The following is a 57671-nucleotide window of genomic DNA, read 5'->3' as shown; positions in this document are numbered from 1 at the left end:
GTTTAATTGAATTACTACACCTTGGTACACCTGTACACGCTCCTTATTTCCTTCGCGAATTTTATAATGAACGCTGACGGTATCTCCAGCTTTGAAAGCGGGAATTTCATTCTTTACTACCGCTTGTTCTTCTACAAATTTTACTAAATCCATGATTTCGAGTAATTATTAACGATTTATATCCTGTAAAAATCGGAATGCAATATTACGACTTATTTTCTGAATATAAAAATACTTTTTTAAAAAACTATTGACTGATATTCAAATCGGATGCAAAGATATGAAAATGAAATGGATAATCTAAAGATATTTTGAATATTCCTTTGTAGGCTATATGGAGCGGATTTTTGAATACTAAATTCAATAGAATATGTGCTTTTTGTAAAAATATTGTGCAATCAATCAGTTGTTTAGTGATTAATTTTCTATAAGGTGTTGACAAAGTCAAAAAATGATTCGATATTTGTGCCACACAAAACAAAGGTGATACCTTTTCGGGGTGTAGCGTAGCCCGGTATCGCGCCACATTTGGGATGTGGAGGTCGTAGGTTCGAATCCTGCCACCCCGACTAAAAAAGCTCTAACAAAAGTTAGAGCTTTTTTGTTTTCTTCCTGTTTCTATTCATCTCGTAAACTGTCTACAGGGTTAGCTACAGCTGCCCGAATTGCCTGCCAACTTACAGTCACTAATGCAATGCCGATCGTTAAGAGCCCTGCTAGCACAAACATCCACCATTGAATTTCTATACGATAAGCAAAGTCTTCCAGCCATTTGTTCATGGCTATCCACGCGATCGGCGAGGCGATCATCAAAGCAATGAGTACAGGTTTTATAAAATCTCTTGAAAGTAATGTGGTAACTCCTGATACGGAGGCGCCAAGTACTTTGCGGATTCCGATCTCTTTGTTTCTTTTGGCTGCAGTAAATGAGGCGAGACCATAAAGGCCCAGACAGGCGATAAATATGGCTAAGCCGGAGAAAAGGCTCAGTATGCGCTGCTGTCTGATATCGGTTTTGTATAATGTGTCGAATTTCTGATCCAAAAAACTGTATTCAAAAGGGTATAATGGGGCTACTTTGCCAAATGCAGCTTTAATGGTTTTTAATGCTGCAGGGAAATCTTTCGTATTTAATCTAACGACAGCTACCCTAAGGTCGTCAGAAGGAGAAATGACCAGCGCATCCATATTTTCTTTTAGAGATAGGAAATTAAAATCTTCTACAACACCAATAATCTTCCGTTGGAATTGATCGCGGATTGTATTCTTTATCCATTTGCCGATAGCCTGTTCGGGAGTAAATCCAAGCTTTGATGCGGCCGTGCGATTAAGCAGTACAGCGCTAGTGGAATCGGTTGGGTATTGCACTGAAAAGTTTCGGCCTGCAATTATTTTTAGTCCAAGCGTGTTCAGGTAGTCGAAATCGGTAAATTCCGTTCTTGATTTCCATTTCTCGTCATGTTGCCCCTCTACTTCGAATGTATGGCTGTCGAAGAATCCTCCAGGTTCACCAGACATAAATGAAACCGATGCGATATTGCTGCTGGTAGATAGCTCATTCTTGAAAGTTCGCAGATTATTGTAGAATTCTTCATTATCTATAGGGATCACTACGCTTTGTTGATCGTCATAGCCCAGGCCTTTTTCTTTTACGTATTTCATCTGTTTCGTGATAATCAGAGTGCCAATTATAAGTAAAATGGAGATGCTGAATTGAAATACGACCAAGACATGGCGAAACAATGCTCCGCTCTTGCCTAAACGTAATTTTCCTTTTAACGCCTGTATGGGTGGGAAGGTGGAAAGGTATAATGCTGGGTAGCTTCCAGCAAGTATGCCTACACAAAAAACCACCGCTAGTAAAAAAATATAGATGGACCATGAATTCCAAGGGACCGTAAGTTTGTATCCTAGTAATTGGCTGTATAAGGGCATTGATAGTTGTAGTAAACACATCGCGAGCATGCAGGATATCGAGGCTAATAAAATAGATTCTCCGATAAACTGTCCTGTCAATTGAAAGCGTTGTGCGCCAAGTACCTTCCGTAGTCCGACCTCCTTTGAGCGGTCGACGGCACGTATTGTGGAAAGATTCATGAAATTGATGCAAGCGATGACTAATATTAATATGGCGATAGAAAGAAAGATGTAAACAACTTTTTTGTCTCCATGTTTAGCGCTGTCAAATGCACTGTGGGGTTCAAAATAAATATCATGTAAGGGTGTAAGTGCAAGATCAAAATGAAGCCCCATATTGTTAGAGACCGTTTTCATATGACGATCCATGAACTGTGGGAATTGACTTTCGAGCTGTTTGGGGTCTTTATGTTCATTAAGCAGGATATAGGTGAATAAGTTGTTGTTTTCCCAGGCTTTGAACGAATCTTCGTTGATATAATTTGTTAATGGGATGACGAGATCGAAATCCAAGTGTGAGTTAATTGGAGGGTCTTGTGCAATTCCTGTAACGGTCAGCTGTCTATTTTTGTCAAGTTGAAGTACTTTGCCAATGGGATTATCATTTCCGAAATATTTTTTTGCGGTTTTCTTCGATAGTACGACACTTGTCGGATTTTTTAAAACAGTATGTGGATTTCCTTTTAACAGGGGGAAGCTGAATAGTTCAAAGAAATCGGTGTCAGCAATAAAGAGTTTCTTTTCATTGAATGAGATGTTGCCAAATGAGAATAGTCCATTGGTGGGTAATATCCGTACAGCTTTTTTGATATCATCGGGGTAATCCGTTAGTAGCGCGCTAGCATAGGGGGCGGATAAATAGGGGGCGCGTTCTTTGCTGCGATCAAATCCGCGCATCACCCGATAAATGCGGTCGCCATGGCTGTGAAATTTATCAACACTGAATTGATGGGCGATAAATAGAAAAATCATTGCACACACAGTAATCCCTATTGTCAAACCGAGGATATTGATAATCGAAAAGGCCTTATTTTTAATAAGGTTTCTCCATACAATTTTGATGTAGTTTTTTATCATATTTTTCATTATAAGTGTTCATTTCGACCTGGTGGCTATCAATGATGTTGAATGCCGCATTAATTTTTGCTTGTTGAAGAAATATCTACAATGAAAGTCAATTTCAAAAAAACTGCCAGATGATTAACAAGCTTTTAATCAGTTGTTTGATTGTTGTTTTTAGCGATTATAAGTGTTTGAATTCGAACACATCATGTCCGTATTCGAACATGCGACTGTTGAGAAGTCAAAAGATTTTAATTTACATCTGAGTGCTAATCGAAGTAATAAATATTGGTTCATAGCATTGGACTTGATCCCATAAAGGAGAGCTATGTGTCGTCCGGATAAAGAATATGTCGCAATGTAACAACTTGTTAGTTTAATTTTGTGCTTTTCATTTGCAAATAAATTGTAAGAAGCGTATATTTGTGCCACACAAAACAAAGGTGATACCTTTTCGGGGTGTAGCGTAGCCCGGTATCGCGCCACATTTGGGATGTGGAGGTCGTAGGTTCGAATCCTGCCACCCCGACTAGAAAAGCTCTAACGAAAGTTAGGGCTTTTTTCGTTTCTGGGCAGGCGCGAACCTATGACCTTTAGGATATTATTTGGTTCGATCCGTAGGTCGCTCACAGGCTTGTGTTGGGGGGATTTTTCTTTTTTTGCCTTTTAAGGTAATGTTGTTTTAAAGGGTTTTATAAATTATTTTGCAATAAGTCAATCTGTTAGGTACTTTGTGGAGAATATTTTTGAAAAACATGTATTTTTAGTGTACTTTTGTGCCACACAAAACAAAGGTGATACCTTTTTCGGGGTGTAGCGTAGCCCGGTATCGCGCCACATTTGGGATGTGGAGGTCGTAGGTTCGAATCCTGCCACCCCGACTAGAAAAGCTCTAACGAAAGTTAGGGCTTTTTTTGTTTCAGGGCAGGAAGGCGAACTGCGACCAGCTGCACTCTTCGCATTTTTTAACATTATATCCTTGTAAACCCGCTGTTAAACAGTTAAATTGCTTGAAATTTATTGTCAACTAGAATATAAACATAAATAATATGAACAGAAAAGCGGCATTTCTTTTAGGAATTTTGGCCTCTTGTGCATTACCGCAAGTTACCTTTGCAAATCATTCAGTCGCAGAAGCTATCAATTATCAACAAGAGGTAGAAGGCAAAGAGCTGATCGGAAGGTGGGATATCGAAGTGGATATTAATGGTATTCCTGCGCCATCTTGGCTGGAGGTAAAATTGTCGGGCTATAGAACTTTAGTCGGTCATTATGTGAGTACTTCCGGAAGTGCTCGGCCAGTTTCTCAGGTGTTTTATGAGAAAGGGAAGTTCAAATTTGCCATCCCGCCGCAATGGGAGGGTGGAAAGATGAATCTAATTGTAGAAGGCGAGATCGTTAATGGTGTATTGCAAGGTATGGTAACGGAGCCCGATGGCAAAACATATCGCTTTAAAGGTGTTCGTGCTCCAGAACTCAAGCGAACAGCTGCGGTAAAATGGGGTAAGCCTATTCAGCTGTTCAATGGTAAGGATCTGTCTGGATGGAAAGCTACTGGGAAAACGAATCAATGGGTGGTGAAAAATGGTATATTGACTAGTCCGCAATCTGGTTCTAATTTGGTGTCTGAGCAGAAATTTGAAGACTTTAAATTACATGTCGAATTTAAAATTCCAGCAGGAAGTAATAGTGGGGTCTACTTGCGAGGCCGATATGAGGTTCAGATAGAAGATAGTCCCAAGGATGCACATCCTAATGCCGTGCTTTTTGCTGGGGTATACGGTTTCTTAGCTGCAAATGAAATGGTCAATAAGGGAGCCGGAGAATGGCAAACCTATGATATTACATTGGTGGGACGCCTAGTAACAGTTGTGGCGAATGGTAAAACTGTGATCAGCAACCAAGAAATTCCTGGTATAACCGGTGGCGCATTGGATAGCAAAGAGGCAGAGCCGGGGCCAATTTATTTCCAAGGGGATCACGGTCCAGTGGAATTCCGAAAAGTAATTATTACTCCAGCTATTAAATAGCATAACATTATACAAAGGCTATCTGAAAAAGGTAGCCTTTTTTAAATCCCTATGACAACGACTACGATATCTTCATTCTGGTAGGAAGTATAATACCGTTCAATGGAGCCATGAGTTTTGTATTCTTGCAACTCTTCAAAAACCATTTTTTTTAACATTCCTTTTCCTTTACCATGAATAAACTTTATTTCGTTCATTTCCCAATAAATAGCTGCATCTAGATTAGAACGCATAAAATCCATGGATTCTTGTAAGAGCTCCTCTGGCGAATAATCTTCCCAATCTTCAAGAAAGGTGTCGGCGTGTAAGTCAACGATAGCTGGTGGTTTGCGCATTTTTCAATATTTTACAATGCTGCAAAAGTAGAATAAAACAACGACTTAATAGGTTAAGTCGCCAACGAAATAAATCGCTTGAGCAAATTTTTCATACCATTTTTTGATAATAGCCGCAATTTCATATTCTTCCTCATCGGCATGATTGAGCATGAGTAACTCGATCGATTGAAGTAGCTGTTTGATATCTAGAAAGTAACCGTCGAAATCCCGGAACGCAGACACAGTGTCTCGAATAAGAAGCAGGGCATCGTGTCGAAGTGTAATCATATCATGACGTGAGGATATTCTGTCCAGCAACCACTCCTTTTGGAAATTAGAATCAATATGTCTGTTGCAAGCCTGATTAAAAAGCAATTCAAATTCAACAATTTGATGTTTCAGGTCATATATAGCTTTTTGGAGCTCTTCAAAAGTACTGATGATCTTTTCTTGGGTCTCCATGTTTTTTGATATAATTGCCATGATATTTTACTTAAAAATGTATGCGCTTGGTTTTTAGTTATTTAAATAAAAGCATGTAAGGTATATACAAATAGTTCAGCCGAATGTTTTACATGTCTAAAATTCGGTTATGACTTTTGTATATAAAAGAAGAGGCTGAGCTTAAAACGGAACTGAGTTTTTTCGGTTTTTGGTTCCGTTTTCAAATCGTAGTTTTTTTTGAAACCTAATTTAATTAATACTATTTAATTTTGGGTATATTTAATATGCTGTATTGTAGTCAATGCAGTGTAAATGTATTAACTATGGTCGCATCTAGTTTTGTTGAGTTCTTTAACATGAGGAGGTCATATATCCTTTTTTTAGCACTGCTGCTCTCGTACAGCTTACCTATGTGTCATGGCCAATATAAGCTGAAAGATTCTACAAAATTTATAAACGATCAGTTCCCGAGGTATCTCGGAATAATGGGGAAGATTAAATCTAGAAATTATCCCGTTGGTGGCCGTGAAGCAATCTTGCGGATATTACTGAAAGACTATTACGTGTATAGACTGGTGTCAGGAGAAGATAGTTTGGATAGGGAACGTTATCCTGCTTTATGGAATCCTCTTTCGGTACAAACATTTAAAACGCTAAATACGCGTGATATGTTTAGTTACTGTATGCTTGCACCTGAGTTTGAGATGCAAAATTGTGGTTCCTTGGGCCGGTTGAAAGGTCAACATATATTTGGAGTCTTTTATCGAAGGGACATACCGCTGGAATATTGGAGCAATAGACAGTTGGTTGCCTTGCATGGAAATAGAGATTCTGTTGTACGATATGTGGAGCAGATGTGGCCTACACTCGATTTTATTGGTGAGAACACCAAAGATTTAGTGGTTGAATTGATGATGTGGGAGTTGATACCAAAGGTGTTGGATAAGTTGGTTCTGACGCCTGCGGACAATGATCTGTATTCCCTATTGGTGCAAATAATGATGCGTCTGAAATTCAAACCTTTTGAAGATTCGGCTATTTATGAGCAATTGTATGGTGCGGCGTCTTATATAGGGAGTCGAATTGAAAGCAATGTAGAAAATCGGAATGACATCATGAAACTTGCGCGGGAATGTTTTGAAACGCTAAATGCATCACCTGACTTCCAATTGCCAACTTATATTAAACGGGAGCGTTTCTTAGATCCACCTTCTTCAAGGGATCTGTCAGATCGGACGAGCACTTCGAAAGGGCCGGATTGGAAGTGGAAAAAAGTGGATGTACCACGTTATAAGCTAAAGCTGTAGATTTTCGTCTGGAAGCAAAATTTCCAATGCTGGTAAAATATCTTTTATCTGTATTCTTTTCTATCGCTTGTACTATTTTGACCAGAGGGGGGGAGTAGGTTATTTGCTTTTTTTTTACGTTATTCGCGTAAACGAAAAATAGCTTAAAATATACTATAATGAAGGAAAAGGCAATTGGAAATTACCAATTAGAGATCTGTTCAAATTCTGTGGCCTCTGCAATTGAAGCCCAGCGAGGTGGAGCAACTCGAGTAGAGTTTTGTCAAAATTTGGAAAATGGAGGGACTACCCCTTCGTTTGGTCAGTTGCAGCTGGTGCGGGAATTGGTGAATATTGGTATTCACGTGCTTATCAGGCCACGTGGAGGCGATTTTCTTTATGCAGAGACCGAGATCTTGGAAATGATAGCTGATATTCAGATGTGTAAGGAATTGGGTATAGATGGTGTTGTAATAGGTATACTGAAGGCAGATGGTACGGTGGATAGAGAAAATACTTTGCGATTGGTGGAAGCTGCGCGTCCTATGCATGTTACCTTTCATCGCGCTTTTGATCGCGTGGAAGATCCTTTCCAAGCATTGGAGGATGTTATTGAGCTGGGGATAGATCGTATTTTGACATCTGGTCTGCAAAATTCCGCTTTAGCTGGAGCTCCATTACTCAAACAGTTGGTTCAACAAGCAAATGGCCGTGTTGTGATTATGCCTGGCGCAGGTGTAGATGCAGCTAATATAGTTCACATTTTAGAGCAAACTGGTGCGGTTGCCATACATAGTTCTGCTAAAGAATTGTGTGTGTCTAAGATGGAGTTCAATCAGAGTCAGGTCAATGGGATGGATGAAGCACAATGGATGAGCTCAAAAGAAAAAGTCCACCAAATGGTGGACCTATTAAAAAGCCTTTAAAGTAGTACTTTAAAGGCTATTAAATTCTTCTTACTATTTAGCTTCTGCAGCTAATTGATTTAAGATAGCATCGTTTTTAACGATTTGGTTGCTAGCTTTCATTTTTGATCTAGAACCTAACTCTACGTTAGTTCCTAATTTCAAGAACTGAACTTCAACACGTGAAACAGTTTTATTTCTTCTATCTTTTCTTTTTAAACGTGTAACTCCCATTTTGATAATATTTTTATTGTTTAAAATAAAACGAGGTCGGAAGCGGATTCGAACCGCTGTAGGAGGTTTTGCAGACCTCAGCCTAGCCACTCGGCCATCCGACCCTATTTTTTTCCTTTTGAAGGTCTGCAAAAATAAAACTTATAATTGGAATTAAAAAATCTTTATGATAAAACTTTTATGTTTTTAAGCATTCGTCTGAAAACCAGGTTGGTATTTTGTTGAGTGATCCTTTGAGCTTTTTGTTCGCACTGTCAATTGTCAGTAGGTACGTTGAACAAGTAGCAATTTTTTCAACCAACTGTACCTTTTAAAGGACAATCAAAAAAATGACGTAGGAGTTTTTTCTTTTGTTTTGAAGTGGAAATTAATGGCTTATGTATTTTGGAATGGATATTGCAAACTGGACTGTAATAAATCTCATACAGGAAATATATGAGAGTAAATGATAAAAGAACAAAGTAAATTAGGAAACATGAAAAAACTATTATTATCTGCAGCAATTTTATTTGGTTCATTAGGAGCTTTTGCACAAGGTGGATTGGGATACGGAATACGTGCGGGGGTAAATATTCCTAAATATTCAACAAATTTTAGTGATACAAAATCCAATACCGGATTTTTCTTAACGGGTTATTTAGATGCTCCTGTGTCGCCATATTTTTCTATTCAGCCGGGATTGTCTTTGCAGAATAAAGGTACCAAATGGGCTGCCGATCCAGCTAGTAATAATGGCGAAGGAAAAGAAAGCATTATGTCCTTGGATATTCCGGTAAATGCAGTAGCAAAATTTCCTACAGGATCAGGTAATTTCTTTATTGGCGCTGGACCTTATGTTGGATTTGGGCTGAGCGGTAAATACAAAGGGGAGGATTCTAATGGTAAATTCGAAAATGATATAAGATTTGGCAGTGGAGAAGATAAAGATTTAAAACGGACTGATTTTGGTGTGAACTTTTTGGCTGGTTACCAACTTTCTAACGGCTTCCAAATTAATGCGGGTTATGGTTTGGGACTAACGAATTTAGCTCCCGTTTCTAATAATGAATCTATTAAAAACCGTGTGTGGTCGATCGGTATCGGTTTCGGACTATAAGAAATATAAGTACTTAAACTTATTATGAGGAAAGAGTCCCTGCATTTGTGGGGACTTTTTTATTGGATTAAACTTAAGTCGTCCGAAATTGTTATTTTTATTCAAAAGATTGCTGCATGAAAAGATTTCTTCCTTTACCCTTTTATGTCAAGTTGGCCTGTGTACTCATCAGTATCATTTTACTGGGGTATTTGGCAAAAATAGGAGATACGATAGTGATTCCTATGATTTTGGGCTTATTATTCTCCCTACTACTGATTCCGCTGAGCAATTTTTTGGAGCGGAAGCTCCGGTTTCCAAGGACATTGGCTGGTATATTAAGTGTTATTTTGTTTTTTGGCGTTCTCGGGTATGGGCTTTTTCTGTTAGCCTCTCAGCTCACGCTTCTTAAAGAGGATTTTCCAGCCTTTAAACAGCAGATTATGGACGGCGTGAGCAATTTGCAGACTTGGGTGAGCCACCAATTTGGAATCCAACATAAAGATCAAATTGATTTTATTAATAAAACAGCATCGAAGTCTGTGGATTCGGGAACTTTATTCCTGGGAACAGCATTGGTTTCCCTTTCATCCATGTTTATTCTATTTGTTTTTACTTTTCTATATACATTTTTCTTGCTTATATACAGAGGGCATGTGGTTAAATTTCTCTTATTTGTCAACCGTGTTGAAGACAGGCCAATCGTTATCGATGTGGTGAAGCAGATCCAGTATGTGGTCAAAAAGTATCTTATTGGCTTACTGATCCAGATGAGTTTGGTCTCCTTATTAGTCTTTATTGTCTTGTCATTAATAGGGGTAAAATATAGTCTGCTTTTAGCGCTAATTACAGGAGTGTTTAATGTCCTACCTTATGTCGGGATCTTCTCTTCGATGCTCATCATTGCCATCCTGACTTTCGCTACATCCTCTTTTACCCATGTTGTCTTAGTTATCATAGCACTAATTATTATACATATGATCGACAGTAATTTCATCGTACCCAAGATTGTTGGTTCTAAGGTGAAAGTCAATTCCCTGTTTGCTATGCTCTCCATTATCATTGGTGAGATGGTATGGGGGATCTCGGGTATGTTTTTGGCTATACCAATCCTGGCTATCGTTAAGATTGTGATGGACCGGATCAAAGAACTTAAACCTTGGGGATTTCTGTTAGGGGAAGAAGATAGTAAGGATGAAGTATATAAGGATTTATTTGATACGTTAAACCCAGTTGAGAAGAAAATTATAGAAGAAAACGAATCAAAGGAGTAAAATTCTCAAGATTTGGGAATGCAACACTAAATGTGTCATCAAGTTAAAATTTAATCTCCAATTTAAGTCAATTACCGCATTTTATTGGGGGATATTTGGAAATTAGGTTCTAACGATATGAGTCTAATTCTATTATGTGTCTAGGTGTCTAGCAACCACAGCAGGAATGGGCAATTATTCTATGTTGTTTTCCAAGATTTTTTACACTATTTTCGTTGTATATTTAATCTATTGTTTTAATGAAAAGGAAATTACTATCAATTGCTGCAGCATTATGTTTTATTGCTGGAGCCAAAGCACAAACTTCTTATGGTATTAAGGCAGGTCTAAACTTTGCTAAATTCAAAGTAAGTGGAGGGAATTTGAGTTATACTTCAGATGCTACAACCTCCTTTTATGTTACGGGGTATGCAGATATACCAGTTGCTTCGAGTTTTAGTTTGCAACCTGGAGTTTCACTTCAAGGTAAAGGTGGAAAGGCGTCCGCAGGTGAATTTGGTTTGGAGAAAGATACTAAAGATAACTTAATGTATGTAGAAGTTCCTGTAAATCTAGTTTATTATATTCCTACAGGCGAAGCAGGAAAGTTTTTTTTGGGGGCAGGGCCTTATGCAGGATTTGGCGTTCATGTAAAGTCTAGCCAAGGAAATTTTAGTGAAAGCGGAAGTTTTGGCGATGCCGGCTTAAAAACTTTTGACGCTGGTCTAAATTTCTTGGGAGGTTACAAATTCACAAATGGATTTCTGATCAATGCAGGTTACGGATTAGGATTAACGAATATGTATAAAGATATTGAGGGAGCCACTTCTAAAAACCGCGTATTTTCAGTTGGTGTTGGCTTCCAGTTCTAATTGGAAATTTTTTGTAAACAGATCATATTCTCAAATAAAAAAAGGGCTTTTCTTACGAAAGGCCCTTCTTTTTCAGTGACTGAAATCTATCACACTTTGATTTCTACTTCAACACCTGAAGGCAATTCAAGTTTCATCAATGCGTCAACAGTTTTAGCGTTTGATGAATAGATATCCAACAATCTTTTGTAAGCACACAATTGGAATTGCTCACGTGCTTTTTTGTTAACGTGTGGTGAACGTAATACCGTATAGATTTTTTTCTCAGTAGGCAATGGAATAGGACCACTAACAACTGCACCTGTAGGTTTTACTGTTTTTACGATTTTTTCAGCTGATTTGTCAACCAAATTGTAATCGTAAGATTTCAATTTAATTCTGATTCTTTGGCTCATTTTTATTTATTTAAAATGATTGCTAATTAGAGCTATTCACAACTAGCAATCGGTGTTTACTTTTTTGATTAAAGAACAAAGAGAAAAGACGAGAGGTCCTTCTTCTTTGTTCCTTTATCTCTATTCTATATTATTCTACAGAACCTTTGATTTTACCTTTTGATTTTGCAATCACCTCTTCAGCAACGTTACGAGGAGCTTCTTCAAAGTGATCAAATTCCATTGTAGATGTTGCACGACCTGAAGTGATTGTACGTAATTGAGTTACGTAACCGAACATCTCAGAAAGTGGAACCAATGCTTTGATTACTTGTGCACCGTTACGTGAATCCAAACCTTGCATTTGACCACGACGACGGTTTAAGTCACCCATTACATCACCCATGTTTTCTTCTGGTGTTAAAACCTCTATTTTCATAATTGGTTCCATTAACACTGGAGAACATTTAGGTAATCCTTCACGGTATGCTTGACGAGCAGCTAATTCGAAAGACAATGAATCTGAATCGACAGCGTGGAATGAACCATCAATCAAACGAACTTTCATTCCTGATAATGGGAATCCTGCTAACACACCATTTTTCATTGAAGTTTCAAATCCTTTTTGAACTGAAGGGATAAATTCTTTAGGAATTTTACCACCAACGATTTCATTCACGAATTGAAGCGGTGATTTTGTTAAATCGAAATCTTCATCCGCTGGAGAAATAACAACTTTGATATCCGCGAATTTACCACGACCACCTGATTGTTTTTTGAATACCTCACGGTGCTCAGTAGTACCGTTGATAGACTCTTTGTATGATACTTGAGGAGCACCTTGGTTAACCTCAACTTTAAATTCACGTTTCAAACGGTCGATCAAGATCTCTAAGTGAAGCTCACCCATACCAGAGATAACTGTTTGACCAGTTTCTTCGTCAGTTTTTACAACGAATGTAGGATCCTCTTCAGCCAATTTACCAAGACCAATACCTAATCTATCTACGTCAGCTTGAGTTTTAGGCTCAATTGCCAAACCAATTACTGGCTCAGGGAAAGTCATAGACTCAAGAATGATAGGTGCTTTTTCGTCACAAAGTGTATCACCAGTTTTGATGTCTTTGAAACCTACAACAGCACCGATATCACCAGCCTCGATGAAAGGGATAGGGTTTTGTTTGTTCGCGTGCATTTGGAAGATACGAGAGATACGCTCTTTGTTTCCTGAACGAGTGTTCAAAACATAAGAACCAGCATCTAACTTACCAGAGTAAGCACGGATAAAACATAGACGACCTACAAATGGGTCAGTCGCAATTTTAAAACCTAAAGCTGCGAAAGGCTCGTTTACAGATGGTTTACGTGTGATTTCTTCACCAGTATCAGGGTTAGTACCTTTTACAGCCTCAATATCAAGAGGTGAAGGCAATAATTCCATTACTAGATCCAACATAGTTTGAACACCTTTGTTTTTGAAAGATGAACCACATACCATAGGAACGATCGCATTATCTAATACTGCTTTACGTAAAGCATCTAAGATTTCACGCTCGGTCAATGAATTTGGATCTTCGAAGAATTTCTCCATCAAAGTCTCATCATAACCAGCTACTGCTTCCAATAATTTCTCACGGTATTCAGCAACCTCGTCCACCATATCTGCTGGAATTGGAACTTCTGTAAAAGTCATTCCTTTATCATGCTCATTCCATACGATACCACGGTTGTTAATTAAATCAACAACTCCAGTGAACGTATCTTCAGCACCGATAGGTAATTGTAATGCTACAGCATCAGAACCTAACATTGATTTTACTTGACCAACAACTTTTAAGAAGTCAGCACCTGAACGGTCCATTTTATTAACGAAACCGATGCGAGGTACTTTGTAATTATCAGCCAATCTCCAGTTAGTCTCTGATTGAGGCTCAACACCATCAACCGCAGAGAATAAGAATACTAATCCGTCTAATACACGTAATGAACGATTTACCTCAACCGTGAAATCCACGTGTCCAGGAGTATCGATAACGTTAACTTGGTATTTATTACCACGGTATTGCCAAAAAACTGTCGTAGCAGCAGAAGTAATTGTGATACCACGCTCAGCCTCTTGCTCCATCCAGTCCATTGTTGAAGCACCTTCGTGAACCTCACCCAATTTATGGTTTACACCTGAGTAATAAAGAATACGCTCAGTTGTTGTAGTTTTACCAGCATCGATGTGGGCAGCGATACCGATATTTCTAGTGAATTTTAAATCTCTTGCCATAATATTTTTAAGCAGCGGACCTTAATGGTCTTATGTGTTTAAATGTAATGTTAAATAAGTACACCGACCTTGATAAAAGATTGTTTTTATCGGAGGTCGGTGTAATCATATTTTTTTGAATGTCTTCAAAATTAGAATCTGAAGTGTGAGAACGCTTTGTTAGCTTCCGCCATTTTGTGCGTATCTTCTTTCTTCTTAACAGCAGCACCTTCACCTTTAGAAGCTGAAATGATTTCTCCTGCTAATTTTTCGAACATTGTTTTTTCACCACGTTTACGAGCGTATGAAATTAACCATTTCATACCCAAAGCGATTTTACGATCTGGACGAACTTCCATAGGAACTTGGAAGTTAGCACCACCAACACGGCGTGATTTAACCTCAACAGCAGGCATAACGTTGTTCAAAGCTTTTTTCCAAGCTTCTAGTCCGCTTTCTTGTGTTTTTTGTTCTACTAATTCTACTGCATCGTAAAAAATATCATAAGCGATAGATTTTTTACCATCTACCATCATGTTATTTACGAAACGTGTTACCTGAACGTCATTAAACTTTGGATCAGGTAAAATGATTCTCTTTTTCGGTTTTGACTTTCTCATTTTTCTTTCCTCCGTTTAATTATTTCTTTTTACCTTTTGCTGGAGCTGCAGCTGCTTGTCCTGGTTTAGGACGCTTAGTTCCGTATTTAGAACGACGTTGGTTACGACCTGCTACACCTGAAGTATCTAATGCACCGCGGATGATGTGGTAACGTACACCTGGTAAATCCTTAACACGACCACCACGGATCAATACAATCGAGTGCTCTTGTAAGTTGTGACCTTCTCCAGGGATGTAAGCGTTGACCTCTTTACCGTTTGTTAAACGTACACGAGCTACTTTACGCATTGCTGAGTTTGGTTTTTTAGGGGTAGTAGTATATACACGTGTACATACACCTCTTCGCTGTGGACATGAGTCCAACGCTGGTGACTTACTCTTATCAACCAGAGCTACTCTACCTTTTCTAACTAATTGTTGAATAGTAGGCATTTACCTGTTTTTGTTTATAAATTTTATACCTAAATTATTTTAAGTTCGCAAAGATACTGATTCCCTTTTGAATATGAAATAGTTAGTGTATAAAATTTAGATTATTTTTTGATAAGCCCTTGTCTTTTTTTCTTATACTGTCACTCCGTTTGCGTCGTGGTAAAAGAGACGCTCCATATCTTTCTTGATTTACGGCGCCTGGGCGTTAGATCAATTTATTTAAGATGATTTATCCTATTTGCGCAGGAGCCTAATATTTTTCTAGGGAATAATACCTATAGCCCCCCTGGTGGACCGTGAGATGTTGTTGAATTGAATAGTTGAGGTATAGCGGCTGGTTATGTACACAAATAGGGACGGTCGTAGGATGGCCGGACGGCCGCTCGCTGTGTGAGAAGATGTTTTTAACCTTATCTACTGTAAGCTGTTCTTTCTCTGCGTAATATTCTTTAAAAACCGTCTTTTGCCTGAAATTTATCTTCTACTGGTTTCTGAGTATATTGCTTGCTTTGCATGTTTTTGCGTTCTGTTTGGCAAAGCGTTTGTTAAAAACGTATAAATATTTAATAGAAACAAATTAATGTATTCAAGTTATGAAAATCAAAATGAAATTAATGTATGCGGTGGTATTGGCCTTGGTAACCTTCGCTTTTGTTGGATGTTCAAAGGATAAAGATGAACCTATTCAAACCGGCGGAAGCATTGATGCAGCTATAGGTACATATAAAGGTAAAATTAAGATTATTGGTGGTGCCGAAGTCTTCAATCAAATATTGGTAGTTAGCAAGGTTAGCGATAATAAAGTTAAAGTTAGCGCGCAAAATGCCGATCTAAAGCTTCCTGTAAGAGAGATCCAGGTTTCCAATAACTATAATATCTCGATTCAAGCTCTTCCAAATGAGCCTCAAGGTCAATTTATCTTCACCTTTGAAAATAAAGGCCTAACTTTTTTGGCGGAAAGAACGGAAGCAGGACAGTTGGAATATTCTTTTGATGGAACGAAACAATAGCTTCTTCTACATATTCACTAAAAAGCCCGAATCCGTATACGGATTCGGGCTTTTTAGTGAATTGGATTTATATTATGAAAGCAACGTAAAATCAATCTGCCGTTTATCCAGATCCACTTTCTTTACGCGGATCTGAACCTCATCACCCAATTGGAATTTCTTTTTCTTCCGCTGGCCAATGATCACATAGTTCTTCTCATCAAGCACGTAAAAGTCATCCGTGATATCCCGCAGCCTGACCATACCTTCACATTTGTTTTCTTCAATCTCCACATACATACCCCATTTGATTACACTAGAAACAATAGCAGCCTATCCTGTACTGATATGATCCTCTGGAGATGCTTTTTATTTTTATTAAATCCCTACATTGTACTTTTACGAGTGCTAAATTTCTTATAATGAGATGTATTGTGATTGATATACTGGTTTTTGAGTATTTTCTTGTTTTATTTTTCTTATTGAAAGGTGTTTGATATTTTAGGTATAATGTTTTTATTGTAAAGAATTAATTGAAATTTTAGAATTAAATTATGAAAAGAAAATTTATTGAAATCACTATGTTTTCGATGTGTTTATTGTCTTGTGCGAAAGACGACGTAAAATTTCAGAAGGATAATCCGATGAAAAATTTTACTAATGAAAATGTGGCAAAAGAAAAATTTGCTATTATTTTATCAAAGGCGGTTAGTTCAAATCAGTCAATGAGAAACTTTATTCAAGAAGAAGCGCTTAAAATGGTGGATAATGATTACGATGTGTTCTATCCATTTATAAAGGATGAAATTTTGGATAATAATTTGAGTTTTCGGGATAACTTATTAAAAGTTACAGATCAAGAAACATTAAGTAGGATTGAAAGTCAATTACCTTTGCTAACGATTTACGTACCTACTCTCCCTAGTGGTTTTTCTCCTGAAACCTGGAGTTCTAAGGATGAAATTCCTGCTGTGGTAGCAGAAGGGAATTATAAAAATAATGAACTTGAGTTTTTTGAGAATGGTGAGGAGAAAATAAAGATAAAGGCAGATTATATACCGGGATTTCCAACTTTGGTTGTAAAAAATAGTGAGAGGATCAAGATAAAAGACAGGTCGTTGTTAGCTAACGGCTCAATGGGAGATCAAAACCCTAAAAGTAAGTATCAATTTATATCTGGTAGTTTTGATAATAAAGAAGGTGATAGTCGAGTAATGAAAGCTTCAAGTAAGAAAAACGGTGATATTTCAAAAAAAGCGGGTTCTACTTCATTAGCTGGTGTTGCCTGGGGAGAACGTAAGACTGCGTTAGAACTGAATCTACGTCAGGTTTGGGATGGAGGATTGGTGGATGCTACAGCAGCATTTTCTTTTCTGCCAGGCGATCAATGGCAAAGAGATTTTATTTACTATGGTCTTACACCAACAGAGACACAAGGGAAGTTCAGGGGAGGGAGGCATAAAGAATTCATACACTATCTTTCGATTTCTGAATCTGGATTTAATTTGATGACAAATACAAATTCTGATCCAGATGATCCGATTTTGAGTCGTTCAAAAGCTGGTTCTCCTAACTTTTGGTCAGATGGCTACTTTGAATTGAGATTTGATGTTCTGTCGAATGCGAAAGATGGTATAGGTGAGCGTTTTACAGATATCAAATCTATAAAACCACAAGATTTATTTGATATAGAATATGGTGTCGTAGGAGGTTCAGCCTATTATATAAAAAAAATAATTCCAAAGTTTGCCAAAGTAGATATTCCCTTGCAAGAATGGGATTTAGAGAATTTAAGTTATGGCTGGAAAATTTCTGTATCAGAACTTGATCAAGCGAGCACATCTACTGTTAGCACAACAAATACTTCTAAATTTGCAACAAATTTTGGTCTTGATAAAACAAAAAATGGACTAAAATTCGGTGCTTCTGCAGAAATAAGCTCTTCAAAAACACATACATATACTGTACAGAACTCAACGGATGAACTAGGCGATGTTTTAGTGTATTTCGGAGATAAAATTATACTCCAAGATGGAATGAACGCAAGTTTTATATTTAACACTGTATATAACTCGAATATTTCGTTGTTAGTTGCACCTAAAAAAATAAATTAGACTTATTTTAAATTTTGTCCTTACTCAATAAAAAATCCGGAACATTTGTTCCGGATTTTTTGCTTTAACTAAGCAACGTAAAATCAATCTGTCTTTTATCCAAATCTACTTTCTTCACGCGGATTTGAACCTCATCACCCAGCTGGAATTTCTTTTTCTTCCGCTGGCCAATGATCGCATAATTTTTCTCGTCAAGTACGTAAAAGTCATCCGTGATATCGCGCAGCCTGACCATGCCTTCACATTTGTTTTCCTCAATCTCCACATACATACCCCATTCGGTAACACCCGAGACAATACCCGTATATTCGGTACCAATCTGATCCTGCAAGTATTCTGCCTGTTTGTATTTGATTGATGCACGTTCGGCCTCAGCCGCTTTTTTCTCCATTTGGGAAGAATGTTCGGCCATTTTCTCGTAATGCTCCGCATTGATCTTGGTACCGCCCTCCAGATAGAATTGTAAAAGACGGTGTACCATCACATCGGGATAACGACGGATAGGAGAGGTGAAATGGGTGTAATAATCAAATGCAAGTCCATAGTGACTTGTCTTCTTTGTCGTATAGATCGCTTTGGCCATCGAACGTACCGCAAGTGAGGTCAACATATTTTGCTCTTTGCTACCTTCTATCTTTGTCATCAGCGCATTTAAAGATTTAGCAGTTTCTTTATCTGTTTTGATGGTCAATTTATGGCCAAACCGTGCTGCAAATTGGGAGAAGGTTGTTAGCGTCTCCGGATTAGGTACATCGTGAAAACGATACACAAATGTTAGCTTGTTTTTACCACGGCCTTGTTTGCCAATAAACTCGGCAACTTTACGGTTCGCCAATAGCATAAAATCTTCAATCAGTTTATGTGCATCCTTACGGACTTTGGTATATACGCCCGTGGGTTTGCCATTTTCATCCAACGTGAATTTTACCTCTTCACTTTCAAAAGCTATGGCACCATTTTTAAACTTACGCTCCCGCAGAATATAAGCCAGTTCATTTAATTTTAAGATCTCTGCACTGAAATCTCCCGATTTTGTTTCGATTACCTCCTGCGCTTCTTCATAACTGAAACGGCGGTCCGAATGGATAATCGTGCGGCCGAACCATTGATGGTGCACATTGGCTTTTTCGTCCAATTCAAAAACAGCCGAAAAACAAAGTTTATCTTCATGCGGACGCAACGAACAGACACCATTAGAAAGACGCTCCGGAAGCATGGGAATAACACGGTCTACCAAATAGACGGATGTTCCACGGTTGAAAGCTTCTTTGTCTAGCTCTGTATCAGGAACAACAAAATGCGAAACATCCGCAATGTGAACACCAATTTCATAGTTGCCATTTTCCAATTTTTGAAAGGAGATGGCATCATCGAAATCTTTTGCATCCGCCGGGTCAATGGTAAAGGTTGTAACCTCTCTAAAGTCACGTCTTTTGGCGATTTCTTCCTTACTTATCTTTTCGGAAATCTTATTGGCCTCATCTTCTACTTTTTTCGGGAATTCCAATGGAAAACCATAGTCGGCCAAAATGGCGTTCATCTCGGTGTTGTTTTCACCTTTGGTACCCAAAACATGTTTCACTGTTCCGACAGGATTTTTGCTTCCGCTCGGCCAGTCGATAATCGAGACCACGACCTTTTCTTTATCCTTGGCTCCATTCAGATTGTCTAAGGGAATAAAAATGTCGTGTAGCATCTTGCGGTCATCCGCAATAAAAAATGCAAAATTATTGGAGATGCTGATCGTTCCTGTAAAATCGGTCTTGGCCCTTTGCAGGATTTCGACGACTTCACCCTCTTTTTTGCGGCCGCCTTTTCTTTTCTCGAAGGTATGAACCTTGACAATATCACCATGGAGTGCTTGTCTCAGTTTGCGTGGAGCGATATAAATATCGTTTTCAAATTCATCGTCAGGAATCACGTAGGCAGAGCCATCGGCAGTCATATCTACCTTTCCTGTGACATAAACTTTAAGTTGCTTCAAATTAAATTTGCCTCGATCGACCTCAATAAAAAGCCCGTTTCTTACATTATCATGTAAAATGTCGGCTATAGCGACTTTGGAGTCGTTATCTGTAAGGTTCAATTTAGACGAAACTTGTTTATAGTTGAGAGGCTTGTTGCCTGATTTCTCGAAGATATCGATGATCAGTTGTGTTAAGACCTCTTTATATGGATTCTCTTTTCTTGTTTTCATCCAATTATTTTTTCTTATTTATTATTTATTTATCTGTATCGATCTGCGACAGCCCCTGTGATATCTTTAACTGGTTACGATATGGATGTCGAAAAACCAGTCTTTATCATAGAGCATGACCGTGCTGAACATCAAGATCGATGTTTATACAAGGTACGAAAAAAAACAGCATCTGGCACGACGATAACGAGCTAAACGGAGCATCTTCCGATAGCCAATGTATAGACAGTTCAGCCGAAAAATAGTTTTGGATTCGTACAGCCTGATTTATTTTTTGCAATGATTGCACACGCCAAGTGCATTTACAGCGATGGCTTCAAGACTAAAGCCTTCTGGAATCGATACTTTTGGTAAGGTCATATCTTCCAGACAGTATACAGAATTGCATACCCGGCAAATAAAATGTACGTGCTGATCATGATGATCATGTTCCGAACAGTTTGTAGAACACATGGCATACGTTGCTGTGCCATGTAGATCAAAGATTTTATGGATAATCCCTTTCTCTTCAAAACTGGCCAATACGCGATATAATGTGACACGGTCAATGTCCTTGCCCAGTAATTTTTCCAGTTCAGGCTGTGAAATAGCCGAATCTTTCCTCGAAATAATTTCAAGAACCCTTAACCGTGGTTGGGTAACCTTTAAACTATTTCGTTTGAGAATTTCTGGATATACAGTGTTGGAATCTTCCATGGGTTTCTTTCGTTAAGCCTTAGATCAAATACAAACTAAGAGAAATTTACTTTTATTTGCAAGTTTAAAAAACTGCCGGCGAATTTATTCATCGCATTTTCCCTTTAAACATATACGTATCGAACAGATACGATTTGATGCAATACGCAAATATGCTTTTGATAATACAAAAATACGGAATCTATTAAAATTAAGAAAACCGATAAGTTTAAGATTCATGTCATCTTACTTATCGGTTTTCAATCTATATGGAAATAGAGAGATCTTATTTGCCAGCAGCTTTAGCGTGATCCGCTAAGAACGTCGCTAGACCGCTATCTGTTAGTGGGTGTTTTAATAAAGATAGGATCGCTGACAATGGGCCTGTCATAACATCCGCACCGATTTTAGCACATCCTAAAATGTGTGCACTGTGACGTACAGAAGCTGCTAAAATTTGTGTAGGATAGTTGTAGTTATCATAGATTAAACGAATATCTTCGATCAACGCTAGTCCATCTGTAGAGATATCATCCAAACGACCGATAAAAGGAGATACATAGGTTGCCCCAGCTTTAGCAGCCAATAGTGCTTGACCAGCTGTAAATACCAATGTACAATTTGTTTTAATACCTTTTTTGCTGAAATATTTAATTGCTTTTACGCCATCTTTGATCATAGGGACTTTTACAACAATCTTGCTGTCAAGAGCTGCTAACGCTTCTCCTTCTTTGATCATTTCCTCATAAGTTGTAGAAATAACTTCAGCACTGACATCGCCATCAACGATTGCACAGATCGCTTTATAATGGTTGATTACGTTTTCATCACCGCTAATACCTTCTTTAGCCATTAAACTTGGATTGGTTGTTACCCCGTCTAATACGCCTAAGTCTTGGGCTTCTTTGATTTGCTCTAGGTTCGCTGTGTCAATAAAAAATTTCATTGTATATGTTATTGAATGATAATAATTTGATTATTCAAATGTTCAAAATAATGATGCAAAGTTATTGATTATATTTCAGTATTGAAGCATTGATTTTCACCTATTGTATCTTTATTTTAGCAAAAAAGAATCTCTTCTCCTAATTTTTTGTTATACTTTTAATATAGTATTATCTTTACGTATGCAGGTTTTTCGTTCCCTTCATTATAGAAATTTCCGTTTACATGTTATAGGACAAGCAATTTCCCTTATGGGGACTTGGATGCAGCGTATAGCCATCAGTTGGTTAGTCTATGAATTGACCGGATCTGTGTTTTGGCTTGGTTTTGTTCAGTTTATCTCCTTGTTGCCTTCTTTGGTCCTGTCTCCTTTTATCGGCAGTTTTGTCGATAAGCACAAAAAGTATAAATTGGTTCTGATGACCCAAATTGGTTTGATGATACAGGCTGGGATTTTGACCTTGGTCGTTTATCTGAAATGGGAGAGTGTCTTATGGCTTTCCATTTTAGGTCTTATACAAGGGGTTATTAATTCCTTCGATGTTTTGGGACGTCAATCGCTGATGATGTACTTGGTTGGGGACCGTAAAGATCTGCCGAATGCCATAGCGCTGAATTCAACAATTTTCAATGGTGCCCGAATGTTGGGGCCCGCCATAGGAGGAATTTTACTGAGTACATACGGTGAACTCGTTTGTTTTGCACTGAACTTTATCAGTTTTGTTCCAGTCATTATTACATTATTGATGATGAAGGTCGACGAAACACATGTTCAGCTGAGTAAAGGGAGCAATTGGGAAGGTTTGGTCGAAGGTTTCCGTTACCTCAAACGGTCCCCACATATCTCCTCTCTCATTATGATCATGACCTTCTCCAGTTTGATTGTTATTCCTTATACTTCGTTGCTGCCCGCTATAGCAAAAGAAATGTTTCATGGCGATGAGCGTACGTTCTCCTGGTTTGAAAGTGCAGCCGGATTAGGCGCAATGATCGGTGCATTTAATATGGCCCGTTTAAAATCGGGAACCAATTTGCGTTATCAGGTAATGGGGGCTGCAGCCCTTATGGGAATAGCGCTGCTGTTTTTGGCGCATTCGAGCATGCTTGAAATGGCACTTGTCTATGTGATGCTGGTATCTTTTGCCATGATGATGCAAAACTCCAGTATCAATACCTATATTCAGACGCATGCCATACCGATCTATCGCGCTCGCGCTATCTCTTATTACGTGATGGCATTTCAGGGGATTTTCCCCATTGGTACATTGATGATCGGCTCCTTAGCTAGTTACTGTGGGCTTCGAATGACACTATACGTCATGGGTGGATTGGGCATTTTGATCGCAATAGTTTATTATGGTTATCTCCGGCTCCACATCCACAAACGCCTATTTAAGTTTTAATTTTCGGGTTCTTAATTTTAATGTACGTTTGGCATAATCAATAACGGCACCATAATCGGCAAAAATATCTCCACCTAATACCCCGATTACAGGATCTAGATCCATCTGTTGATAGGCATAGTTGATTGAGCTTAAATCCAGCACCGCAGTATTCAATTTTTTTATCTGCCATTCGCCTATTTTCAGACTGGGAATTTTCATATTAAAACTCTCCATCGAATTGGTCCCAAGTCCTGTCGATAATGTTTCAGAAGGCTCAAGCTGTAATTGGTCTTCCAAAAGATGGCCCAATTGTGTTTTATCAAATACAGTTTTAGAAGCCCCGGTATCAACCACCATCTTAAACGAACGACTATATATTTCTACATCGACTAAGATATGTGTGCCTTGGCCTTGCAAATCCAATAATTGAAATGGTACTGTTGTCATATATCCAAACATACCCAAAAATTCCCTTAAAAAAGAAATTTTAAAACCCGTGGTGTGTGTTGAACGTTCATAAAAAAGGCTGTTATTTATAGAATAACAGCCTTTCAACTTTTTATAGTTTATGAGCTACAGCGCTTTTATTTCTTTCAGTACATTATTCATTGTACGTACTGCTTCTGCACTTTTATTGAATTTTTCTTTGTCCTCTTCATCGAGTTGAATGGGGACGATCCGATCCCATCCTTTTTTATTGATGATAACCGGTACCCCAAGATTGATATCTTCTTGACCAAATTCACCTTCCAAATAGACGGATGCGGTAAATAATTTTCCTTGATCACGTACGATACTTTCGACGACTGCAGCCGTTGCTGCTCCTGGAGCATACCAGGCTGAGGTACCGATTAAGCTGGTTAACGTTGCTCCACCAACCATAGTTTTGTGTACAATTTCGTCTTGCTCTTCCGGGGTAAGGAAATCAGTGACTGGAATACTGTTCCACGTGGAGTGCTTGATGAGTGGAATCATCGTTGTATCTCCATGACCACCAATGACAATGGCATTGAGATCGGCAGCAGAAGCATTCAGTTTTTCACTCAGCTGATATTTGAAACGGGCCGAATCCAATGTGCCCCCCATTCCAATAATCCTATTTTTAGGCAGTCCACTTGATTTAAGTGCTAGATAGGTCATGGTATCCATTGGGTTGGAGACGATGACAATAATAATGTCTGGCGAATGCTTTACTAAGTTTTCGACAACCGACTTAACAATATTGGCATTTGTCCCAATCAATTCTTCGCGTGTCATTCCGGGTTTACGAGGAATGCCCGAGGTAATGACAGCAACAGTAGAACCTGCAGTTGACAGATAGTCATTGGTTACTCCCTTGATTTTAGACTCAAAGCCCAATAAAGCTGCGGTCTGTGCCATATCTTGCGCTTTGCCTTCCGCAAACCCTTCTTTAATATCCAATAATACAATCTCCTCGGCGACGTTTCGACGGATTAAATTGTCCGCTGTAGTTGCTCCTACAGCTCCTGCACCAACAATAGTTACTTTCATATGTAAATTATTTGTTTATTCATGAGCTAATTTTTCCGCTTAAGAATTCATGTTGCCTTCAGCGGTTTTATGGTCATATGAAATATCCTGTCTACTTTCACAAATGCCGCTACTATTTTCTTGCATGGATATTTCATGTGCATTTATTTGGACTAGTAAATAATTCTTGAATTTAATGAATTATTGTCAGTAAATCAACGTATTTCGTAGGAATAACTCGTTTTTTGACATAAGAAATACGACCTGAATTTGTTCGGGAGAACGGCACCTGATATCACGGTGCAATGACTGCAATCAACAGTGAAATGGTAAAAAAAGCGGCTTGAAATTCATTCAAGCCGCTTTTTTTGTTTTGCAGGTCAAATCTATAACCTAGAACGGATAGCCGATGGCTAAGTTGAACATGAGGTTATCTTTGCGCCATTTTGAACTTCCAAAGTCGATATCCTTAAATACCCAACGCTCTCCTTTGGGAAGATAGGGGATACGGAACGGTATTGACATATCGGTACGAATGATCAAAAAAGTAAAGTCGAAGCGTAATCCAGCGCCTCCGCCGACGGCTAATTCATTTAAAAAGTTCTTGCTGAACTTACCTCCAGGCTTATTGACATCGTCGCGCTGTAACCATACGTTACCCGCATCAATAAATGCTGCCCAATGAACAAATCCTGCTAATTTGGCTCTGTATTCAGTGTTCAGTTCCAGTTTGATGTCCCCGGTTTGGTCGGCGTAGAAGAGTCCATTGCTTAATTTTTCGGGAGCTACTGTTCCTGGTCCGATTGCACGGGCACCAAAGGCACGAATACTATTTGGACCACCTACATAATATTGTTTTAAATAGGGAAGTGATCGAGAGTTACCATAGGAATAGCTTAACCCTAAACTGACCCGAGAAGCAAGCTGCGAATTCTCCGACAATTTGAGATAATGTCTGCCATCGCCACTGATCTTGATGTATTGGGAGAAATAAGCATCGAACAATTTGAACGTTTTCCCTTTATTGAAATCTGCTCCTTTTATCAAACCGAGTATATTCCCCGAGAGGTCCAGGTTGCCTTTGAAATAAAATGTATTTTTCAAATGCTGCTTCATCGTGTTTTGAAACGTAAAGTTGTAATTTGGGCCAATCGTAAATTGTGGATCTATCGCATGCCTTAGCGCTGGAATAGTATCCATTTGTTTTTGGTAGTTTTCTGAAATACCTTTAGGCTGCACATAGGTAATCTCCATTAAAGCAAGATCGTGCTGCTTCTCCTCAGACTCCTGCCAGATATAACCATAATCCAATGCGATGGAATTTAAGGTATAGGCTTTGCGGCGATTTAGAAATTCATAGCGGCCTTTGACATAAGTCTTCGGAATAAAACGTCGCGTAGGTGAAATCCGCCCAAAAGGGGATAATATCCGGGGAAAGGTCAGTGTAGCCTCCATCCCGTAACGGTAATAACTTGAATTAAGGTCAGCTGATCCGCCGGTCTGCGTTTCATAACCACCGAATACATTAAAACTTAATTGCTCCGCGCCTTTAAATGCGTTTCGTAATGTCCAGTTGACATTGACTTCTGTTCCATTGTATACCGAAGCCATTTTTCCCAAAAGTTCCACACGGAGTGATTTTTTTGGCAATGGGGTTAAGTAATAATAGACGTCCAATGCATTCGGCACCTCTTTGCTGTCTACAAAATTGTTTTTGACAAATTTCCAGCTATTGAGATTTACCAGGTGGCTGATGGTTTGGTTGTGCGCTGTACGGTTGTAGACATCGCCGGGATGGAAGAAGATATGATTCGCGATAACAGGCTTTCTATAGAGATGCTGGCGGTCTATAAAATAGTAGCTGCTATCATACAATTCTGCATTACGGGTAGACCTTTGATAACCCGTGCTTGTTTCGGTGTAGTTGGGGTAAATGTAGATTTTATTGATCTTCGACGGAACCTTGGCCTGTGCCGGTGTTTCCTTCTTTACGGTAACATACATGTCAACCTTGTTGTTCCGATGCGAACTGTCTACCTGAACCAGGATGTAATCTGGGCTGAAATAATAATATCCTTTATTTTTGAGGTCATTGTCGATGCGGTCACGCTCATTTAGGATAACATCAAGACTATAATTTTTACCCACTTGTAAGAGACTTTTATCGGAACTCGAACGAATATCTTTACCAAGCTGCGTCGTGCTGTCAATATCAAATTTAACAGATCTTATTCGGTAGATAAAATTTGGCTTGGCCGTATAATTAACCGTTGCTTTTTTGTTTTCAACTAAAGTGTCAGATTTTACTTCCGCGTTAAAGAAACCAAAATTCTCCAGACGATTGCGCAATAGATTTTCATTGTACTCACGATTGACATCACTCAACAATACTGGTTCTTCACCGATTTTCTTGAAGAATTTTTTGATGATGTTCTTTCCTGCAGAATCTCCGGCCATATTGTTGAAGTACAGCTTGAAAGGCACCCCAGCGAGTCGTTTATTAGGCTTAGGCATGAGCGCTGCTTCAAGATGGGTCGCAATCTTTTCCTTGTTTTCCTTGGAAATGGTGTCCGAATCGACGATCACATTGCCTTTGACATATAAGCTTTCCCCTTCTTTCAGATTCTTGGTCGAAGAACAGGAAGCTATAAACGCAGCCAGGGAAACTATTCCAATAATATATTTTAGTTTAGCTTGCATGATAACTCCTTTCCTCATCTTCATTTTTTATCGCTGTCGTTCTGACTGTATCTACATTTGATTTTGGACTATCGCTTTTCGGCGTACTTTTAGTGGAGTCCAGCTGTTGTTTACGTTTCTCTTTTTCTCTATCTTCCATGCGTTTTCTGTACTCAGGGCTGTGGATCATCAAACTGTCCCGAATGACCGTGCGTACACTGTCACGATAGACCGAATCAGTTTCCATACGTTCGACATCAAAGCGTTTTCTGAAGCCTTTGCTATTGGTGTCATAATACTCTTTGAGTTTTTTCGAACTCATCCAGATTTCCTTAAATCTGTTGTAATCCATATTGATGATAAATCCGATACCTGTTTCTACATATTGGCCTTGGAGTGTGACCTGATATTGGTTTTTACGATATACCCGTGCAAAATAGCGACCATCTTGGGAAAGCTGATAATCCAACTGGATGTCGCCAGCAATATTGTTGGCAGTTTCTCCCGGACGTGTATTTCCTTCAACTTCAAAATTAGAACCAACGGTAATTTTTAGACGATCATTTAAAAGCATTTTAGATACACCGATATTCAGATCTGTTCGGGTTTGTCCCGCTCCAGTCGCATAATCCTCTTCCGAAGTTAGGTTGAAATCCAATTCTACTCCTGTGATAAGTTCGGAAGCCAGGCGGTTCAATTGACCGCTTAGGAATGAACTGATGCTATTTCTAACAATGGCTTCTGTACCACCGCCACCGGATAAACTTTCAAATGGATTGGTCGACATAAAGCGCCCCAAAACGATGAGTGAAAAGACTTGTTTGTTAAGCTCAGAGGGGTTTTCACGCAAGGTGGTCAATGCGTTATTTACTTTGCTGATCACATCTTGGGAAACGACCGAGTTGTTTTCGTCCAAGTCAATGTCAAAATTCAGTTGCGGTTGGAACAATTTGTCTGTAATCTTCAACAAGACATTGAAAGGAATACGTTGCTTGTATAAATTAGCGTTTTCCGATCCCAGTTGAGTCGCGACAAGTTCCAGGGTTGGCGCCTTGGTTGTATATGCTGCCGTGATATTAAGCTGGGCATCCAAGGGATCTCCGTTCCAGGTGATCGTACTTCCTTTTCGGAATGTAAAATCCTTTTTCACAGGGCCAAAACTGAATGAGTAACTTCCTTTGTCTACGGTAAATGTACCTGACAAGGTAATTTTGCTGCTCGCATCAATGCCTGCATTCAGTTCCGCTTCTCCTTGGATATTCAGTGCATCCTGTGAACCGGCATCCAAGAGGATCTTAAATTTAGCGTCCTTATCCGTTTGAAGATTTAGATCGACGTCGATTCCCGTCAATCGGGTTACGGTCATAGAATCTAATTTTGCAAATACGTTGGCTCTTGTCGTATCACTCTTATCAACAAATTCGACAACACCTTTACGATCGGCCATCCCGGGATCCTCGTTTGGCATGACAAAGGTAAAATCCGTATCACCTAATACCTTGATTGTACCATCAACAACAGGCTTATCAAGATTTCCCCGAATACGCAGGTTCGAAGTAAGATACATTTTACCATAGAACATGTCGTTGTCGCTTTGTGTTGAATTGAGTACCTCAAAATTGTTTGTATTGACATTGAGATTAAAGTCAAAATTAGTGTAGGTTTTGGTTTCTATGGATCCCGTTACCTTGGCAATATTTCCTTTTTTGTCTTCCAATGCAAATTTTGGAAACGTAATCCCCCCTTCATCCAAATGAATGGTTTCATCCTTGGCTTTGAAAAGTGCGTTTAGCATAGCAATGTTGAATTGCGCATCTTTAAACTTAACGTCGCCATTAATAAGGGGTTTGGATGGTGACCCTGTTATTTTTAACTGGCCTTCAAGATTTCCCTTCGAGTCTTTTAGATAGCCCAAACTGAATGCCTGGACTGTCTGCATAGAGAGTGGTGTAATGTCTAAGGTGAAGTCCAAGCTCGCCTCTCCCTTAGGAGGATTGATAAAATCACCACTTAATACGACATTATTGCCATTTTCACTGATACTGATATTTGCATTATACGTGTTTTCCTTTTCATTGTTAACTTTTATGTTGACATTACCCACAGTATCTTGTCCGATATAGAATTTGTCGATCACAAGATCGGATACAAATACAGGGCTACTTTCGAGACGTGAAATAGTTGCCTGACCATTAATCCCGCCGCCAAGATCGACTGTTTCACTTTCAAGCATTTTACTTAATGTCTCAATGCGGAAATTCTTAAATGCAATGTTGAGTGGCGAATTAAGCACACTATCCTGCGATGATATACTCAGCTCTTGTCCTTTATTACTTAAGATAAAGTCATTGGCCTGAATACCCGTGCTTCCAAATTTGAGCACGTTGTTTGGATTTATCGTCCATTTGTCATAATTCAGCATAAGTCCATCCTGAAGTAGGCTAAAAACAAATGCACCATTATCAACGCGCATATTGGCGCCCAAATGATACTGCTCTTTCTCTTTCTTGTCCTTAATCCAAAGGCCAAAATCCAAATTGTTTTGGATGACTTTACCACTGAATACTGTATTTACCAGTTCGATATTGCTCACTTTGATTTTATTGATCAAGGCCGAGTAGTAAAGCGTACTGTCCAGGGTATTGATGTCCAAGGTTACATTATTGATTTCGGTACCACTATAGGTGATTTTAGGAGCATCCAACTTGGCAAGGATGGTTTTTGATTGACTATTGAACATACCATCCAACGTGATATCAGACATTTCGGTCAGTTCTGGAAGAAAGTCCTTTATAAATTTAGTCCTGGTCAATTGGGCTGAAAACTCAATATTCTGAGGTTCGTATTTGGGAACTTTAACAGCTTTTCCTGGCTGGTAATATACCTGTAAAATGTCTTGGACGGCGTTCTGCAGCTCTAAAATTTTGTATTTTCCGACCAAATGGGCATTCAAAAAGTCTGATTTTAGTAGCAACAGATTGCGGCTCGTATCGGCTTTTGCAACAAGGGAAATACTGTCTAAAGTATAATATGCGTCGTTGTAGAGAATGGATGAATTGGTGATATGTGCCTCCCCATTTAAAAAATTTGGATCGGCTGAACTGAAATTGCCAACAAGTTTTCCATGGTATTTGAGTTCGTCGTCCATTAATTTTAAGTTTTTAAGATTGATGGTATCTACCATAAGCTCAAAATCCACCTGCGGATATTTGGACTTCATGTTGGCCGTTGCATTTAACTTCAATTGGATATTGGGGTCGGGACTAACCACGGAAGCTTTAATATCCCCTTTGTCTGCAGTGAGATTCATATCGATATTCTGATAACGATAACCCATAGCATCCATTCGATTTACCTTGCCATCAAAATTGGCGACAAGTTTTTTGGGATCTGTTCCATGACCTTTAATTTTTCCCTCAAAGGAAAGTATACCTAAGGTACTGTCCATTTTCATGATCTTACCAATGTCAAAATCACGAATACTGACAAATGCATCATAGGTTGTATCGCGACCTATCATGCCTACTTTACCATTGAACTTGGCTGTCCCTTTCTCCGTTACCAGTGAAAGGTTGGTGTTAAAGGCGTTCATTCCGCCATTAAAAGTTCCCGTAAGTCCGATCGTATTGGGCAACTCTATTCCGCTAGGGAGCATATTTTTTGAAACCAGCTTTTCGATATCTGAACGACCTGTAGTGAATTTCTTTAAATTAAGATCCATGGACATTTTATCGACATTGGGTAGCCCCTTTAAATGTAGACTTGCAATGACACGTGTATTAGACAGGGTCTGAAAATCAATTGCCGGAATATTTAAATCATTTACCTTGCCCACAACGCGACCATCAATATTAAACTTTTTGTCCATCAATGGTTTCATCACCTGCATAGTATCCAAAAACGGTGCAAAGTAGTAGATGTCGCGCATATCTACATGACTCTTTTTGATCGTTGCATTGACATAGATCAGTTCAGGTTTTTTAGCGATAACATCCAAAGAAGGGTAGGTTACTTTTAAGTAATCCCGTAGGAGAGTACGCGGTGTCTCTGCGTAAAGATTTTTGATCTCCGCACCGGTATTTGTATACTTAAAATCGCCCTTCAATTGCTTGATCACAAATCCCGATTGATCGGAGGCTACAAGCTCTTTTAATGATCCGCTGATCGAATCGGCGCTATAGTAAAGATCATTTAAACTGGTTTTCATTCCAGGGATCTTAATATTGAAGTAATCAAAGCCTTTCATACGGGCCTGATTATCGTCTCTATACGCTAAGCTTGTATTGTTGATTTGGATATCTTTTGCAGAGACAATCCAGTTTATTTTGGTCGTATCCGCGGTGTTTTCCGCTGTTGTGTTTACTTTTTTCTGGATCTTTCCAAAGAGCACATTATTGTCCGAACCGTCAAGATTGATCGTTTGAATATCGACAAGTTCTTTGTTCAGATCGATCTTGTTAATATCTGCATGCAGGTTTTTGATATAAAACTTGGTGTTCAACAGGCTAGATTGATCCTCGTACCGCACTAAGATATTGGTTAGGTCGGCAATCTGTATACCAACATCAGGAAGCAATGTGGTTGTTTGTGCGGTTTTATCGGTAATGCCAAAGTCTTTGACCGTGGGTGCTGTGCCATCAACAACTGGTCGCCATTGTTTCACTGTGGCACTCAGACCATCGATCTTCACTTTGGGCAGATTGAAAGCCATATTTTTTGTGAGATCGAACTTCTTAATGTTGGTATTCAGGCTATTCAGATAAACATCTGCGCTCGTTCCAATAACATCATCGGAATAGACAATATGAAATTTGTCAAATTTGACTTTATCAAGGTTAAATAGGAGTGCTGAACTGCTGTCAGCAGTTGGTTTGCTTTCTTTTTGAGAAGCAAAAGCTTTGACAATATAATCAAAGTTGAACGAACTGTCGGGTAGCGTACGGCGAATTTTTGCAGTGATTCCTTCTGCTTCAATACGCTGAATTTCAACGGTATTTTTCAGAAGTTTAAGCATGTTGATATCCACCGCTATACTTTTTCCAGCAACTAAGGTATCTTTACTTTGGTCAGCTAAATAGATGTCCTCTAAAACCAGTTTTTTAGGAAAATCAATATTGATATAGCCAATTTTTACAGGAGTACCAATCTTTCCTTCTACATATTGAGTTACTTTTCCAGCAATATAGTTCTGGACGGAAGGTATTCTGATTAAGAATACGATGAGAATAGCCAGCGCAATTATTACTCCAATAATCCACAATATTGTTTTGAAAGCAATTCGGGTAAATCTGTTCAACGTATAATTTGATTTAAGTATCTATTAATAAAAATTAAAACGGAAAAAAGTTTGCTTAGTTTTCAGATATCTAACTTATATCTCCACTATTCCAGCAAACTAAGATAAATTTGCTTGTAAATGCAAGTTTAATTTATGCGTTATACCTATTAGCAAATATCTTAACAGTTTTTCATTTCCACTCTAAAAGTCTTTTGTCGTGGGAATGTTATAAAAACACATCAAATAATTGACCAAACCATTATAGTCGTATAAATTTTTTTGTTTTTTAATTTTATGTTAATAAAAGCATTAAATACCTATCAATTTGTCAAAAAAATAGGTATTTAATAAATGTAGTGTCTTGCTGAATATTCGTTTTGGGGAGAATAAGGGTATTATTCCATCAATTTTTTATACTTGCCCCAGTTCTCAAATACCACCCATAACCATATGATGAACAGTACAGCCCAAATAATTAATCCCATCTGGCTAAAGAAAATCATATTGTGGGTAAAAATACCAATGAGTATCGGGAAGATGACCAATGCACCCAGCGTTCTTGTTTTAGGAAAAATAAATAATAAACCACCCAACAGTTCGATGATTCCAACCAGTGGCATTAACCATTTTATAGTAGCAAAAGCCTCAAATACCTTTTTCATGTCCATATCCATTGGTGGTACGGGCATATAATGAAAAAGCTTATCTAGCCCTGCATTGATGAATAGCAAGGCGAATAGAATACAAAGTATATTTTTAAAGATCTTCATAAGGGTCAATTTATCTAATTATTTTACAGTTATCGTTGTGGGTGGATCAGTACTGTTATCTTCTTTGCCTTCCTCGTCTTTGTCTGTATTTCGTTCTACGGTGATCGTACATTCTGTAAGCAATGCTGCTACAGCGCCAATTGCTGCAAAGACAGGTGCTAAGATTAAGCCTATTGCACCAATCGTGACAGGAAAACTCATGATTTCTTTGCCATGTTTGTCCGAAATACTGATTTTGCTAACGTTGCCCTCAGCAATGATTTCTTTGATTTTCTGTAAAAGGTTTTCACCGTTAATCTGAAATGTTTCTTTGAATCCCATAATGATATAATTTAAGTTCACTCTTATAAAGTTATTCATTTTTTTACAGGAATCAGTATAAAGTTAATCGCATTGTTTGCTGCTGAATAATTATAAACTTTATGCTGTTTTATAACGGGACAATTTCATTTTGCAGTTTTACTTCCCAAGTTTATATCGGACATCCTTGACGTATATATTACCTGAGAAGGGCGAGCCGAAATTCTCTTGAATCGTGTATTTAGCATTTTGCAGAAACCCATCTCCGGTGCGTAAAAACTGGAAACCAACTTCGTTATTTACACGATCATTTAACGTAGGTTATACGTATTTAAAACGGTGCTTATTCGGTTACAACCGAACAAGCACCGAACAAGCACCGAAGAAGTACCGAATGAGCACCGAAGGATCTCCGAATTTGCTCCCTCCTTAATCAAAAAAAATCCCGTGCAAGGCACGGGATTTTTAAAAGATTTATTGAATAGGTTTTAACCTAATGCTGTTAAGCTTTCTTGAAGAATTTTAATCTTTGCTTCGGCATCAGCTTTTTTACTTTTTTCGTTTTCAACAATTTCAGGTTTAGCATTTTGCACAAATCGTTCATTGGAAAGTTTTTTGTCTACAGATACAAGGAAACCTTTTAGGTATTCCAATTCTTTCTCGATGCGCTCACGTTCAGCATCCGCATCAATATTATTTTCCAACGTAACATAACATTCGTCTTTGCCAGCAAGGAAGCTTGTTGCACCTGCTACTTTCTCAGAAACAAAAGTTACGCCTTCCAAGTTTGCAATCTTGGTAATGATGTCAATATATTGAACTAGATTGATATTTGATTGTTGATTGATCGCTAATGGTAAAGCAACTTTAGGGGAGATACCTTTAGAATTGCGAATACTACGGACTTCCGAAATGATCTGTTGAGCGATCGCGAAATCTTTTATGAGCTGCTCGTCAAACTTATCCGCTGTAGGATAAGCGGCTACGATAATGCAATCTTTCTCGTCTTTCACACCGAACAATTCGTCATGCCACAATTCTTCTGTCAAGAAAGGCATGAAAGGGTGTACCAGTGTGAGGATGCGTTGGAAGAAAGATTTGACTGTTTCTAAAGTTTCCGCAGAAATAGGAGAACCATAAGCCGGTTTAACTAATTCAAGGTACCAAGCACAGAAGTCATCCCATACCAATTTGTAGGTTGTCATCAATGCATCTGATAAACGATAGTGCTTGAAGTTTTCTTCGATATCGACCAAGGCCTGGTTTAATCTTGCCTCAAACCAAGAAGCCGAAATCTTATCTGACTCCGAAGCTGGATTAGCGGTAATTTCCCAGCCTTTTACCAAGCGGAAGGCATTCCAGATCTTATTGGCAAAATTACGGCCTTGTACACAAAGTTCAACGTCAAAAGGAAGGTCATTACCCGCCGGGGCAGTCAATAACATTCCCATCCGCGTTGCATCAGCACCATATTCATTCATCAAATCAATCGGATCGGGAGAGTTGCCCAGTGATTTAGACATTTTACGGCCCAGCTTATCACGTACAATACCTGTGAAATAAACATTTTCAAAAGGTAATTGCCCACGGAATTCATATCCTGAAACGATCATACGTGCTACCCAGAAGAAAATGATATCTGGGGCAGTGACCAAATCTTGCGTAGGGTAGTAATAATTGATTTCAGCATTTTCAGGCTCATTGATGCCATTAAATACTGAAATTGGCCATAACCAAGCTGAAAACCAAGTATCAAGTACATCCTCATCTTGACGTAGATCGGTCAATTGAAGAGCTGTATTACCTGATTTTTCCTGCGCTAAAATAAGGGCTTCTTCAACCGTTTGTGCAACCACAAAATCTTCGTTACCATCGCCATAGAAATACGCTGGTATCTGATGTCCCCACCACAATTGTCTTGAGATATTCCAGTCGGTAACATTCTCCATCCAGTTGCGATAGATATTTTTAAATTTTGTTGGATGAAATTTAATGGTATCGTCCATGACGTTGTCCAATGCCGGCTTTGCAAGATCCTCCATTTTAAGGAACCACTGATTGGAGATTTTTGGCTCAATAACGGCACCGGTTCGCTCTGAAGTTCCAACATTATTGGTATAGTTTTCCACTTGCTCCAATAATCCTTTTTCCTCCAGCTCTTTCTCGATTTCCTTCCGGACTTTAAAACGATCCATACCAGCATAATGCAGGCCATTGTCGTTCAGTTTTGCTTCGTCGGTAAAGATGTCGACAAATTCCAGGTTGTGCTTTTTACCCAGTGCGTAGTCATTCACATCGTGCGCTGGAGTAACTTTAAGGCATCCTGTACCAAATTCCAAATCGACATATTCATCTTCAATGATGTTCACTTTTCTGCCAACGATCGGAACAATGACTTGCTTTCCTTTTAACCAGGTGTAGCGTTCATCATTGGGATTGATACACACGGCCGTATCACCAAAGATGGTCTCAGGACGCGTCGTCGCTACAACAATGTATTGATCGGTACCTTCAACCTGATATTTCAGGTGGTATAATTTGCCATTTTTCTCTTTATAAATAACTTCTTCGTCTGAGATATTTGTTTTTGCTTCAGGATCCCAATTAACCATGCGGTAACCACGATAGATCAATCCTTTATTGTACAGATCGACAAATACACGAATAACAGATTGGTATAATTCTGGATCCATGGTAAAACGTGTACGATCCCAGTCACAGGAAGCGCCAAGTTTTTCAAGTTGTTTTAGAATAATACCACCGTATTTTTCCTTCCATTCCCAAGCATGTTTCAAGAAATCTTCACGCGATAACGATCGTTTGTCAATTCCCTGTTCCTTCAACATAGCGACGACTTTAGCTTCCGTGGCGATGGAGGCGTGATCGGTTCCCGGTACCCAACAAGCGTTTTTTCCTTGCATACGTGCCCGGCGAATCAAAACGTCTTGAATGGTATTGTTTAGCATATGCCCCATGTGCAATACTCCAGTGACATTCGGAGGAGGCATCACAATCGTGTAAGGTTCACGTTCGTCTGGGGTGGAACGGAAAAATCCATTCGCTTTCCAATAGCTGTACCATTTTTCTTCAGCTTCTTTTGGATTGTAAGTTTTCGCTATGCTCATTTTAAATTTTTGTATTCAAACTTTTAAGGAACACAAAAGTAAGGAATTCTATGTTATTTTCCTTAGTTATCCACTTATCTTGTTTTCAAACAAAAAGAAGCTCTGAATAAAGGCTAAGTAATAGGTTTAGTGATGGATCCTCCTAAGCAGAAGCGGAGGTTATTGCAGCGAGGAAAAGCATAACGTAAGATTTATACTTTTTTAATCTTTTCTTCATATTACTAAGTAATTAGCCTGTATTTCATGTAAATTAATGTAAATTTGCCTGTTTTATTTTTATTCGAAGGGATGCAACGATTTGCTAATGAGCTAAGAGCCTTAACACAATATTTTTTATTTTGGTTAATTGTCTGTTTTATAGATAGATTGATTTTTGTTACTGCTTTTTTTGAGAAAATAGGTTTTTCCAATTTTACGGAGATTTTCAGGATTTATTACCATGGTCTGAATCTGGATTTTTCTGCTGTTTCCTATATATGTGCTTTACCATTTCTTGTGTATTGCATTTTAGGCTTTTTCCCAAAACTGAAACCTAAAAGAACGATTTTGGATATCTATACCGTTATCGTCCTGGTTTTGTTTTTTGTGACAAGTTTTATCAATGTCAATATCTATCGTGAATGGGGCGACAAGATTTCTAAGCGTGCTATAGATGCATTTTTTGCTTCACCCTCGGGAGCTGTAGCCTCGGCCGAGTCCACGCCGGTATTTCTCCCCATCGTTGGCATGTTGATCGGCATATTCTGTGGTTATTTTCTATACCGCTGGATGTTTAAAAAAGTCTCTTTTTTCAATATCAAGTCGCCTATTGGTAATTTTTTTAAATTGGCAATAGGAGTTTTTGTGCTCTTCACCTTTATCCGTGGTGGTTATGGACGAGCAACATTAAACCCGAGTAAAGCCTATTATTCTGAAGTAACATTTTACAATCATGCAGCCGTTAATACCCAATGGTCTTTTTTACGGGATTTCTTTGCTGAAAGTACCAAACTGAAAAATCCATATAGTTACTATGGTGATCAGAAAGAGATTCAGGACAAGCTGCGCCCCGCCTTTCAAAGTCAGCCTGATTCGGCGGTTGAGGTGCTTTCAACGACGCGTCCAAATGTCGTTATTATCATGCTAGAAAGCTTTGTTGGCGATCTTATTCAGTCTCTTGGAGGCGAAAAGGGAATTACGCCGCACATGGAAGAATTGATTAAGGGCGGGATTTTGTTTGATCATATTTATTCAGCTGCTGACCGATCCGACAAAGGCATGGTAGCGGTGCTGAGTGGTTTTCCGGCGCAAGGGCCCGAGAGTATTATCAAGTATATCGACAAACATGAAAATATGCCTGCCATTGGACAGGAGTTTGATCATGCGGGCTACGAAACATCATTTTATCACGGTGGTCAGAGCGAGTTTTATAATTTTAAATCGTATATGCTGACGCATGGGATGTCTAGGGTTGTGGATAATGCCAATTTTGGGTTAGATGCGGAACGTGCCTCGTGGGGGGTATATGACCATGTGGTCTTTAATCAGATGATCAAGGATTTCAGAAAGGAAAAACAACCTTTCTTCTCGACCATTTTTACCCTAATTAATCACGAACCATTTGAATTAAAACACGGCTATAAATTTGGTAATGCCACCAATGCGGATAAATTCAGAAGTACGGCAAATTATACAGATTCGGCTGTTTTTGATTTTATCAATAAGGCTAAAAAGGAAGCTTGGTATAAAAATACGCTTTTCGTTATTGTGGCCGATCATGGACATCGCCTTCCGTCAGAAAAATGGGAGCTATTTCACCCCAATCGCTTTCATATTCCACTGATCTTTTTCGGTGATGTGATCAAGCCTGAATATCGAGGAAAAATATTCAATAGAATCGGCAATCAAACGGATTTGGCAGCTACCTTATTGACGCAACTGAAGCTTCCTACAGATCGTTATCATTGGAGCCGGGATTTGTTTAATCCAACGACTCCTCAGATTGCATTTTATAACTCGAAAGATGCCTTTGGTGTAATTACACCACAACAGGCAGTTTCTTTCGATAATGTAGGAAGGATTATCAATTATAGATCCAATAAAGAGTATCCTGCTGGCAAAACAGACAGCTTATTGAATATCGGCAAAGCGTATTATCAAGACGTATATCGTGAATTTTTAAAATATTAGGGCTATGAAATTAAAAGGAGTATTTGCACCTTATTTTGCTGTCGCAATTCGTTTTATCTTTCTTTTAGTCATCTATGCATTATTGAGATTGGGTTTTTATGGCATCAATGCTTCCTTATTTCCGCATGTCGATGCAGCTAAGCTCCTGGTGATGTTTGCCGGTGGTGTGCGCTTTGACATTGTAGCCTTGCTGTATTTAAATATTCTTTATATTGTAATGTTGACTGTTCCAGGGCCGTTTAAGGATAACCGGATCTACCAGCAAGTTGCCAAATGGGTCTTTATTGTGGTCAATTCGCTTGGTATAGCGTTAAACCTGATTGATTTTGCCTATTATCCATTTACACTTAAAAGAACGACTGGAACGGTGATCGACCAATTTTCCAATGAATCCAACCTGATGAAATTGGCTTTTGATTTCTGTTTGGATTATTGGTATCTCATCATACTGTTGGTACTGATTGTTTATGGTTTGATTAAATCCTATCAGCTTATTCAGATTGAAAGGAATACGAAATATAACTGGAAGTCATTTTTGATCCAAGTGCCTTTATTTTTATTGACGGCTTTTCTTTTCATCGGTGGTGTGCGTGGCGGTTGGGCCCATAGTACGCGTCCTATTACATTAAGCAATGCCGGGGATTATGTAGAGACACCAGAAGAAATGAATATTGTACTGAACACACCATTCAGTATATTGAAAACATTAAAGGCTGTCAATCTGAAACCTGTTCATTATTATTCCGACCAAGAGCTTGAGCAGTTATACAATCCCATTCATTTACCACAATCAGACCAGCCTTTTGCAAAGAAAAATGTCGTCGTTCTGATTTTGGAGAGTTTTGCAAAAGAGCATTTTGGTGAATTGAATAAAGATATTCAAGGTGGAAAATACAAAGGTTATACACCTTTTTTGGATTCATTGATCCGCAATGCTTACACATTTACAGATACCTATGCCAATGGTCGTAAATCAATTGATGCGCTACCATCAGTTATTACGGGTATTCCTTCCATAGGTGAGCCTTTTGTACTTTCGATATATTCTGGAAATGAAACCACAAGCTTAGCAAAGCTCTTGGGAAAAAAGGGCTATGAGACTGCTTTTTTTCACGGAGCACCCAATGGCAGTATGGGCTTCTCAGCTTATATGAAACTGGCGGGTATCCAGCATTATTTTGGTAAAAATGAATATAACAATGACGCTGACTTTGACGGTATATGGGGAATCTGGGATGAACCGTTTTTGCAATTTGTAGCCAATAAGATCAATACTTTTCATCAGCCGTTTTTCGCTAGTTTCTTCTCTTTATCTTCACATCATCCATTTAAGGTACCTGAAAAATATCAGGGGAAATTTCCGAAAGGACCATTGCCCGTGCAGGAACCCATTGGATATACCGATAATGCGCTGCGTGAATTTTTTGCAACAGCATCTAAAATGCCTTGGTACAAGAATACCGTATTCGTTATCTGCGCAGACCATGCTACTGTAAGCTACCTGCCGGAATATCAAACGGCAGCAGGGGGCTTCCAAATTCCTATTATATTTTATGCACCTGGCGATAGCCTAGTTGGCAAAGCGGATAAACTGGTACAGCAAATAGATATAATGCCTACTATTTTGAATTATTTGCATTATGATGAACCTTATTTTGCCTTTGGTTCAGATGCCTTTAAACCGGGGAAGGACAATTTTGTGCTCAATAACAATGCGGGGAGCTATAACCTTTATTATAAAGATTATATGATGTCCTATGATGGACTGAAAGTGACATCATTTTATGACCTTAAGAAGGACCGCTTGATGAAACAGGATCTGCTGAAACAGCATCCCGCCATATTGGATACAATGGAGACCAAAATGAAAGCTTTTATCCAGCAATATAACAATCGTATGATTGAAAATAAGCTGACCTATAAAAAGTAGGCTGTCGGTTTTCTAGGTAGACAACCTTGATCGTATGCTTCTATCGATAATAAATAAAACCAAGTCATAGACGAGGTAGATCAATGGTAAAGTGAAGATGACCAACAGGATAAAACCTCTGGACTTTTCGTCAAAGACTCCATTGACAAGATAGTTGGCCAGGCTGGACCAAAACCAGATGAAGAAGTAGAAAGAGCTTGGAATGATTAGATTTCCAACGAGGAGTGCATAGCGATATTTGCCACTTTTGTATTTTAGATAGATACATCGAATATGTAGGTATAGTAGAAATATCGACCCGATCAGGGCGAGCAGTTCGGGGTGCACCCAAAGAATTGCTTTTGCGAACAAAGAGGTTTTTAGGCCAACTTCAATATGAAAACTCTCTTTCTTTTCTACCTGATCAATGACCCAGTGAGCGATCGAATCTGTCTGTAATTTGGCGGTTCCCAAATCCTGCGCAAGGACTTCCATCGCGCCGTTTAGGTGGAGATACAAGTCAATCCGGCCAAAGGAAGACCAATATCTGGAAGGAAATAAAAGGTAATCAATTTCGTATCTGGTTCGGATATCGCGCCGGTCATAGCCCATATAAGCGCTGTATTGAACCTGAATATTGTTTTCACCTTTGTGTAGCTTAGCGGTAAAATAAAATGCATCATCCAGCGAAATACGCTTCCATTCATCGCTGTCGTAACTGATTTCATAATAACCATCCTTTAAACGTAAAAAAGGGAACTTGGAATCGGGCTGATCCATCGCCTTTGCTTTGATCTCTTTCTGATTGACAAGTACCCGATCTAATCCATCCATATTTAGCGCGAGAAATACGAGCGGTAATTCGATCTCTTCTTCAGCATGGATATTGTATACAATGCTGAAGTGACTACGATAGTCCGAATGATAATCAGTGGTGTCCAATAAAAGGCGGATGTCGATACGCTCATGAGTGACTTTTACCTTACCGGCAGGAACGAGCTGTCCTGTTATGCTGTGCGGACTTCTTGGGTTTGCCATGTTGGCAAACAGTGTCGTTACAGTGAGTAATAGATATGCAGCTGTTATTAAAATTTTCATTTTGTTTGATAAGGTCTGCTTAATAATCAATTTCACGTTCGTATAGGAGCTTTTACGTTATAAAGCCGGCTGTATATGGAGATATGCTTGATCTTTAACAAGATGAAAGTAAAAATTAAAAGGGAGAAAATAAAAGGACAACTTATATTCGTCTATCACCGATTTATATTCGTTAAGTATATTGTTTCTTACCGATGTAAATAAAACCTTCATGACTTCGCAGACACCAACAGCAATGAAAGCGAACTGAGGGTTCTTTCTGGCCAATAAGATCAGACACTTTCAGAAAAAAAAGACCTATACCACAAAGGCATAGGTCTTTTTTATATTTCCAAACTTTATTGCGGTTTAAACACCCAACAATAAACGAGCTGGATCTTCCAATAATTGTTTTACACGAACCAAGAAGCTTACTGATTCACGACCATCAATGATGCGGTGATCGTAAGAAAGTGCGATGTACATCATTGGACGGATGACCACCTGGCCATTTTCAGCGATAGGACGTTGGATGATGTTGTGCATACCCAAGATCGCCGATTGTGGTGCGTTGATGATCGGCGTAGACATCATTGATCCGAATACACCACCATTGGTAATTGTAAATGTACCACCAGTCATTTCGTCGATCGTTAATTTGTTGTCACGCGCCTTACCTGCCAATGCGGCGATCGCTTTTTCGATTTGTTCCAATGACATTGCATCAGCGTTACGGATAACTGGAACAACCAAACCTTTAGGTGCAGAAACCGCGATTGAAACATCTGCGAAATCAGAATATACAATTTCGTTATCTTCAATACGAGCATTTACTGCAGGCCATTCAGCCAATGCAGTTGTTACTGCTTTTGTAAAGAATGACATGAAACCAAGACCGATTCCAAATTTCTCCTTAAAGGTATCTTTATATTTAGCACGTAGATCCATGATCGGCTGCATATTGACTTCATTGAATGTTGTCAACATGGCTGTTTCGTTTTTAACGGCAACTAGGCGTTTTGCGATCGTTTTACGTAATGAAGATAATTTCTCACGACGCTCGTTTCTAGAACCCGCCACCGGAGCAACTGTCGCAGCTGGAGCCGCAGCAGGTTTTGCAGCTGGCGCAGCAGCTTTAGCAACAGGTTGCGCTTTTTCGGCATCTTCTTTTGTGATGCGACCTTCTTTACCTGTTCCTTTTATTGTCGAAGGATCTATTCCTTTTTCTCTTAAGATTTTTGCAGCAGCAGGAGAAGCTGTACCAGCAGCGTAGCTATCTGGATCTTCATCTTTTGCAGCGGCAGCCGCAACTGGAGCTGCATTTGAAGCTTCTGCAGCAGGGGCAGCAGCTGGAGCTGAACCACCAGCAGGAGCAGCGCCTTCTTCAATTGTACAAACAACAGCACCGATTTCTAAAGTATCACCTTCTTGTGCAATGATTCTTAAGATACCCGCTTTTTCAGCTGGTAATTCAAACGTTGCTTTGTCTGATTCCAGTTCGGCGATGTTTTCATCCATCTCCACATAATCGCCATCTTGTTTCAACCATTGTGATAAGGTTACCTCCGTGATTGATTCACCTACGGTTGGTACTTTAATTTCTAAGCTCATATATAATGTTCTTTATTGACAATTGCGTCCTATAGATAAGACGCAATTGATTTTAAATTGTTTTTATTCGAATGATTTATTTAAGATTTCTGCTTGTTGCGCAACGTGTTGTTTCATGTAACCCGTCGCTGTACTTCCACTTTCTTTACGGGCAACAAAACCTGTAAAGGCAATCTCAGTACCCATTAGTTTACGGCAGTAGTAAGACCATGCGCCCATGTTCTCATTTTCTTCCTGAACCCAAACAAATTCTTTTGCCTTGCTGTATTTTTTACGGATTGCTTTCAATTGCTCTGTAGGAATTGGGAATAATTGTTCCAATCTTACAATAGCGATATCTTTGCGTTTGTCCGTTTCTTGTTTCTCTAATAAGTCGTAGTAAACTTTACCCGAGCAGAACAATACGCGTTTAACGTCTTTCGCCGCAACATTGGCATCATCGATTACCTCTTGGAAAGCAGCTTCTGTAAAATCTTTCAACGGTGATACCACTTTAGGGTGGCGCAACAATGATTTTGGTGTAAATACAACCAATGGTTTACGGAACTCACGTACCAGTTGACGACGCAATAAGTGGAAATAGTTAGCCGGAGTAGTACAATTTGCTAAGATCATATTCTCATCTGCACATAACTCTAAGAATCTTTCAATACGTGCCGAAGAGTGCTCAGGACCTTGACCTTCCATACCATGAGGAAGCATCATGACCAAACCGTTAGAACGTTTCCATTTTGTCTCTGCACTCGATAGATATTGATCTACAATGATTTGAGCACCGTTATAGAAATCTCCGAATTGAGCTTCCCAAATTGTCAATGAATTTGGATTAGAAGATGCATAACCATATTCAAAGCCCAAAACAGCATATTCTGAAAGTAATGAATTATAGATAGAGAATTTATCACCCCCTTTAATATTGGCTAAAGGAACATATTTCTCTTCGGAATCTTCTAGTGTCAATACCGCATGACGGTGTGAGAATGTACCACGTTGTACATCTTGACCCGAGATACGAACACGGTTACCTTGATCCAATAATGTCGCATAAGCCATCAATTCGCCCATTGCCCAATCGTATGAATCAGCCGTGATCATTTTGGCACGGTCTTCAAATAAACGTGTAATCTTACGGAAGAATTTTTTGTCTGCTGGTAAGGTGGTGATTTCTTTCGCTAATTTTAAGAATAGATCCTTCGCAACTTTCGTTTTATCCGAGGTTGTTAATACTTCACCTTTTTTAGCTGGACGCAATCCTTCCCATGCACCCTTAAACATCGGGATCTCCTCAGTCAATACCTCAACTGTTTTAGATTCCTCAAATTTAGTTTGTAATTCAGCTTTAAATTCTTTCTCGATATTTTTTGAATACGCCTCGTCAATACTACCTTCAGTAATTAATTTTTTAGCGTAAACTTCTTTCGGGTTCGGATGTTTTTCGATGATTTTATACAACAATGGTTGCGTGAATTTTGGTTCATCAGCCTCATTGTGTCCAAATCTTCTATAACATAACAGATCGATAAATACGTCTGTTTTATATTTTTGACGGTATTCAACAGCTAAATTAATCGCATAAACTACCGCTTCAGCATCATCACCGTTCACATGGAACACAGGTGAAGAAGTGATTTTTGCTACGTCTGTACAGTATGTTCCAGAACGCGCATCCTTATAGTTTGTTGTAAAGCCGATCTGGTTGTTGATCACAATATGTACCGTACCACCAGTTTTGTAACCATCTAATTTCGACATTTGAGTTACTTCATAAACTACACCCTGACCAGCAATTGCTGCGTCACCGTGAATGATGATCGGCGCGATTTTAGAAGAGTCACCTTCGTATTTGAAGTCGATCTTAGAACGAACCATACCTTCAACGATTGGATCTACAGTTTCCAAATGCGAAGGGTTCGGTGCCAAACTTAGGTGGACAGATTTGCCATCGTTTGTTTTAACCTCAGATGAAAAGCCTAAATGGTATTTTACGTCACCGCCAAAGTTTACTTCAGGATCATCAGCATAAGTTTTACCTTCAAATTCAGAGAATACTGATTTGTAAGATTTGCCCATGATATTGGTCAATACATTCAGACGGCCACGATGAGCCATACCGATAACAAATTCCTGGATACCGATTTCTGCACCTTTTTCAATGACAGAATCTAATGCTGGAATTAAACTTTCAGCACCTTCCAATGAGAAGCGTTTTTGACCTAAAAACTTCGTGCCTAAAAAGTTTTCGAATACAACGGCGTGGTTTAATTTGTTGAGGATTCTCTTTTTTGTGTCCAAAGAGAATTTAGGCATGTTGCGATCCGCTTCCATGCGGTCCTGTAACCATTTAATTTTTTCTGGGTTACGGATATATTTGAATTCTGCACCAATAGAACGGCAGTAAGTATCCTCTACCAGCTGACGAATGTCTTTCAATGTTGCTGGACCTAAACCAACTTCAACACCTGCATTAAAAACGGTGTTCATGTCTGCTTCAGCAAGACCAAACGTTTCCAATTCCTTGCCAGGATAGTATTTACGTCTCTCACGAACAGGGTTAGTGTGCGTGAATAAGTGGCCACGGTCGCGGTAGCCATTGATCATGTTCAGCACATTGATTTCTTTCAATACGTGCTCAGGAGTAGCTTCGCCTACTGAACTTGTTGTTCCACCAGCATTTTGACCGAAATCAAAACCTTCAAAGAATTTTTGCCATCCGAAATCTACCGATTGGGGATCTTGCTTGTACGATTGATATAAGCCATCGACATAAGCCGAATCAGCATTACTCAAATATGTCAGATTGTCCATTTACAATTAAAACTATGAAATTTGTCAAAGTTATGAATAAAAAAAGAGTTTCTAATACTGAAATTGAATAATTTAATCAATAAATCTATCCAATTCTTAACATTTTTAGCATGATTTAAAAGAGGCTTCTAGCGTACTACAAATTTATTTTCTATTGGAATTATTTATTTCTGCCGAAGATTTATTTAGCCAATATTTCATCCAGTTTTGGGAGTCCATTTGGAAAATGTGTTTTGATCAATTTTTGCCAGTCCAGTGCTTTATTGTCCTTCTCGCTTGTACCAACTCCGGCGATATGAGACCACTGTCCGTAAACAGTTGCCGGAGAATAGTCCAATAGATGTTCCTCATACCAGGAAGCGCCACGAAGCCAGTTAACCTGATACTCATGAACTAAATAACTTGCTGCGATTAAGCGTGCTTGATAGGGGATATAGCCCGTTTTTTGCAACTGGATCATCACACTGTTGATAAAATCATGTTCCGTATGGCCTGATTTCCACCTTTCAAATAATTCGTCATTTCTATCTAAGCTCGAATGACCTTGTTGTGTACCGTTTTTAGTACCCAGTGGTTTAAAAAATATATTTGGATATTTTTTTAGCATAAACCTAAAATAGTCGCGCCAGAGAAGAATGTCGATTATTTTTTCAAATCGTTTATCCTTTTTACCTTCACCCAGTTTTTTGATGTTATTATACAATAGAATGGGCGATAAAGCACCTGAAGCTATAAAAGGGCCTAGAATTAAAGGGTCCTGCTCTGTTTCCGGATAGGTTGACAATACCGCATGCATAATACTAAGCGCTGTGTCTTCGCCACCGAGAATATAAATATCATCAACAGATTTGATTTCTTCTTCCGAATAGCCTAGATCTTTCAGCGAAGGAATTTTGGTGTCCTCAAGATGCGGCGGGGTAAGGAAATTGGTCGGAAATGGAATAGGTTGCCGAACCAGACTTTCCCGCTCTACTTTTTTCTTGAAAATAGAAAAACCATTGGGTATATCTTTAATCGGGAAAGGAAGGTCTTCCTTGTGGTAAAGGGTGTGGCCTATGAAATGGCGCAGATTTATCTTGCTGCTCCAAAGCTCACTTTCTACTTTTTCTGAAATAGATGTTTCTCGAAGTGCGACTTCGCGATGGTGATAGACTTCGTTGACTTGATATTTTTGCGCAATACGCGGGATGATATCTTCAGGCTTGCCGATATAGGTTAACAAGTCGCTACCATGGCTCTTTAATTTTTCTTTTAAAGCGGTCACGGCTTCGATAACAAAGGCCGCTCGCAAAACACCCGTATTTAAGGTGCCAAATTGATTACGGTCGAAATATCGGGGATCAAAACAGTATACCGGGATGATAAATGAACTTTTTTCAGAAGCTTGATAAAATACCTCATTGTCATGAAGTCTTAAATCATTTCTAAACCAGATCATTGTAGCCCTTTTGTCCATAGAGGTGAAGATAAATACTTTTTAGTGCAGCCTATTTTCAGAAGATTTACAAATATATAAGGATATTGTGTTCTTGAAAGTATTTATGCATGAATTGACAAAAAAAGGACAATGACGGCACCTGTCCAGCTGCTTTGATCTATTTTGGTTAGGAAAAAATAAAAATAGTGTTAAACTTATTCGATGTTTCTCTGTTCTAAAATCAGGGAATTATGATATTTGGGGGTTATTACTATTGCTCTATATACAAACAGGGCAAAATATTAAAAGCGCAAGAAAAACATGGAAAAGATAGCTGCATCACCGATGAAACCATCCTAAGAATTTTGTTCGTTTAAGGGGTTGAGATGATAATAAATAGATACAGAATACGAGGAAGAAATGGTCATGTTGGATCGTTCGTAAGAATAAAAGCGAATCATTGAAGCATGATGGTTTCAATAGCCATAAAATAGAGAATTCGAATGAAAAAGGTTTTAATCAGCGGGCTAAATACCTATCTGGGACGACGGGCATCCTGTTATTTGCAATCGAGAGATTTTGATGTGACGGGATTGGTACGCAACTTATCCCTTTTTAATAAAATAGTAAAGGAAAAGGTGACGGCAAAGCTTTTTGAACTAGACCTGTTACGAAAAGGGGAGGCCTTTGAGAAATTTCAAATCGCCGATCTCAATTTTGGGATCTATTTTACGCAGGTTCCTTCGCTCGATAATGATATTCAGCTTCAGCTTGAATTGCTCGGTCTGCGCAATTTTGTGGAAATCTGTAAACGTGCCGGAAATAACCGTGTCATTTATGTCGCTCGGCTAATGGATGAACATTTTCTGGAACCGGTGCGCAATCTGCTGGAAAATTTACGTGTTCAATATACGATTGTTATTAAAAGCAGCGTAGTAGGGAAAGAAAGTGTTTTAAATCGGATCTTTACTAAACTCGCCAAGCGACAGACGATATTTTATTGGAACTGGGTGGCTTCTCTAAAGTTTCGACCTTTGCCTTTACTCGATGTATACCGCTGGTTAAGGGAAATGCCCTGGGAAAATAACTTTATATCAGAGGTTATTTACCTTGGGGGAAATGAAGAAATGACATTTAGAGGCTTGTTTTATCAGTTTCTGACCTGTACTTCTGAAAGCCAAAAAAGAGAAATAGGTGTCAATAAATTCTTTGCTAAATTATTGCTAACCAGGTTGAATGATATCAATAAAGAAGATATTGACGAGTTTAGAAGAGTGCTTTATTATGAAAAGAATGTTGATAATTCGACTTGGCAGAAGGTTCAGCCGTTTGAATTTACGCCTTTGAAGGCCTATGTCTGCATGGATACTTAGTTTAAGCGGAGGTTTTTTCTTTATGGCCGGTTTAATAAATTATTCTGTTAAATTTGTGGATTAACGTGTTGAAGCAGATTTAAAATATGGGATACAATAGTTTAGAAGCGTGTGTTGCGGATCTTGAAAAACATGGTCATTTAATCCGGATCAAAGAAGAGGTCGATCCTTATCTGGAAATGGCCGCAATCCATATGCGGGTGTTTGATGTTGAAGGCCCGGCACTATATTTTGAAAATATCAAAGGTTCGGAATTTCCGGCTGTATCCAATTTGTTCGGAACACTGGATCGTTCGAAATTTATGTTTCGGGATTCGCTGGATCACCTGAAGAAATTGGTAGATGTGAAGATGAATCCTGCAGCGGTGCTAAAAAACCCTTTTCAATATATCGGTTCATCCATGACAGCTCTAGGAGCGCTACCTTGGAAAAAGAAGTCCGGAGCCCCTATACTTCACGGTAAAACCTCGATCAGTAAACTTCCGCAGATTGTCAACTGGCCAATGGATGGTGGTGCTTTTGTGACGATGCCGCAGGTGTATACAGAAGATGTTACCAAACCAGGTATTATGCAGGCCAACTTGGGCATGTATCGTATCCAGTTATCGGGCAATGATTATGTGAAAGATCAGGAGATTGGGTTGCATTATCAGTTGCATCGTGGGATAGGGATCCATCAAACAAAAGCCAATGCACTCGGTAAACCTTTAAAGGTGAGTATCTTTGTTGGCGGACCACCAGCTCATCCTTTGTCGGCTGTGATGCCTTTGCCCGAAGGACTCTCTGAAATGATTTTTGCAGGAGCATTGGGGAATAGAAGGTTTCGCTATTTTTATGATGACGAAGGATTCTGTATTTCAGCAGATGCTGACTTTGTGATCACCGGAACTGTCTACCCAAACGAAAATAAACCGGAAGGCCCTTTTGGTGACCACATCGGATATTATAGCTTAACCCATCCGTTTCCATTAATGAAAGTCCACAATGTGTACCATAAGAAAAATCCGATTTGGTCTTTTACAGTTGTGGGACGGCCACCGCAGGAAGATACCAGTTTTGGCGCTTTAATCCATGAAATTACGGGAGCAGCAATTCCAAAAGAAATTTCAGGACTTCATGCAGTTAACGCTGTTGATGCGGCAGGTGTGCATCCGCTGCTTTTTGCAATCGGGTCTGAACGGTATACGCCGTATCAGCGTGTCGATCGGCCGCAGGAAATTTTAACGATAGCGAATCAGATACTCGGTAAAAACCAGCTTAGTCTTGCTAAATATTTGTTTATTTCAGCACATGAAGATAATCCGCAATTGGATATCTACGATATTCCAGCATTTTTTGGACATATCCTTGAGCGGATAGACCTGACTCGTGATGTTCATTTTCAGACAAATACAACAATAGATACCTTGGATTATTCTGGCGATGGACTGAATACAGGGTCAAAGGTGGTCTTTGCTGCTGCCGGGACAAAGAAGAGGGCACTGGGGCGTGAATTACCGACTAATTTTGACCTACCACGGCCTTTCAATCAGGCGAAATTTGTTATGCCAGGGGTTGTTGCGATCGATGGGCAGGCGTTCTCTACCTATGAGCATGAATCGAGGGTTATAGCGGAATGGTGTCAGGCTGCGGCAGGCTTTTCCTGGGAAGGTTTCCCATTGATCGTTTTATGTGATGATGCTCATTTTACCGCTGCTACGATCAATAACTTTGTCTGGACAACGTTTACACGAAGTAATCCAGCATTTGATATTTATGGAATAGATAGTTTTACAGCCTTCAAACATTGGGGCTGTGAAGGACCACTTATTATCGATGCCCGAACAAAACCTCACCATGCACCCGCGTTGATTAAAGATGAAGCTGTGGAAAGAAGAGTGGATCAGCTTGGGGCAAAAGGAGGTTCGCTGCACGGAATTATTTAGAACAGATTAATACTGTCAGTTCAGGTTAGGATCTGACCTGGTTAATTTAAATTAGATTTTTATAAAGAACATCATCATGAAAACAGAAGAATTATTGAATAAATCAAAAGAAGGTGAATTGCAGTTTCAGGAAGTATTGGAACATATTGCCGATCAGTACAATTATCGTGCTAGTGCTTTTCAGAATGGAACACTGAAAAATTCGAAGGAAGAAAATCAAGGCAGTGCAAAAGTTTTCTCTTTTGCAAAATTGAATAATCTCTCACAAGAAGAAACTTTAGGCCTGTTTGCTGAGCATTATCAAAATGTGCTTGACAATCCGGCTGGCGAAGGACATCAGAATATACGTCAATTTATGTCTAATGGTTGGGACGCTGTGGTATTTGAGCAGGAAGTACTAACAAAAAAATAAGAAGTCCAGCTGCAAGGTGCTGCGATGGAACAGGATTGTTTCCTTTCAGGGTAGTTTCAAATGAAATTGCGCACAAATAGGGGGAAGTCGTAGAATATAGAAAGGGCGGTAAGACTAATTTACCGCCCATTTTGTGTCAAATATCTTGTTGACTGTTCAGCTAGTTTAAGGCTTACTTTCGCAATCCTGCTCTTTATTTCCACCAAAATAAACCATCCAGCAAATGCCGAATTGATCCTGAAAAGCACTGTATAGTTCGGCAAAAAATGTCTCGCCAAGAGGCATTTCAACTACTTTTGCATTGGTGCTTAATGCGTCATACAATGTTTTTGCCTCTGCTGTGCTTTCACACATCAGCATGACGTAGCTGTTGTTCCCTTGAATATATTGTTGGCCAAAAGCAGGAATGACATCAGCTCCCATCAACATGCTATCTCCATTGATAGAAATTGCTGTATGGCAGATTTTGTTTTTTGCCTCATCTGGAACTGGTGGCATTTGTGGGTCAGCAGGAATATCTCCGTAGCGCATATAGCCCGGATTTTTTGTGTTGAAGACTTTTTCATAAAAGTTGAATGCCTCTTCACAGTTTCCGTTGAAGTTTAAATAAGCGTGTAATTTTGCCATGATTTCTAAATTTTGAATATAATGATTACTTCTTTTTCTCAAATTTTCATTCTCAGTGGGGCCGAGGTAAATTGCCCCGAGGATGCTTTTATAAAATTAAGCTGAAGTTTTCTTAAAAATCTTGCCCTAAGGCAAGATTTCAGACAGTAGTCTTCTATTCATTGAAACAAGCTAATTTCCGTGGACAATTTCTTTGCGAATACGGCTTAGGGAAGTGTCGGTGATACCTAAATAAGATGCAATATGTTTTAAAGGAGCCTGCTGTATCAATATTGGTTTTTCTTTGATCAGCCGCAGGTATCGCGCAGTGGCAGGTTCTGTGATCATGGCAATAGCTCTATTTTTGCTATGGACAAGCTCCTTCGCCATCCAGGAACGTCCCCACTCTCTAAATTCAGGAATCTGATGAAAGAGCTCCTGAAAATCTTCAAATTTTATTTTCCAAAGACGGGTTTCCATGAGCGCCTGAATATTTTCTACGGTGGGGTTGCGCTGGAAAAAAGAAGCTACTTCAATGACGACATCATTGTCGCTGCAGAAGCCGATGGTAACTTCATTGCCTTCATAATCATGTAAAAAAGAGCGTGTAAGCCCGTATTCAATCAAGTAGTAAGCATTTGAAACCTGCCCCTTGGTCAATATAAAATCGCCCTTTTTGACGGTTATGACCTCATGTTTCTCTTTGATGGCAGTTAATTCCTGTGGCGTGAGCGAAAGCTCACTATAGAAGGTTCTAATTAGATCCATGTCCTGGTTATTTGATTATGAAGTTAATTTAACGATAAATCAGCAGATCATTTGTTAATCTATTGTGTGATTATTGTAAACAAATAAGTGTTTCATTGATAATTTTGTTTGTTTTGAAAGCTATTTTTAATAAAAACACAATAAAAATTAAAAATCATTATGAATTTAATTTTTAATTGTTTTACTTTGTGTCAATAACATAATGTAAAAACGAAATATTTAAAATTTTCATAATATGTGTGGAATTATTGGCGCTTTTGAATTAAAGCAACCTGCAAGCTCATTGAGATCTCAAGTATTAGAAATGTCAAAACGTATTCGTCACCGCGGTCCTGATTGGTCGGGCATATTTACGGGTGATAAAGCTTTATTGGCACACGAGAGATTAGCTATCGTTGATCCCAAATCGGGAAGTCAGCCTTTGTACAGTCCGGATGGTAAAGTTGTACTAGCAGTTAATGGCGAGATTTATAACCACCATGAATTAAGAAATAGCCTTCCTGATTATGAGTTCTCTACACAAAGTGACTCTGAAGTTGTTTTGGCTCTATATTTAGCAAAAGGTCCCTCGTTTGTGGACGAATTAAATGGAATTTTTGGATTTGCACTATATGATTCGCGTGATGATTCCTTTTTTGTTGCACGTGACCATATGGGCATTATCCCCTTATATTATGGTGAAGATGAACAGGGGCAGTTGTTTGTTGCATCTGAATTAAAATCATTGGAAGGTTTCTGTACGACGATTGAGCAATTTCCTCCGGGGCATTACTTGTATAGCAAAACTGGGAAAGTTCCGCAGCGCTGGTACCAACGTGATTGGGAAAGTTACGATGTCGTAAAAGACAACGAGACCGATATCGCTGTTTTGCGTAAAGCTTTGGAAGATGCGGTACATCGTCAATTAATGTCAGATGTACCTTATGGTGTATTGCTGTCTGGAGGATTGGATTCATCCGTTATTGCTGCTGTAACGAAGAAGTTTGCCTCCAAACGGATTGAAAGTGACGATCAGGAAGAAGCATGGTATCCCCAGTTGCATTCCTTTGCGGTGGGGCTGAAGGGTGCGCCGGATTTAATTGCCGCACAGAAAGCTGCAGACCATATCGGAACGATACATCATGAAATTAACTTTACTATCCAAGAGGGATTGGACGCTATTCGTGATGTGATCTATCACCTGGAAACTTATGACGTCACAACGGTGCGTGCTTCTACACCGATGTATTTATTAGCTCGTGTAATCAAATCAATGGGCATCAAAATGGTGTTGTCGGGTGAAGGTTCAGACGAGCTTTTTGGCGGGTATCTTTATTTTCACAAAGCACCTAATGCACAGGAATTTCATGAAGAAACGGTACGTAAGCTGAAAAAGCTATACCTTTATGATTGTCTGCGGGCAAATAAATCACTTGCAGCTTGGGGGGTAGAAGGACGTGTGCCTTTCTTGGATAAAGAATTTATGGATATTGCTATGCGTATCAACCCTTCGGATAAAATGATCCGTGACGGAAGAATGGAAAAATGGGTGGTACGTAAAGCTTTTGAGGACTATCTACCGGAAAGTATTGCATGGCGCCAGAAAGAACAATTTTCTGACGGTGTGGGGTACAGCTGGATCGATACGCTGAAAGAGCAGGCAGAAAGCAAAGTGTCCGACGGGGAGTTTGCTGAGGCCGCTACACGATTCCCGATCAACACGCCGAAAAATAAAGAAGAGTTTTTATATCGGACGATTTTTGAATCGCATTTCCCTTCAGCAGCGGCGGCGCAAACTGTTCCTTCTGTAAAATCTGTTGCATGCAGTACGCCAGAAGCATTGGCTTGGGATGCTTCTTTCCAGAATCTGAATGATCCTTCTGGTAGAGCTGTGGCCTCAGTTCACCAAGAGAGTTATGAAAAATCCAAAGTAGAAGCGGTGTAAATAATCAACCATCACATTTATATTTAGTAAATCCCAGGAAGATTCTTTCTGGGATTTTTTATATTTTTTCTTTAAGCTTTTTAGCTAAATAGGGATAGCTAGTTTGAGGAGATTGAAAATGAATGCGTTTTTTTAAATATTCTTTAGTAATTTTCGGAAAAACCAATCACAAGGAACTTTAGATTTCTAAATTAACTATAGGTGGTCAAAGCAGCTTCTTTTTCCGAGTCTTCTTTTTGGCGATGAATTGAAAGCACGAAGAAGTAGATCACGTTTGTGGTGTTAGCTTGTTAACGGATAATTATAAAATAAATAATGATATACATGAAGATAGATTCAATGAACCAGCGTAAGATGAAATCTTTGGGACTTGCATTGCTATTGTTGGGTACGGGGAGTGTTTTCGCTCAAAATAAAGAAGCAATAGTCACGTCGATTGTTCAAGAAGCAAATGCAAATTCACAATTGGAGAAGTATGCGTTTGAGCTTGTCGATATGATTGGCCCTCGTCTTGTCGGAAGTCCACAAATGCAACAGGCGCACGATTGGGTTGTCAAAAATTATAATGCGCTTGGAGCACAGGCTCGTAATGAGCCTTATGGTGAATGGCGTTCCTGGGAACGGGGAACTTCTCAAGTGACGATGACCTATCCGAGAATAAAGTCTTTAGAAGGTACGCAGTTGGCTTTTAGTCCTATGACGAAGGAAAAAGGGATCGAGGCAGAAGTGGTCGCTATGCCCTTGTTTAGCTCCCAATCCGATTTTCAGTCTTGGCTTAAGACAATTAAAGGCAAGATTGTATTGATTGGAATGAATCCATTGTCGGGAAGGTCAGATGCCAATTGGAAAGAGTCTGCGTCAGTTAAAGGTTATGAAAAATATCAATCTTTAAAAAATGATCAGCTAAAAAAATGGGCGGGTAGTATGTCCTATACGGGAAGCACTCGCCGGACACTGCCTTTGGCGCTGGAAAATGCAGGGGCAGTTGGCGTAATTGATTCGTATTGGACCGAATTACCGGGTATTACGCGGATTTTTGATGCGAAGTCTAAACAGATTCCGGTATTTAATGTCGGGTTGGAAGATTATGGTCTGTTATACCGCATGGCAGAACATGGGGTCAAACCTCGGGTATCGCTACAGGGGAATTCAAAAGAGCTTGGGACATCAAAAACATACAATAGTATTGCAGAGGTCAAAGGAAAGGAAAAACCGGACGAATATGTTGTGCTTTCGGCACATCTAGATTCTTGGGACGGAGCTTCTGGTGCTACAGATAATGCGACGGGGGTAATTACAATGATGGAGGCGGTCCGTATTTTAAAAAAGGTTTATCCCGAAAATAAAAGAACGATTTTGGTAGGAAACTGGGGAAGTGAAGAGCAGGGGCTGAACGGTTCTTCTGCATTTGTCGAAGATCATCCCGAGATAGCTAAAAATATACAGGTGGTATGGAATCAGGATAACGGGACAGGGCGAATTGTTCGTATCGGGGGAAGTGGTTTTGAAAAATCCTACGAATACATTAGTCGGTGGCTACAATATTTGCCTGAAGAGTTTCGCAATGAAATTCAAACCAGCTTTCCGGGTATGCCGGGGACGGGAGGGAGTGATCACTCTTCTTTCGTTCAAAAAGGAATTCCAGCCTTTGGGCTCTCTTCCACTTCTTGGGATTATGGTAAAGTGACCTGGCATACCAATCGAGATACCTACGATAAGATTGTCTTTGATGAGGTGAAACAAAACGCCATTATTGTAGCGATTTTAACCTACCTAGCCTGCGAAGAACCAACTTTGGTCTCCCGGGAAAAGATCACATTGTCAATCGATAAAGATGGCAAGCAGATGGTCTGGCCAACAAATCTACAGTCAAAAAGAACAAGTGGTAACTGATGATGAAACAGCTCATTTTTGTTTGTCTATTTTTGGTATGCGCCCTATTCTCTTATGGGCAGGCTTCATTTGGCAATTTGGAAAACTACAGAACTGAGTGGTTAATCCTTCGTGAAAATAATACTTCCTTGGTGGGGATCCGTAGTTTCACAACAAATGCTGTTAAATATTACCTAACGGTAGACCCTACTACATTGCAAACGCGTGTAGTTGGAGATCGATCAGTAAGCGTTCTTTATAAAGATGTGGCTCAGGTTACGAAAAGTCTAAGTGGTTCGGTCTATGAAAGCTGTTTCTCCTTGGTCAGAAAAACGGAAAATAACTTACAGGATGCGGGCCTGAATTTTAGACTCCCTAAAGAGGCTGGTATCAATTTGACGATTGATTTATGTCCTTCACATAAACCTTTGGACAAAGCTATTTTTGAGGATCTTCTTGTTGCGTTTAAGGGCATTGATAGCACCCTGCCATTGGCCGTTTCTGTTTCGGGTAAATGGATGCTAAATCATGCTGCAGATCTGGAATGGCTAAAATCATTGGAAACAAAAGGTGTAAAGATTACCTGGATTAATCATACGTACGACCATGTTTTTAATAATAATCCTTTAACGTCCAATTTTTTGCTTTCTAAAAATACGGATCTAAATTATGAGGTATTGGAGAATGAAAAATTGATGTTAAAAAATGGTCTTATGCCTTCGGTATTTTTTCGTTGCCCGGGCCTCGTTTCAGATCGAAATATTATTGAACGGCTGTTG

42 protein-coding genes, 4 tRNA genes and 1 pseudogene (2 of these 47 cut by a window edge) are annotated in these 57671 nt (G+C 39.1%); 20 read left to right on the top strand and 27 right to left on the bottom strand.

Annotated features, from left to right (window positions below; genetic code table 11):
- Window positions 1–153, bottom strand: partial view of a 50S ribosomal protein L19 gene (gene rplS / locus AB1Z56_RS16690; protein ID WP_159731148.1) — the 5' end (the start) only. 195 nt of this gene lie to the left of the window's left edge; only the first 153 of its 348 coding nucleotides appear in the window; its start codon is at window positions 151–153; its stop codon lies off the left edge, out of view.
- A gap of 342 nt (window positions 154–495) precedes the next feature.
- Between rplS and AB1Z56_RS16685 the strand changes: the two genes are divergently transcribed.
- Window positions 496–569, top strand: a tRNA-Pro gene (locus AB1Z56_RS16685).
- Between the two features lie 49 nt (window positions 570–618).
- Here the strand turns inward: AB1Z56_RS16685 and AB1Z56_RS16680 are convergent.
- Window positions 619–3003, bottom strand: a complete 2385-nt coding sequence (locus AB1Z56_RS16680; RefSeq protein ID WP_426789696.1) for an ABC transporter permease — start codon at window positions 3001–3003, stop codon at window positions 619–621.
- 431 nt (window positions 3004–3434) lie between these two features.
- On the opposite strand from AB1Z56_RS16680, the gene AB1Z56_RS16675 reads away from it, so the two are divergent.
- The 3 genes from AB1Z56_RS16675 (at window position 3435) to AB1Z56_RS16665 (ending at window position 5009) form a co-directional block, all read left to right on the top strand.
- A tRNA-Pro gene (locus AB1Z56_RS16675) sits at window positions 3435–3508 on the top strand.
- A 278-nt stretch (window positions 3509–3786) separates the two neighbouring features.
- Window positions 3787–3860, top strand: a tRNA-Pro gene (locus tag AB1Z56_RS16670).
- A gap of 168 nt (window positions 3861–4028) precedes the next feature.
- Complete coding sequence (locus tag AB1Z56_RS16665) at window positions 4029–5009, top strand: 3-keto-disaccharide hydrolase (protein WP_426789695.1); 981 nt, start codon at window positions 4029–4031, stop codon at window positions 5007–5009.
- Window positions 5010–5050: 41 nt separating this feature from the next.
- Here the strand turns inward: AB1Z56_RS16665 and AB1Z56_RS16660 are convergent, their stop codons facing one another.
- Both AB1Z56_RS16660 and AB1Z56_RS16655 read right to left on the bottom strand, forming a co-directional pair.
- A complete protein-coding gene (locus AB1Z56_RS16660; protein ID WP_309366099.1) occupies window positions 5051–5344 on the bottom strand; it encodes a Smr/MutS family protein in 294 nt (97 codons plus the stop codon).
- A gap of 45 nt (window positions 5345–5389) precedes the next feature.
- A complete protein-coding gene (locus AB1Z56_RS16655) occupies window positions 5390–5809 on the bottom strand; it encodes a hypothetical protein (protein WP_426789694.1) in 420 nt (139 codons plus the stop codon).
- A 446-nt stretch (window positions 5810–6255) separates the two neighbouring features.
- On the opposite strand from AB1Z56_RS16655, the gene AB1Z56_RS16650 reads away from it, so the two are divergent.
- Both AB1Z56_RS16650 and AB1Z56_RS16645 read left to right on the top strand, forming a co-directional pair.
- Window positions 6256–7077, top strand: a complete 822-nt coding sequence (locus tag AB1Z56_RS16650) for a hypothetical protein (RefSeq protein WP_309366097.1) — start codon at window positions 6256–6258, stop codon at window positions 7075–7077.
- A gap of 158 nt (window positions 7078–7235) precedes the next feature.
- Window positions 7236–7982 (top strand): copper homeostasis protein CutC, encoded by a 747-nt coding sequence (locus tag AB1Z56_RS16645; protein ID WP_426789693.1) that lies wholly within the window; start codon window positions 7236–7238, stop codon window positions 7980–7982.
- A gap of 33 nt (window positions 7983–8015) precedes the next feature.
- Here AB1Z56_RS16645 and AB1Z56_RS16640 read toward each other — a convergent pair whose 3' ends face one another.
- Both AB1Z56_RS16640 and AB1Z56_RS16635 read right to left on the bottom strand, forming a co-directional pair.
- On the bottom strand, window positions 8016–8195 hold the full coding sequence (locus AB1Z56_RS16640; protein WP_077437607.1) for a spore protein: 180 nt from the start codon (window positions 8193–8195) through the stop codon (window positions 8016–8018).
- Window positions 8196–8228: 33 nt separating this feature from the next.
- Window positions 8229–8299: transfer RNA gene (locus tag AB1Z56_RS16635), tRNA-Cys, on the bottom strand.
- Window positions 8300–8640: 341 nt separating this feature from the next.
- On the opposite strand from AB1Z56_RS16635, the gene AB1Z56_RS16630 reads away from it, so the two are divergent.
- From AB1Z56_RS16630 to AB1Z56_RS16620, 3 genes are all read left to right on the top strand, one after another.
- Window positions 8641–9291, top strand: a complete 651-nt coding sequence (locus AB1Z56_RS16630) for a porin family protein (protein WP_426789692.1) — start codon at window positions 8641–8643, stop codon at window positions 9289–9291.
- Between the two features lie 116 nt (window positions 9292–9407).
- Entirely contained in the window at window positions 9408–10544 is a 1137-nt protein-coding gene (locus AB1Z56_RS16625; protein ID WP_426789691.1) for an AI-2E family transporter, read from the top strand.
- 239 nt (window positions 10545–10783) lie between these two features.
- On the top strand, window positions 10784–11395 hold the full coding sequence (locus AB1Z56_RS16620) for a porin family protein (RefSeq protein ID WP_426789690.1): 612 nt from the start codon (window positions 10784–10786) through the stop codon (window positions 11393–11395).
- A gap of 89 nt (window positions 11396–11484) precedes the next feature.
- On the opposite strand, the gene rpsJ is transcribed toward AB1Z56_RS16620, so the two are convergent.
- The 4 genes from rpsJ to rpsL form a co-directional block, all read right to left on the bottom strand.
- A complete protein-coding gene (gene rpsJ / locus AB1Z56_RS16615) occupies window positions 11485–11790 on the bottom strand; it encodes a 30S ribosomal protein S10 (protein WP_028070501.1) in 306 nt (101 codons plus the stop codon).
- Window positions 11791–11920: 130 nt separating this feature from the next.
- Window positions 11921–14044 (bottom strand): elongation factor G, encoded by a 2124-nt coding sequence (fusA, locus tag AB1Z56_RS16610; RefSeq protein ID WP_309366091.1) that lies wholly within the window; start codon window positions 14042–14044, stop codon window positions 11921–11923.
- A 131-nt stretch (window positions 14045–14175) separates the two neighbouring features.
- Window positions 14176–14643: a 30S ribosomal protein S7 gene (gene rpsG, locus AB1Z56_RS16605; protein ID WP_172396610.1), complete on the bottom strand. Its 468-nt coding sequence runs from the start codon at window positions 14641–14643 to the stop codon at window positions 14176–14178.
- 19 nt (window positions 14644–14662) lie between these two features.
- A complete protein-coding gene (gene rpsL / locus AB1Z56_RS16600) occupies window positions 14663–15076 on the bottom strand; it encodes a 30S ribosomal protein S12 (protein ID WP_002993550.1) in 414 nt (137 codons plus the stop codon).
- A 593-nt stretch (window positions 15077–15669) separates the two neighbouring features.
- On the opposite strand from rpsL, the gene AB1Z56_RS16595 reads away from it, so the two are divergent.
- A complete protein-coding gene (locus AB1Z56_RS16595; RefSeq protein ID WP_312338354.1) occupies window positions 15670–16086 on the top strand; it encodes a hypothetical protein in 417 nt (138 codons plus the stop codon).
- Window positions 16087–16158: 72 nt separating this feature from the next.
- On the opposite strand, the pseudogene AB1Z56_RS16590 reads toward AB1Z56_RS16595, so the two are convergent.
- A pseudogene (locus AB1Z56_RS16590) lies at window positions 16159–16392 on the bottom strand (S1 RNA-binding domain-containing protein); the annotation flags it as partial.
- Window positions 16393–16619: 227 nt separating this feature from the next.
- Here AB1Z56_RS16590 and AB1Z56_RS16585 point away from each other — a divergent pair.
- Window positions 16620–18179, top strand: a complete 1560-nt coding sequence (locus AB1Z56_RS16585) for a hypothetical protein (protein ID WP_426789689.1) — start codon at window positions 16620–16622, stop codon at window positions 18177–18179.
- Between the two features lie 64 nt (window positions 18180–18243).
- Here AB1Z56_RS16585 and rnr read toward each other — a convergent pair whose 3' ends face one another.
- The 3 genes from rnr to fsa all read right to left on the bottom strand — a co-directional run bounded on the left by rnr (window position 18244) and on the right by fsa (window position 21997).
- Window positions 18244–20376 (bottom strand): ribonuclease R, encoded by a 2133-nt coding sequence (gene rnr / locus AB1Z56_RS16580; RefSeq protein WP_313268468.1) that lies wholly within the window; start codon window positions 20374–20376, stop codon window positions 18244–18246.
- A gap of 267 nt (window positions 20377–20643) precedes the next feature.
- Window positions 20644–21072 (bottom strand): Fur family transcriptional regulator, encoded by a 429-nt coding sequence (locus AB1Z56_RS16575; RefSeq protein WP_309366089.1) that lies wholly within the window; start codon window positions 21070–21072, stop codon window positions 20644–20646.
- Between the two features lie 265 nt (window positions 21073–21337).
- On the bottom strand, window positions 21338–21997 hold the full coding sequence (gene fsa, locus AB1Z56_RS16570; protein WP_293939671.1) for a fructose-6-phosphate aldolase: 660 nt from the start codon (window positions 21995–21997) through the stop codon (window positions 21338–21340).
- 181 nt (window positions 21998–22178) lie between these two features.
- On the opposite strand from fsa, the gene AB1Z56_RS16565 reads away from it, so the two are divergent.
- The gene (locus AB1Z56_RS16565) at window positions 22179–23399 is read left to right on the top strand and encodes an MFS transporter (RefSeq protein ID WP_309366088.1); all 1221 of its coding nucleotides are present in this window, start codon (window positions 22179–22181) and stop codon (window positions 23397–23399) included.
- Here AB1Z56_RS16565 and AB1Z56_RS16560 read toward each other — a convergent pair.
- From AB1Z56_RS16560 to AB1Z56_RS16530, 7 genes are all read right to left on the bottom strand, one after another.
- Window positions 23385–23828 carry a retropepsin-like aspartic protease gene (locus AB1Z56_RS16560; RefSeq protein ID WP_333866328.1) on the bottom strand — a complete coding sequence of 148 codons (444 nt, stop codon included), beginning with the start codon at window positions 23826–23828 and terminating at the stop codon, window positions 23385–23387. The genes AB1Z56_RS16565 and AB1Z56_RS16560 overlap by 15 nt on opposite strands.
- 126 nt (window positions 23829–23954) lie before the next feature.
- Window positions 23955–24893 carry a malate dehydrogenase gene (locus tag AB1Z56_RS16555; RefSeq protein ID WP_182984402.1) on the bottom strand — a complete coding sequence of 313 codons (939 nt, stop codon included), beginning with the start codon at window positions 24891–24893 and terminating at the stop codon, window positions 23955–23957.
- Window positions 24894–25265: 372 nt separating this feature from the next.
- The gene (locus AB1Z56_RS16550; RefSeq protein WP_309366085.1) at window positions 25266–27596 is read right to left on the bottom strand and encodes a BamA/TamA family outer membrane protein; all 2331 of its coding nucleotides are present in this window, start codon (window positions 27594–27596) and stop codon (window positions 25266–25268) included.
- Entirely contained in the window at window positions 27562–32847 is a 5286-nt protein-coding gene (locus AB1Z56_RS16545; protein WP_426789688.1) for a translocation/assembly module TamB domain-containing protein, read from the bottom strand. Before AB1Z56_RS16545 ends, AB1Z56_RS16550 begins: the two co-directional genes overlap by 35 nt.
- Window positions 32848–33224: 377 nt before the next feature.
- Window positions 33225–33599, bottom strand: a complete 375-nt coding sequence (locus AB1Z56_RS16540; protein WP_313268478.1) for a DoxX family membrane protein — start codon at window positions 33597–33599, stop codon at window positions 33225–33227.
- Window positions 33600–33617: 18 nt separating this feature from the next.
- Entirely contained in the window at window positions 33618–33959 is a 342-nt protein-coding gene (locus AB1Z56_RS16535) for a DUF4342 domain-containing protein (protein WP_309366082.1), read from the bottom strand.
- A 428-nt stretch (window positions 33960–34387) separates the two neighbouring features.
- Window positions 34388–37024 (bottom strand): valine--tRNA ligase, encoded by a 2637-nt coding sequence (locus AB1Z56_RS16530; protein ID WP_426789687.1) that lies wholly within the window; start codon window positions 37022–37024, stop codon window positions 34388–34390.
- 288 nt (window positions 37025–37312) lie between these two features.
- On the opposite strand from AB1Z56_RS16530, the gene AB1Z56_RS16525 reads away from it, so the two are divergent.
- Both AB1Z56_RS16525 and AB1Z56_RS16520 read left to right on the top strand, forming a co-directional pair.
- Window positions 37313–39193, top strand: coding sequence for an LTA synthase family protein (locus tag AB1Z56_RS16525; protein WP_426789686.1), 1881 nt, complete (start codon window positions 37313–37315; stop codon window positions 39191–39193).
- 4 nt (window positions 39194–39197) lie between these two features.
- Complete coding sequence (locus tag AB1Z56_RS16520; protein WP_426789685.1) at window positions 39198–41123, top strand: LTA synthase family protein; 1926 nt, start codon at window positions 39198–39200, stop codon at window positions 41121–41123.
- 12 nt (window positions 41124–41135) lie between these two features.
- On the opposite strand, the gene AB1Z56_RS16515 is transcribed toward AB1Z56_RS16520, so the two are convergent.
- From AB1Z56_RS16515 to AB1Z56_RS16500, 4 genes are all read right to left on the bottom strand, one after another.
- The gene (locus AB1Z56_RS16515; RefSeq protein ID WP_426789684.1) at window positions 41136–42200 is read right to left on the bottom strand and encodes a hypothetical protein; all 1065 of its coding nucleotides are present in this window, start codon (window positions 42198–42200) and stop codon (window positions 41136–41138) included.
- 348 nt (window positions 42201–42548) lie between these two features.
- Window positions 42549–43790 (bottom strand): 2-oxoglutarate dehydrogenase complex dihydrolipoyllysine-residue succinyltransferase, encoded by a 1242-nt coding sequence (gene odhB, locus AB1Z56_RS16510; protein ID WP_309366077.1) that lies wholly within the window; start codon window positions 43788–43790, stop codon window positions 42549–42551.
- A gap of 63 nt (window positions 43791–43853) precedes the next feature.
- The gene (locus AB1Z56_RS16505) at window positions 43854–46595 is read right to left on the bottom strand and encodes a 2-oxoglutarate dehydrogenase E1 component (RefSeq protein WP_426789683.1); all 2742 of its coding nucleotides are present in this window, start codon (window positions 46593–46595) and stop codon (window positions 43854–43856) included.
- A 181-nt stretch (window positions 46596–46776) separates the two neighbouring features.
- Window positions 46777–48033 (bottom strand): deoxyribodipyrimidine photo-lyase, encoded by a 1257-nt coding sequence (locus AB1Z56_RS16500; RefSeq protein ID WP_426789682.1) that lies wholly within the window; start codon window positions 48031–48033, stop codon window positions 46777–46779.
- Window positions 48034–48515: 482 nt separating this feature from the next.
- On the opposite strand from AB1Z56_RS16500, the gene AB1Z56_RS16495 reads away from it, so the two are divergent.
- The 3 genes from AB1Z56_RS16495 to AB1Z56_RS16485 all read left to right on the top strand — a co-directional run bounded on the left by AB1Z56_RS16495 (window position 48516) and on the right by AB1Z56_RS16485 (window position 51722).
- Entirely contained in the window at window positions 48516–49385 is an 870-nt protein-coding gene (locus AB1Z56_RS16495) for a hypothetical protein (RefSeq protein ID WP_309366074.1), read from the top strand.
- 86 nt (window positions 49386–49471) lie between these two features.
- Window positions 49472–51310: a UbiD family decarboxylase gene (locus AB1Z56_RS16490; protein ID WP_313268494.1), complete on the top strand. Its 1839-nt coding sequence runs from the start codon at window positions 49472–49474 to the stop codon at window positions 51308–51310.
- Between the two features lie 76 nt (window positions 51311–51386).
- Complete coding sequence (locus AB1Z56_RS16485) at window positions 51387–51722, top strand: HopJ type III effector protein (protein WP_313268497.1); 336 nt, start codon at window positions 51387–51389, stop codon at window positions 51720–51722.
- A 165-nt stretch (window positions 51723–51887) separates the two neighbouring features.
- Here AB1Z56_RS16485 and AB1Z56_RS16480 read toward each other — a convergent pair whose 3' ends face one another.
- Window positions 51888–52349, bottom strand: coding sequence for a VOC family protein (locus tag AB1Z56_RS16480; RefSeq protein ID WP_293903651.1), 462 nt, complete (start codon window positions 52347–52349; stop codon window positions 51888–51890).
- A gap of 171 nt (window positions 52350–52520) precedes the next feature.
- Window positions 52521–53096, bottom strand: a complete 576-nt coding sequence (locus tag AB1Z56_RS16475) for a Crp/Fnr family transcriptional regulator (RefSeq protein ID WP_309366070.1) — start codon at window positions 53094–53096, stop codon at window positions 52521–52523.
- Window positions 53097–53331: 235 nt separating this feature from the next.
- Between AB1Z56_RS16475 and asnB the strand changes: the two genes are divergently transcribed.
- The 3 genes from asnB to AB1Z56_RS16460 all read left to right on the top strand — a co-directional run.
- Window positions 53332–55020, top strand: coding sequence for an asparagine synthase B (gene asnB / locus AB1Z56_RS16470; RefSeq protein WP_426789681.1), 1689 nt, complete (start codon window positions 53332–53334; stop codon window positions 55018–55020).
- A gap of 324 nt (window positions 55021–55344) precedes the next feature.
- On the top strand, window positions 55345–56913 hold the full coding sequence (locus AB1Z56_RS16465) for a M20/M25/M40 family metallo-hydrolase (RefSeq protein ID WP_426789680.1): 1569 nt from the start codon (window positions 55345–55347) through the stop codon (window positions 56911–56913).
- Window positions 56913–57671: the 5' portion of a polysaccharide deacetylase family protein gene (locus AB1Z56_RS16460; protein WP_426789679.1), read on the top strand. 207 nt of this gene lie beyond the right edge of the window; only the first 759 of its 966 coding nucleotides appear in the window; it begins with the start codon at window positions 56913–56915; its stop codon lies beyond the right edge, outside the window. The genes AB1Z56_RS16465 and AB1Z56_RS16460 overlap by 1 nt, the downstream gene beginning before the upstream one ends.

The organism is Sphingobacterium sp. WOUb80 (assembly GCF_050058145.1).
GTDB lineage: Bacteria > Bacteroidota > Bacteroidia > Sphingobacteriales > Sphingobacteriaceae > Sphingobacterium.
This window is presented reverse-complemented; position numbering and strand designations above follow the sequence as displayed.

Excerpts from the sequence above, each read along its gene's own strand:
- AB1Z56_RS16495 (WP_309366074.1), top strand. The coding sequence starts at position 48,516 with ATGAAAAAGGTTTTAATCAGCGGGCTAAATACCTATCTGGGACGACGG.
- AB1Z56_RS16535 (WP_309366082.1), bottom strand. The coding sequence starts at position 33,959 with ATGAATAACTTTATAAGAGTGAACTTAAATTATATCATTATGGGATTC.
- AB1Z56_RS16660 (WP_309366099.1), bottom strand. The coding sequence starts at position 5,344 with ATGCGCAAACCACCAGCTATCGTTGACTTACACGCCGACACCTTTCTT.
- fusA (WP_309366091.1), bottom strand. The coding sequence starts at position 14,044 with ATGGCAAGAGATTTAAAATTCACTAGAAATATCGGTATCGCTGCCCAC.
- AB1Z56_RS16650 (WP_309366097.1), top strand. The coding sequence starts at position 6,256 with ATGGGGAAGATTAAATCTAGAAATTATCCCGTTGGTGGCCGTGAAGCA.
- AB1Z56_RS16485 (WP_313268497.1), top strand. The coding sequence starts at position 51,387 with ATGAAAACAGAAGAATTATTGAATAAATCAAAAGAAGGTGAATTGCAG.
- AB1Z56_RS16530 (WP_426789687.1), bottom strand. The coding sequence starts at position 37,024 with ATGAGCATAGCGAAAACTTACAATCCAAAAGAAGCTGAAGAAAAATGG.
- AB1Z56_RS16465 (WP_426789680.1), top strand. The coding sequence starts at position 55,345 with ATGAAGATAGATTCAATGAACCAGCGTAAGATGAAATCTTTGGGACTT.
- AB1Z56_RS16680 (WP_426789696.1), bottom strand. The coding sequence starts at position 3,003 with ATGAAAAATATGATAAAAAACTACATCAAAATTGTATGGAGAAACCTT.
- rpsG (WP_172396610.1), bottom strand. The coding sequence starts at position 14,643 with ATGAGAAAGTCAAAACCGAAAAAGAGAATCATTTTACCTGATCCAAAG.
- AB1Z56_RS16480 (WP_293903651.1), bottom strand. The coding sequence starts at position 52,349 with ATGGCAAAATTACACGCTTATTTAAACTTCAACGGAAACTGTGAAGAG.
- AB1Z56_RS16515 (WP_426789684.1), bottom strand. The coding sequence starts at position 42,200 with ATGAAAATTTTAATAACAGCTGCATATCTATTACTCACTGTAACGACA.
- AB1Z56_RS16525 (WP_426789686.1), top strand. The coding sequence starts at position 37,313 with ATGCAACGATTTGCTAATGAGCTAAGAGCCTTAACACAATATTTTTTA.
- AB1Z56_RS16585 (WP_426789689.1), top strand. The coding sequence starts at position 16,620 with ATGAAAAGAAAATTTATTGAAATCACTATGTTTTCGATGTGTTTATTG.
- AB1Z56_RS16620 (WP_426789690.1), top strand. The coding sequence starts at position 10,784 with ATGAAAAGGAAATTACTATCAATTGCTGCAGCATTATGTTTTATTGCT.
- AB1Z56_RS16520 (WP_426789685.1), top strand. The coding sequence starts at position 39,198 with ATGAAATTAAAAGGAGTATTTGCACCTTATTTTGCTGTCGCAATTCGT.
- AB1Z56_RS16565 (WP_309366088.1), top strand. The coding sequence starts at position 22,179 with ATGCAGGTTTTTCGTTCCCTTCATTATAGAAATTTCCGTTTACATGTT.
- AB1Z56_RS16505 (WP_426789683.1), bottom strand. The coding sequence starts at position 46,595 with ATGGACAATCTGACATATTTGAGTAATGCTGATTCGGCTTATGTCGAT.
- rpsL (WP_002993550.1), bottom strand. The coding sequence starts at position 15,076 with ATGCCTACTATTCAACAATTAGTTAGAAAAGGTAGAGTAGCTCTGGTT.
- odhB (WP_309366077.1), bottom strand. The coding sequence starts at position 43,790 with ATGAGCTTAGAAATTAAAGTACCAACCGTAGGTGAATCAATCACGGAG.
- AB1Z56_RS16490 (WP_313268494.1), top strand. The coding sequence starts at position 49,472 with ATGGGATACAATAGTTTAGAAGCGTGTGTTGCGGATCTTGAAAAACAT.
- AB1Z56_RS16640 (WP_077437607.1), bottom strand. The coding sequence starts at position 8,195 with ATGGGAGTTACACGTTTAAAAAGAAAAGATAGAAGAAATAAAACTGTT.
- AB1Z56_RS16625 (WP_426789691.1), top strand. The coding sequence starts at position 9,408 with ATGAAAAGATTTCTTCCTTTACCCTTTTATGTCAAGTTGGCCTGTGTA.
- AB1Z56_RS16550 (WP_309366085.1), bottom strand. The coding sequence starts at position 27,596 with ATGAAGATGAGGAAAGGAGTTATCATGCAAGCTAAACTAAAATATATT.
- AB1Z56_RS16575 (WP_309366089.1), bottom strand. The coding sequence starts at position 21,072 with ATGGAAGATTCCAACACTGTATATCCAGAAATTCTCAAACGAAATAGT.
- AB1Z56_RS16555 (WP_182984402.1), bottom strand. The coding sequence starts at position 24,893 with ATGAAAGTAACTATTGTTGGTGCAGGAGCTGTAGGAGCAACTACAGCG.
- AB1Z56_RS16595 (WP_312338354.1), top strand. The coding sequence starts at position 15,670 with ATGAAAATCAAAATGAAATTAATGTATGCGGTGGTATTGGCCTTGGTA.
- rnr (WP_313268468.1), bottom strand. The coding sequence starts at position 20,376 with ATGAAAACAAGAAAAGAGAATCCATATAAAGAGGTCTTAACACAACTG.
- AB1Z56_RS16645 (WP_426789693.1), top strand. The coding sequence starts at position 7,236 with ATGAAGGAAAAGGCAATTGGAAATTACCAATTAGAGATCTGTTCAAAT.
- asnB (WP_426789681.1), top strand. The coding sequence starts at position 53,332 with ATGTGTGGAATTATTGGCGCTTTTGAATTAAAGCAACCTGCAAGCTCA.
- AB1Z56_RS16655 (WP_426789694.1), bottom strand. The coding sequence starts at position 5,809 with ATGGCAATTATATCAAAAAACATGGAGACCCAAGAAAAGATCATCAGT.
- AB1Z56_RS16630 (WP_426789692.1), top strand. The coding sequence starts at position 8,641 with ATGATAAAAGAACAAAGTAAATTAGGAAACATGAAAAAACTATTATTA.
- fsa (WP_293939671.1), bottom strand. The coding sequence starts at position 21,997 with ATGAAATTTTTTATTGACACAGCGAACCTAGAGCAAATCAAAGAAGCC.
- AB1Z56_RS16665 (WP_426789695.1), top strand. The coding sequence starts at position 4,029 with ATGAACAGAAAAGCGGCATTTCTTTTAGGAATTTTGGCCTCTTGTGCA.
- AB1Z56_RS16475 (WP_309366070.1), bottom strand. The coding sequence starts at position 53,096 with ATGGATCTAATTAGAACCTTCTATAGTGAGCTTTCGCTCACGCCACAG.
- AB1Z56_RS16540 (WP_313268478.1), bottom strand. The coding sequence starts at position 33,599 with ATGAAGATCTTTAAAAATATACTTTGTATTCTATTCGCCTTGCTATTC.
- rpsJ (WP_028070501.1), bottom strand. The coding sequence starts at position 11,790 with ATGAGCCAAAGAATCAGAATTAAATTGAAATCTTACGATTACAATTTG.
- AB1Z56_RS16500 (WP_426789682.1), bottom strand. The coding sequence starts at position 48,033 with ATGATCTGGTTTAGAAATGATTTAAGACTTCATGACAATGAGGTATTT.
- AB1Z56_RS16560 (WP_333866328.1), bottom strand. The coding sequence starts at position 23,828 with ATGACAACAGTACCATTTCAATTATTGGATTTGCAAGGCCAAGGCACA.